This window comes from Faecalispora sporosphaeroides DSM 1294, assembly GCA_000383295.1.
Classification (GTDB): domain Bacteria; phylum Bacillota; class Clostridia; order Oscillospirales; family Acutalibacteraceae; genus Faecalispora; species Faecalispora sporosphaeroides.
Genome location: KB911068.1, coordinates 287,247 through 344,917, shown reverse-complemented (window position 1 = coordinate 344,917; position 57,671 = coordinate 287,247). Strand labels below are relative to the sequence as shown.

Here is a 57,671-nt window from a genome sequence, read left to right as displayed (position 1 = left end):
TCACCGACTGATGAACGGCGACGCTGTCGGCGGCTTACCCGCGCGCTTTCAAAATGGTTCCGTTTAAAAGCTTGTTGGGTATAAGGCGCACCGGCATAACAACATGAAACGGCGGAGATTTTTTCCCACCGTTTCCCGCCTTCTGCCACAAAAGCAAATGATATGCAAACCGCCCTTCTCACCGGCACATCCATCCCCTGTTCCCCACCGGCCGGGTGGAAACCGACTGCTTACATGCGGAGGCTAAAAATGATACATATTGTCTTTTTTTCGCCCTACCCGGAGCTCAGCAACGTAATTGAACAGGTGTTCCGGGAACGCCCCGACAAAGACGGCCTTACTTATGAGATTATTCTGGACAGCTTTAACAACACTCTCCAGCAGGGCTGCCACGGCGATGTCATTATTTCGAGAGGCTTTACAGCAGGTATGCTCAAAGGCACGTCTCTTCCCAATGCGGAGCTCAAAACATCCGGTTATGATGTGATTGCCGCTGTGGACAGATGCTTAAAGGAGCATCCCGATACGAAAAAAATAGCGGTCGTGGGCGCGTTCAATATGGTCTACGGTTCCGAAAGCGTGAGCCAGGTCTATAAGGACGTGACCATCAAAAGCTATTTTACGGAGAAGGAAATCTATTTAAAGGAAATTGTGAAGCAGGCAATTGAAGACGGCGCACAGATGATTGTGGGCGGATGCTCAACGGTTGCCATCGCGCAGGAGCACAGGATCCCCTGTCAGCTGATTGAATCGGGCAAGGAAGCGATCAACAACGCAATTGACGAAGCGATCCGAACGGTGGTGATTACGAGAAAGGAACGGCAGAAAAGCAACGAGATCGCAAATATTATGAACTATTCCTTTCAGGGGATTATCTCCTCAGACAGCGACGGAATGATCACGCTGGCCAACAATTACTGCCTGGCGCTTCTGGCAAAAAACAAAGCCTCCATTACAGGAGAGCATGTTTCAAATTATTTCCCGTGTATTCCGGTCGATGAAGTGATAAAGGAAGGGAAAAAGATTCTTTCCGAAATCTACCGGTTTCACGAGCTGACGCTCATGGTGAACTGCGTCCCGGTAAGAGGAAAGGGCGGAAACACCGGCTGCGTCATAACCTTTCAGGATATCACCAAGATTCAGGAGGATGAAGGAAAAATCCGCAAGGATCTTTACAAAAAGGGCTTTGTGGCAAAATACACGTTTGAGAGCATCCTGTATCGGGACTGTCTGACGAAGGAGACCATCCGCATTGCCAAAAGATTCAGCGATTCTGATTCCAACCTTCTGATTTACGGCGAGACCGGCACAGGCAAGGAGTTGTTCGCACAGAGCATCCACAACAGAAGCCGCAGAAAAAACGGGGCCTTCGTTGCCATTAATTGCGCGGCACTGCCGGACGAGCTGCTGGAAAGCGAGCTCTTCGGCTATGTGGAAGGCGCTTTTACCGGGGCGGCAAAGGGCGGAAAGATCGGCCTGTTTGAGGTGGCGCACAGGGGAACCATTTTTCTTGACGAAATCGGCGATATTTCTGCCAAATTGCAGGGCAGGCTGCTTCGCGTGCTGCAGGAACGCGAAATCATCCGTTTGGGTCACGACCGGATCATTCCCATCGATGTGCGCGTCATATCCGCTACGAACAAGAACCTTCATGAAGAGGTAAAGAAGGGAAATTTTCGGCAGGACCTGCTCTACCGCCTGGACGTGCTGAAATTGTCGATTCCGCCGCTCAGAAAACGCAAAGAGGATATTATGCACTTGATTCGGTATTACATTGAAGCGCAACGCAAAAAAGGCGGATGCGTTTTAAAAGGTCTGGATGAGGAAGCGCAGGGCTTGGCGGTATCTCACCAATGGTTCGGAAACGTTCGGGAGCTGCGAAATTTCTGCGAAAGAATCTGTGTGCTATGCGAAAAAGAATACGCGGACAAAGCCGATGTGATTGGAGCACTTGGGATACAAAACGCCCCTGTGCCTCAGTCTGTTTTCGGTGAAACGACGGAGCATCCGGCCGAAAGCGACAGGGGTTTGGCCGCATTACAGCAAACGGAAAAAAAGATGATTGTAAGCGCTCTGAAAATGTATCATAACAGCAAAAAACTGACCGCGCAGCATCTGGGAATCGATAAAAGCACTTTGTGGAGGAAAATGAAAAAGTATCACATTGACGGCTGATCGGCAGCCGTCAAATTCTTTCAAACCGGCCACTGTATCAGAAAACAAATGATCTGATACAGTGGCCTTATTGCAATCTTGCAATAAAACAATTGCAACGCCAATGCAATTGTTGCATTCATTTCGTTTTGTATTAAATAATAAAAATAAAAAACTTTTGAAAAATCAATATTTTTAATAATTAATTTACAAATATAGGCTCGTGGAATTATTCATAATTCACCAAAGAAATCAGCATCTGCCATTTGGCATAATAATTGCTTTTTAAGCTAAGCAAGCAAATCCTTTTCGGCGCATCCCTTTCCAAACCACAATGAAAGTAAACAAAAAATGGAGGAGAATTTATGAAAAAGGCGCTTTCATTCCTGCTGGCTTTGGCAATGCTGTTGTCCGTTGCGGGCTGCGGCTCCGGCGGAACGGCACCCACTTCCGGCGGAGCCGGCACAGCACAGCCCAAAAGCGATTATCCGAAAAAAACAATTGAAATGATCGTCCCGTTCGGCGCCGGAGGCGGCGCAGATATTGCGATTCGCCTGATTTCAAAATACGCGGAGAAAGAGCTTGGCCAGAATATCGTAATCAACAATATCACCGGCGGAAGCGGAACCATCGGCCTTACGCAGCTTTCCGGCGCAAAGCCCAACGGCTACACGCTCGGCTACTTTTCATCCACCAACTCCAACGACGATCTGCTGTTCCAGGGCATCAAATACAATGTGGATTCCTTTCAGCCGATCGTTGAAATTTCGGCGGATCCCCATATCATTGTGGCCAGCAAAAAATCCGGCATCAAGAATATGGCGGATTTGATTGCCAAGGCAAAGGAAAAACCGGGCGAGCTGAAATTCGGGGTAGGCGGCGCGTGGACCAGCTGGGATTTCCTGAAAATCAAGCTTGAGAAACAAACCGGTATCAGCATGAAACGAATGGTGTTTCAGGGGGGTGCCGCGGCAATCACCTCCGTGGCGAGCGGAGACTGCGATGTAGCGGTGCCTTTCGTCTCCGAAGCGCTCCCGCAAATTCAGGCGGGGAATGTCGTACCCATAGCGATTACCAGTAAAGACCGGTTTGATCTGGCTCCCGACGTCCCCACGGTAAAAGAAAACGGCATCGATTTTACGCATACCATGTGGAGAGGCATTGTTGCCCCTGCCGGCGTGCCCGACGACGTGGCACAAACTCTCTGCGACGCCTTCAAAAGGGCTTACGACAACCCGGAATACCAGGCAGAGGCCCTAAAGGCGGGAATGTTTTCTGAATTTAAAGCCGGAGCGGATTTCGAGGCGTTTTACAGGGAAAACCATAAAACCTATAAAGAAATGATCGACTCCACCAATCTTGCCCAATAATACGAATCCGCTCTGCGAACGCGTATGTGCGGAAGAGCTCCGCTCATTACGCACAAGGAGGTACATCGATGAAAAATATACATATCAATCTCGCAATCCAAACGGGTGTCTTTCTTCTGCTGGCCGCTTTTTATACCCAGCTGGGCGGCATGCCAGAAGAGGCCAAGGGGTACCCGACTTTCTTGCTCGCCGCCTGTGCGATTGTGAACGCGTCCATCCTGTTTTCAGACCTGCGGAATCTCCGTGACGAGGAAGCGGTTGAAAAGGATCCCGCCGCTCCGGCAATGATCCGGCGCGTCATCCTGTATATTGTTGTGCTGGGGCTTTACATTTTCATGATCGAGAAAATCGGATACGTCCTGTCCACTTTGCTTTTCTGTGTGGCAAGCCTGCAGATCATGCGGGTGAGATCGTGGAAAATGCAGGTTCTTCTGCCATTGTGTCTTACCATCAGCGCATATGTCGTTTTTTCGAGATTCCTGATGATTTCATTACCGGTTGGAACCTGGATCCATTTTGGCTTTTGAAGGGGGGGCTTTTCCATGGTATTTGATATCAACCATATTATCGGCGGTTTTTTTAATGTTCTGCAACCTTATAACATGCTCATCTGCATCGCGGGGCTTTTCATCGGGGTGCTGATCGGTGCCCTGCCGGGGCTGACGGCCACGATGGGCGTTGCGGTATGTGTTCCGTTTTCTTACGTGATGGAGCCCGAGCAGGCGCTGCTGCTTATGAGCGCCGTGTTTTGCGGCGGCGTATACGGCGGACTGATTCCCGCAATTCTGCTGGGAATTCCGGGAACGCCCGCGAGCGCGCCCACCGCGTTTGAAGGAAGGGCGCTCACGCAGGCGGGGGAATCCGGCCGCGCCTTGATGGCGGGAACGGTCGGGGCCACCTTCGGCGGAATCATGACGGCGCTCTCTCTTCTGCTCTTTTCCCCGCCGCTGGCAATGGTCGCAATGAAGGTGGGCCCTCCGGAGCAGATGATGCTGGCCATTTTCGGCCTGAGCGTTGTATGTATGCTTTCTCCCGACAATATCCGCAAAAGTCTGCTGGTCGGGTTTCTGTGTCTGCTGTTTGCCACGGTCGGGCAGGACCCGGTGATGGGATACCCGCGCTTTACCTTCAACATTTATCAGTTGACCGGCGGAATCAGTGTCATTCCGGTGCTGGTCGGCGTATTCTCCATTCCCGAAGTGCTGAAGATGATTGAAAACCCCTCCGGGAAGCTGGTGGAAGCCTCAAAGGTCAGTAAGCTCGCGCTGCACGTAAAGGATATTACCGACAACGCGTTTAATTTGTTCCGTTCCGGACTGATTGGCGTGGCAATCGGGATCATGCCCGCAGCAGGGCCGGATATTGCCGCTTTCCTGTCGTATAACGAGGCAAAAAAGGCGTCCAAAGAGCCCGAGAAATTCGGGAAAGGCTCCTACGAGGGGATCATATCGGCAGAAACCGCGGCAAACGGCTGTACCGGGGGCGATCTGGTTCCGCTGTTAACGCTCGGCATTCCCGGCAGCGCACCCGCCGCTCTCTTCCTCGGCGCGATGATCATTCACGGGCTGCGGCCCGGCCCCATGCTTTTTACAGAAAATGCGAACGTAGTATATACCATGATGGTTGGGTTTGTCATCATCAACATTCTAATGTTTTTTGTCGGCTGGCTTTACTGTCGCTGGTCCTCCAACGTTCTGCGCATCCCAAAAACCATACTGGCCCCCGTCATTGTTGTTCTTGCCGCCGTAGGAACCTTTGCCACCAATCAAAATATGTTCGACGTAGTGACGATGTTTGTCGCGGGTATCATCGGGTACGGTATGGAAAAACACGGATATTCCGTTGCGCCGGTTGCGCTTGCGCTACTTCTCGGGCCCATGCTGGAGGAAGCGCTGACCCTGACGAACACGATGTACGCGGGCCACTACCTGATGATGTTTACCAGACCGATTACCGTTATCCTGTTTGCAATTACGGTGTTCTCCTTTGTTTATCCGCTGTTTAAAATCTTCCGTGAGAAAATGAAAAGCAACAAGGCGGCAAAGGCGCAAAGCTGAATCATTCATCAGGCAGCCAGCGCGGGCATGCTGTCATTCGATTCAAAATCACAGCAGAAGGGCGTACGGCAGGAACAAACACCAATCGATTAAATACGGAATACGAGGTCTGCTTATGGAACACTTAGCATTGACTGCAAAAAACATCCTGAAAGGCTCCGGGCTGGCGCCTTTGGCTGACGGATGCGTTATTGTGTCGGACGGCAAAATTGAAAAAATCACAACAAAGGAAGCCTTTTTCAGGGAAAGCACCGATCACTGCCGCGTAATGGATTTTGGAAACTGCACCCTGATGCCCGGCCTGATTGAGTGCCACAATCACGTGGGGATGGACGCAAGACTGCCGCAGCATTTGGAAAGCATGGAGGGGCCGGAGGCGATGCTGGCCCTGACCGCGGTGAAAACGCTGCACGACGATCTGATGTCCGGAGTTACTACCGCGCGCTGTATGGGCGACCGCTTCTACCTGGATGTAACGTGCAGAAATGAAATTAAAAAAGGAACCCTCACGGGCCCCGAGCTGCTGGTAGCCGGTATTGGAATGCGCGGAATCCACGGGCACGGTTACGTTGGGCTGGGGCACTCGGGCACGGAAGAATTCCGAAAAAGGTCACGGGAAAACCTCTCAAAAAATGTCGATTTTCTCAAAGTCTTTCTCACTGCCGGATCGCCTCCCCTTGCACCCGGCTGGATTCCCTATTATATGACGCTTGAGGAAATCCGGACGGTTGTGGAAGAGGGAAAACAGCTGAACAAAATGACCTGTGCGCACTGCATCGGCGGGAAGGGCCTGCAGCTGGGCGTTGAAGCCGGCGTCGATGTGTTCGACCATATTTACTGCATCAATGAGGAGCAAATTGAACTGCTGAAGAAACACAACAAATGGGTTGTGCTAACTTCCGGCATATTTCTGGATCCGGAAAGAGAACCCTTTTGTCCGCCGGCCTTTGTCGAAAACGTACATAAAAACCGCGAGCTGGTATTTCGCTGTGTGTCAAAGGCGGTAACCAGCGGCCTGCGTTTTACAATAGGCACCGACGCATACCACACCTTTTTGTATAAAGAAGTCGCCTATGCCTGCGATATGGGGGCCGCGGCGGTTGACGCGGTAAAGGGCGTTACCGTGAACGCGGCGAGGATGTGCCGCATTGACGATAAGACCGGCACGCTTACCGAGGGATTACGAGCGGATATCATTGCTGTGAGGGGGAATCCTTTGGAGAATGTCTCCTGCCTTGCGGCGATTCCTTTCGTCATGAAAGGCGGAAGGATTGTAAAAGATGAAACGGCCGCCGGCAATCGCGAAGCAGCTATATTTTAGCGTAATATCAAATTGCTTTTGCCAACATCTTCATACAAATCAAAAAACGGAGAGAGCGCCGTCACAGGCGCTCTCTCCGTTTTTGATTTGGGGGCTTCCCCCGCCGAAACCTTTCAAAGCAGGCGGAAAAGAGACGCCCGCTCACTTTTTTCGTCTATTCCAAATTGCTGCTCCGCCGAACCACAGCTCCGTTTTGCCCTCACCGTACCGGGCCGCGTGGAGAATCGAACGGCCCGGCGCGGCAGTGAGAGGGTAAAAGGAGAAAATCCGGGGGAATTCAGCTTTTCTGACGTGAGCTGTTTTAAAGTTCAATCAGGTCGTGAGTAAAACGAACCATATTTTCGTAACCGTCTTCCGTAACCAGAATCTGGTCCTCAATGCGGACGCCGCCCCAGCCGGGGATATAAATGCCGGGCTCGATGGTTCTTACGTTGCCCGCCTGAAGAATATCCGTGCTGGTTTCCGTGTACATGGGCATTTCATGCACAAACAGGCCAATCCCGTGACCGATATTGGTGTAGTGGTACCCAAAGTATTCCGTATTTTGAATCGCCTTGAGGGACGCCAGATAGATCTCCCTGCAGGGAGTGCCCGCTTTGGTAACGGCCAGGCTTTCCTCCACCATCCGTTTTTCCAGTTCATACACTTCCCGCTGCTTCTCCGTGGCCTTTCCCACCACCACGGTGCGGGTCATGTCGGACATATAGCCGTTCACCTGGCAGCCGAAATCCATGAGCACGAAATCGCCGTATTCGATGGACTTGGCCGAGGGGATGCCGTGCAGCAGTGAGGTACGCGCGCCGGAGATCAGGATATTGCCGTAGGGCATGGTGTCCGCGCCTTCCTCCACCATATAAAGGGAAAGCTTTGCGGCCAGAGTTTTCTCCGTTACGCCAACGCGGATTTCCGGCAGGAGGCGATCGAGCGCCCGGCAGGAAATTTCGCAGGCGGCACGCTGCCAGGCAATCTCCTGCGGCGTTTTGATGATCCGCAGCTGATCCAGCGCGCCGGATACCGGAACGAGCTCTGCTTTGGAGCGCTCCTGCAGGCTCAGATAGGTTTCGTAAGAAACCGACTCCGACTCAAAGGCCACTTTCTGTAAGCCCTCCCGCTTTGCCAGCTCCCCAATGGCGTCGCCCACCGTCAGGCCGGCAATCCCAGGCTTGCGCCAGACGAATATTTCATACTCCGGGCATTCGATGGACGCCTGCTCTGTAAAACGCGGATCCGTTATGAAAAACTTTTTTCCGCTTCTGGTCATCAGCAAAAAACTGCAGTCCCCAGTGAATTCACTGATAAACCGTACGTTCACTTCTTTGGACACAAAAAACGCATCCAGCTTTTCCTCCTCCAAATAGCTGAAAAGCTTTTCTTCACTCAGCTTGCTCATTAACAATTACGCTTCCTTTCTTCCACGGCATTCTCCAGCTTCAACTTTCTCTGACGCGGCGGCCGCCCAGATAAACGCCCAGCACCTGATCCAGAGCGTGGATATCTTCGGCGGCATTACCCTGTACAACCAGCAAATCCGCCTGCAGCCCGGGGTGCAGGAATCCGGTGACCTTCTCCAGACCCATCACGCGGGAGGGGTTCCCGGTGGCTGTGGCAACGGCCTGTACCGGCGTGATCCCATACTCCACCATATAGGCGAGCTCCTGATGAATCGGAAGTGGCGGCGCGCCGTAAAGCACCATGTCGGAGCCGGCCAAAACCGTAACACCCGTATCGTAAAACGATTTGAAATGATCCCTGTATGCGTTTGCGGCCGGCTCGAAGAAGGCCTGATCCTTGACCGCGCGGGCGGAAATGGGATTCGACAAATCCCCGCCTTCCTCAATAAGGCGCTTGGTGTACTCATAAAGGTAGGTATACGCCGTTATGGTGGGAACCCACGCCTGATTATTCTCAGCCATCTGCTCCGCCTGGGCCAGAGTCATGAAGGTGCCGTGCTCTATGGTGTCAAACCCGGCGTCAATGCACATTTGAATGGCGGGCTGCGTACCGGCGTGAACCGCCGTTTTCACACCCCTGCGGTGGCATTCGTCCACCGCGGCGTTCAGCTCTTCCTGCGTAAATTCCGGGAAATCCTCCCGGTTACTCGTCAAAATCTTAATCCAGTCCGCCCCGTCGCGGAGCTGGCGGCGAATTTCTTTGCGCAGCGGCCAGACGCCGTCCACCTCCGTAATGCCGTCCTCATGCCCATGGCCGCCCGTCATGCAGATTCCCGTATGCGTGTGGAAAATCCGCGGAACCTCTATAAAGCCAGCTTCCCCGGCCATACGCATTTTTTTGCACAGGTTATACGGAGAGGCAAGGTCTCTCACCGTGGTGATGCCCAGATCCAGGGCATAGGCCGCCTGCTTCAGCGCGTAGTAGGCGACCATATAGCCGTCGTACTCCGACAGGCCGGGCTGGCTGTAATAGTAGCCGAAATGGACATGCATATCAAACAGCCCGGGCAAAATTGTCGCCTCGCCATAATCCCGAACTTCCTCCCCGGGGTTTTGCCGCTCGATCTGATCCGAAGGGCCGACGCTTTTAATTTTCCCCTCGGAATCCACACAGACAGCGCCTTGCTCCAGAACGGTCTTTCCGTCCCCCAAAATGAGATGTTCTGCCTTTAAGATCACAACAACCGCTTCCTTTCTTGAAACAGCATCCTGTGGATTATGCGTTAACCTCCGGCGCTCCCGACTGATACGGCTCACCGGAAAAGAACCCTTCGGAAATTTTCACTCCATCATCCTGCCGAGCTTTTTATTGCCGACCCAAAGAACCAGACCGACCAAAAGCGTGATGCCGCCGATGAACAGGAAATACCCGGTTTCGGAGCCCTCCACATAAAAGTTTGCAGCCAGCGCGCTGAGCCCTGAGCCGGTTGACTGGCTGAGCTGCCAGACCGTTACCATCTGTGCGGTAAAGGCCGTGGGCGCCACCTTGGTGGCCGCAGACATGCCGACAGGAGAGGTCATTGCTTCGCCCCAAATGATCAAAGCATAGAAGATCATCAGCCACATGGGGCTGACCCGGACATTGGAGGGGTACAGCAGGAACGGAATCACCATGAACAGGGGACCAAAGGCCCAGAACGCGGTGCCGATGCCGAACTTCAGCGGCGTGGAGGGCTGGTGGCTCCCCATTTTGTTCCAGAGGGCGCTGCACAGCAGGCCGAACAGCACCGCATATATGGCGGGAACCGTCTGGAATGCGGCAGGGGTCATCTCATAGCCGAAGAAATTCATGTTGACGCGTTCCGCCGCGTAAATGGCCAAAATGGTTGTAGACTGGTTCCAGATCATCATCGCAAAGCAGTTTGCCACAAAAATAAACACAAAGGGGATGATGCGCCTTGCCTCTTCACGGCTGGTCTTCTTGCTGGTATAAATGTAAACGAGGTAAGCCACAGGCACAAAGATGCTGATGGTGCTGATACCGTTGCAGAACATGGTGGGGGTAATGGTGCCCGACAGGAGCAGCCCTGCAATAGAGCCCACTAAAACCACCAGAATGCCGACCACCTTTGTAATGGTCGCCCTCCGATGCGCGGGGTCCGCCGGGTCATCCGGCTGTACTCCGGCATCTCCGAACACCTTGTTCGCCGTTAATATGTAAAGCAGCCATCCCAAACCCTGAACGACGCCGGCCACCAGAAAGCCCGCATTGTAATTCAGCGCCAGCGCCACCGTGCCGGTAACAATAGGTGCTATGGCACCCACATTGTTCATCACGTACATCAGGCTGAAGCCGGAATCACGGCGCTCGTCCGTCTTGCTGTACATTTTGCCCGCCAGCGCGTACAGGCTGTTGCCCATGCACATGCCGGAAACCAGAAGCAGAAACTGGCTGGCCAGATACAGAGCCGTGCCGCCGCCCGGGATTGCGAGCAGCAAATACCCTACGGTCTTAACCAAATAGCCAATGCCCAGCGCTTTTCGGACTCCCAGAAAGCGGTCTGCCAAATACCCGCCCAAAATACCTGCCATAAACGAAAGCGAACTGTAAACATTTACGAACTGCGCCGCGTTGGTCTGGCTGAAGCCAAGCCCGCCCTCCCCCGTTGCGGCATAGAGATAATAGATTAAAATCGCCGACATACCGTAGTTGCCAAAGGCCTGTGACAAAATAACCGTTGAGGTAACGCCCAGCCCTTTGGGGTGACCAAAAAACCGCTTATCCTGAGTAAAATCAAATGCCTCGGAAGTAGCTTCCCTTTCTTTTGTAACCACAACTATCACTCCTCGTCCTGTTTCTGTTTTGCCCTGACACCCGTGGGCAAAGATATAGAAAAGCCGCTGGAAAGTATGTCAATTCAGTCCGGTATAATCCCCCTTTCACTCTGCGGGAATCGGAAAACTCCCTTTTTTGCACTGCCGCGCGCTTTCGTTTCATTTCATCAGCAAAGATACATCCGTTCTTATATTTCATTTATATGAATTCTGTATTTAAATTATATCATTTGTATGAAATACTGTCAATGAAAATTAAAATTTTAGATATCATTACCGTACAAAAATCACGATTGCTTTTTAGGCATATTGGGTTTTTACTTACCAAAAAAATCATTTTCGTTTGAAATATATCCGATTTTCAGATATAAAACCGGCCGGAACGGAGTCCCGTTTCTTCATTGACTTGATTTCACTGTTTTCACCGGCTCTTTCCATGGTTTTTTGCAGCAGTGCCTGTTTGGAATGCGAAAACAGAAAGGGGAATATCGCCCGCCGCCAAAACGGCGGCAGGCAATACTCCCCTCTTTGAAAGCATTTTCGTCTGTCTATTGTATTTAACTGCTTCCGATCGGCATTACAGGTAAGAGCAGCAATAATCCAGGCAGGTGACTGCGCGAATCATATAGCTGGACTTCCCCGGTACGGGAAAGGAATCCCCCTCGCGGTATGTTTTGGGCGGGTCTTCTTCCTTCAAGCGCACTTCCGCCTGACCAGCCAGCAGCTCCATCAGCTCCGGCGCGTCGGTTCTGAAAACATACTCACCCGGCAGCATAAATCCCAGCGTTTTCCGCTCGCCGGACGGCAGCACAACCGTGCGGCTGCTGACCTTTCCGTCAAAATACACATTTGCTTTTTTGATGATGGTCGCATTGGTAAAATCCATCTTATTCATCTCCTTTACGGAATCGAATCAGGCTTCCTCCATAAAAGGATAAGACACTGTTTCTGCGGGGACAAAGCTCTCCTTTAAAGTGCGCGGGCTGATCCAGCGATACATATTCAAAAGGCTGCCCGCCTTGTCGTTGGTACCGGAGGCTCTGGCGCCGCCGAAGGGCTGCTGGCCAATAACCGCGCCGGTGGGCTTGTCGTTGATATAGAAGTTGCCCGCGGCGTTACTCAGTCTGCGCTCCATCTCTACAATCGCCTGGCGGTCCTGCGCGAAGATTGCGCCGGTGAGAGCGTAAGGAGTGGCCGTGTCGCACAGCTCCAGGGTCTTTTCCAATTCTTCATCCGGGTAGACATAAACGGTAAGAACCGGCCCAAAGATCTCTTTCACCATGGATTCATAATCCGCCTTCTGCGCCTGAATCACGGTGGGAGAAATGAACCAGCCTTTTGAATCGTCGTACCCGCCGCACAGAACTTCCGCCTCCGGGGACTGGTTCGCTCTGTCGATAAAACCCTTGATGGTTTCAAAGGAGTTCGCGTCGATGACGGCGCCCATAAAGTTGCTGAAATCCTGAATATCGCCCACCTTGAGTTTGGAGATTTCCCCGAGCATCCGCTCTTTCACCTGCGGCCACAGGCTGGCGGGGATAAACGCGCGCGAAGCCGCGGAGCATTTCTGGCCCTGATATTCAAAGGCGCCCCGCACCAAAGCGGTTACCAGAGGAGCGACCTGCGCGAACTTGTGCGCAAACACAAAATCCTTGCCGCCGGTTTCGCCCACCAGCCTGGGGTAGTTGATATAGGAGCCGATGTGCTCCCCCACCAGCGACCACACACTGCGGAACACCTCTGTGGAGCCGGTGAAATGGAAGCCGGCCAGTCTGGGGTCTGTGAGGATATACTTGCTTACATCCGTGCCGCGGCAGGGAACAAAGTTGATGACGCCGGCGGGCAGACCGGCCTCCTCCAGCACCTTGAAGAAATAGTAGTTGGATAAAACGGCGGTGGAGGCGGGCTTCCACACCACTGTATTGCCGGCAATGGCGGGAGCGGTGCACAGGTTGCCGCCGATGGAGGTGAAATTGAAAGGAGAGATGGCGGCAACGAAACCGTCCAGCGGGCGGTATTCGGTACGGTTCCACACGCCCGGCGTATTGTTCGGCTGCTCTGCGTAAATCTGCTGGGTAAAATACACATTGAAGCGCAGGAAATCGGCCAATTCACAGGCAGAATCAATCTCCGCTTGGAACGCGGTCTTGCTCTGCCCCAGCATGGTGGCGGCGTTGACGCGGTCTCGCCACGGCCCGGCCAGCAGGTCTGCCGCCTTTAAAAAGACAGCGGCGCGGTGCTCCCAGGGCATTGCCTCCCATTCGGCCTTGGCCCGCATGGACGCCTCCACCGCTTCTTTCAGCTCTTTTTCCCCCGCCATGTGGAAAGTTGCCAGAACATGCTGGTGGTCGTGGGGCATAACGCTTTTGCCTGTTGTTCCGGTAAAGATTTCCTTCCCGCCGATCACCAGCGGAATTTCCACCTGAGTGCTGGCCTGGCGCGCCAATTCCGCCTTCAGGGCGGCGCGGGCGGGGGTGCCGGGCAGATAGGAATTCACCGGCTCGTTGTCGGGCATTTGCAGCTTAAAATACGCATTGCTCATCGTTGTGTCATCCTTTCAAAATCGATTTCTTGGCCTAAACAGGGTGATTTGTCTTTTTGTATGGAGGATAGACCACGGATAAAGCGGAGGGAGCCCGGAACTGCCGGGGATCAGACCGCACCCGAAGCCGTCAGCGGTGAAAATATCCGGTTCGGGAGCGATCCCCGTTGTTCCAAACGGACGGGGAGCTTTTCCACCCGAACACGCGGGCGGGAATGGAATAGCAGACACCGATTCCCAGCGTGATGGCGACCGCCAGCTGCAGCGCCTCCGCTCCTTTCAGCAGAGAAGCCGGCTCGTCGCCGATAAAGAAATAGTAAGCCGTATAGTAAATACTGGCGCCGGGCACCAGAGTGAAAATGCCGCAAAGCAGAAAGAGTGTGGCCGGCGTGCGAAAACGGGCCGCGATAACCCGGGAGAGCGTGGCCAGAACCAGCGTGGCAAGAAAGGTCGCCACCGCGTTGGACCAACCGATTTTCAGCACCAGCAGATAAACCAGCCAGCCGACGCCCCCGGTGAAGCCGCAGGCCAGATAGTGGCGGCGGGAGACCCCGAACAGAACGGAAAAGGAAGCCGTTCCCAGAAAAGCCATCCATACTTGAAGCAACAGTTCCGTTCCCGTCATATGCTCCCCCCAAAAAGCAGGTGGCCCAAAGACAGCGCAATCCCCACGCCGATGGCAATACAGCCCGCAGTGAGCAGTGCGTCCGCCATCCGAACCAGCCCGGACAAATAATCGTTTTCCAGCAGGTTGCGCACCGCGTTCGTGAGCGGAACCCCCGGAACCAGCGGAAAAATGGCGCCGATAATGATGTGATCCAGGCTGTCGCCAAAGCCCAGAGAATAGGACACAAAACAGAACAGGGCAACCTCCGCGCTGCTGAGGATGGTTCTCATAATTTTCGGCAGGCCGATTCGGTCGAGCACCTGCAGAATAAACCAGTACAGCGTAATCCCGGCCCCGAAGGCTACCGCAGCATCGGCCCATGTGCCTTGAAACAGGTAACAGAAGCAGGCGCTGCCGCAGCCGGAAGCCAAAATCTGCAGCTTTGTTCCGGACGCCTTCATGACTTTGATGTGATCCAGCCGTTCCCGAAGCTGCGCGGGAGTGCAATGGCCCTGAGCCACGTCTCTGGACAGCTCGTTGAGCGCCTCGACCCTGCACAGCTCAATGGGCGCCAGGGGAACACTGCGCACCTGGCAGGAATACATACATTGGTTCACAACCGCAGAAGCGAAAATGCCGTTCGCGATGATAAACGCCTGAAACCCGTTCAGTTTGAACTGGCTGGCAGCATACAGCATGGTTTCATGGGCACGGTAGATTTCCCCGCCGTTGAGCAGAATCAGCTCCCCCATCTCCACAACCAGATCAAAGCGTTCTTTTTCCGACTGCTGTTGATCAAAATTTGACTCATCCATTCTTGTTTGTTCCAGACGGAACCCTCCGCTAGAGCTGCCTCGCCTTTTGGATGCAGGCCTCTGCCGCGCTGATCAGGCCGCTGCGGAATCCGCTTTCCTTCAAAACATGAACCGCCTCAATCGTGGTGCCGGACGGCGAGCACACCGTATCCTTCAGCTGCGCGGGGTGAAGCCTTGTGTCCAGCAGCATTTTGGCCGTGCCGTACACCGCCTGTTCCACAAATGCGTAAGCCAGCGGATAGGGCATCCCCTCCTTCACGGCGGCGTCTGCCAGCGCCTCAATGAACAGGCAGACATACGCCGGCGCGCTGCCGCTCACTCCTACCACCGCGTCCATCATATATTCCGGAACAATCTCCGCGCGGCCAAAGCCTTCCATCAAGCACCGGATACGCTGCAGCTCTTCCTGAGTGACAAGGCTGTTTCCGCAGAGGGCGGTCATGCCCGCCCCCACCATGGCCGGAGCGTTCGGCATGGTGCGTACGATCTTCAGCGGGCGCTGGAAGCTGCGCTCCAACTCCTCAATGGTCTTTCCCGGCGCGATGGAGACCACAATGGTTTCGGAACCGATCTCCCCGGCGACCTCTTTGATCACCTGATTGTAGAACTGCGGCTTGATCGCCAGCACCAGCACCCGGCTGTTTGCCGCCACCGACTTGTTGTCGGCGGCGTGAAAGCCCAGCTCCTTCTCCCCCGATTCCACACACGCGCGGTTGACATCAGAAACCTGAATCTGATCGGGTTTGATCAGGCCGGTTCCGATGATCCCCTTGACCATCGCCCCGCCCATATTGCCGTAACCGATAACTCCTAATTCCAGCATATCCGTGTCCTTTCTCCTGTTTTCAGGAATGGGTCGTTTACAATTCCCCCAAAAAGATTTTGCTCCAAATTAAATGGCCTGCTCGGTTCGATCGATGATTTCGTCCTGAAGCGCGCGGCTGAGGTTCCGGAAGTGGTCGCTGTACCCTGCCACACGCACGATCAGGTCTTTGTATTCTTCCGGATGCTTTTGCGCCTCCAGCAAAACTTTTCGGTCGACAACGTTGAACTGAATGTGGTGACCGTCCAGATTGAAATAGGCCCGAATCAGATCCGCCATGTGGTTCAGCCCTTTTTCGCCCGCCACACTGGAGGGCGTCAATTTTTGGTTCAGCAGGGTTCCCCCCGTGCTGATATGATCCATTTTCGCGGCGGAGCGGATGACGGCGGTGGGGCCGTTGGTATCGCTGCCCTGCACTGGAGAAATGCCCTCGGAAACCGGCTTATGGGCCAGGCGTCCGTCCGGGCTGGCCTCCATGACCTCGCCGAAATACACATGGCAGGTGGTTGGCAGCATATTGACCCGATACTGGCCCCCGCGCATATTCGGGCGGCCGGTGACGCAGTCGCGGTAATACTGAAAGACCTCCCGCATAATCTCGTCGGCATAATCGTCGTCATTGCCGTATTTCGGGCTTTCATTCAGCAGAAGGTGGCGGACCTCCTCATATCCTTCAAAATTCGCGTGCAGCGCTTTCATCAGGCGCGGCATGTCAAGATCCTGTTTCTCAAAGACATGGCATTTGATGGCGGAAAGGGAATCTGTAATCGTACCGATCCCCACGCCCTGCAGGTAGCTGGTGTTGTAACGGGCACCGCCCGCATTGTAGTCCTTGCCCTTTTTGATGCAGTCGTTGGTGATGATGGATAAAAACGGCGCCGGCATGTATTTGGCATAGATGGATTCAATGAGATTGGAGCCCTCCACCTTGATCTCCACAAAATAACGAATTTGCTTTTTATATGCTTCCAGCAGTTCTTCAAAGGAATGGAAGTCCTCCGCGTACCCAAGCTGTAACCCCAGCTGTTTCTTTGCCACGGGATCGTACCCGTTGTTCAAAGTCAGCTCAAGGATTTTGGGAAGATTGAAATACCCGGTCAGAATATACGCCTCGTTGCCAAACGCGCCGGTCTCCACACAGCCGCTGGTTCCGCCCTTGCGGGCGTCCTCAATGGTTTTGCCGGCGTTGAGCAGCTCCTGAATGATCTCTTCGGTATTGTAAAAGGCGGGCTGGCCCCATCCCTGCCGGGAAATTTCGCAGGCTCTTTTCAGGAATTTCTGAGGTGTTTTCCGGCTGATCTGCACGTTGGAGCTGGGCTGGAGCAGCCGCATCTCGTCCATGCAGTCCAGAATCAGGTAGCTGACCGGGTTTACGCCGTCCTCGCCGTTCGGCGTGATTCCCCCGGTATTGATGTTGGCAAAGTCGGTATAGGTGCCGCTCTCTTTCAGGGTAATCCCCACTTTTGGGGGAGCCGGCTGATTGTTGAATTTGATCCACAGGCACTCCAACAGCTCCTTGGCCTTCTCGTCATCCAGAATGCCCTCGGCGGTGTCCTTCTGATAAAAGGGATTCAGGTGCTGATCGAGGCGGCCCGGGCTGTAAGAATCCCACGGATTCAGCTCGGTGGTCACACACAGGTGCACAAACCAGTACATTTGAATCGCCTGCCAGTAGGTCTGCGGACGATGGGCGGGAACCACGTCGCAGTTGGCGGCAATCTGGAGCAGCTCCGCCCTGCGCGTCTCATCCGGTTCCTTCGCCGCCAGCTCCCGTGCATAATCCGCATACCGACGGCCAAGAATCATAATTGCGTCGCAGCAGATGGACATGGCGCTGAGCTGTTCCTTTTTCGCAAGAGCCTCTTTATCCTGAATAAAGTCAAGGGCCTCCATCGCCTGCCGGATCTCCTCCTTCCGCTCCAAAAAGCCTTTGAGGAAAATATTCTCGGAGCCAACGGTGTGCCCTGGGCCTCGCTGCTCCATAAACTCTGTAAAAATGCCGCTTTCGTAGCACTCCTTCCACTTTGGAGTGACGGCTTCCAGAATCTTGTGGCGGATGGAACGGTTCTGCCAATACGGAATGATCTTTTCCTTTTGCAGCTTCAGATCGGACTCCGATACCTTGAAGGAGATCAGCTCCCGGTCGTTCATGACGTGCATATCCTCCAGCGTGTGGCAGCACAGCTCGGGGAACGTGGGGGCGGACTGGGGGCCGTCGCCTTTTTCGCCGACAATCAATTCTCCGTCGTTGATGCAGAGCGCTTTGTTCTCCATTACGTGCTTCAGGGTCAGTGCGCGCAGCTCCGGTACGGAAACCGTTCCTTCATATTTTATATAGACGTCCGTTTCTAAATCGGCCCGCTCCAGAGAAAGCCGGGGCGGAGTGTTCTCGCTCTGTTCACGCAGCCTGCGAATACGCTCGTTCATGCCTCTTTGCATCATAATAAAGTCCTCCTCTATCTAAAATTTTATGTTTGCCGTTCCCTTATCCGCCGATAAAAACAGGAGAAATCCCGGCGCCCTGCCACCTGTTTTTGAGCTGTTCCATCTTCTCGGCAGCCGGGGGCTCGAATTCCCGGCAGTCTGCCCGGCCCAGCCGGATATTTTTATCCGCCCCCACCCTATGGTAAGGGAGGAGATTCACCTGCGTCAGACGGACGCCGCTGTCCCGGATCAGCGCGATCATCCCCTGCGTTTCCTCCTCGCCGTCGTTCACGCCGGGAATCACCGGAACCCGAAGGTTGATTTTTGCGCCGTCGCGGCTCAGGCGCTGCAGATTTTCTATGATCCTTTTATTGTCCCTGCCGGTGTATTCCAGATGAATCTGCGGAGTGACGGCTTTCAGATCATAAAGGAAGGTATCCGCATAGGGAAGAACCCTTTGAAAATTCTCATAAGGCGCGTCGCCGCAAGTGTCGATATCGACGCTGATATCCTCCTCGTGCAGCGCCTTGACCAGCTGCTGAATGTAATTCATGTCCTGCGCCATGACCTCCCCGCCGGAAAGCGTCACTCCCCCGCCGGAAACCTCATAAAACATGCGGTCGCGCACCAATTGACGCACCAGCTCGGGAACGGGAATCTCTGTGCCGACGACACTCCTCGCATGGTAAAAACACCGGCTCACGCAAAGCCCACAGGCGGTGCATTTTGTTCGGTCGGTCGCCGCCTTGCCGGATTCCGCCCGAAAAACTGCCTGCTGCGGGCAAGCCGCAATGCAGCTGCCGCAGCCGGTGCACCGTTCCTCGTCGAACATCAGCTCCCGGTGAAACCGCTGGCTTTCCGGATTGTGACACCAGGCGCAGGATAACGGACACCCTTTGAAAAACACGGTAGTTCGGATGCCGTTGCCATCATGTATTGAAAATTTTTGAATATTAATATGATATGTATGATTCATTTTGCCTCCATATTTTCATATTAATGAAAATATTTGCTACAAATTTCACTGTCATTATATTATTCCGCGATATAAAAGTCAATAGCTCTTAAAAATTTCACATATAAGAAAACGCAAATATTTTTCGCCATTTTGTAAGCGATTCCTGTTTAATTTTCAAATCCACGGGAAAGAATGTTCCCCTCTGTTGACTTTTTCGGACAAGACAGATATCATATTTTTATATCTATTCGGAATGGAACGGGATACAGAGCGCTTCTTTATAACTTCCCCGGCCCGCGGAATCACGTCAAAATTTCAATCCTGAAAGGGAGGTTTCTTGTGGACCACAACATCACCATAGGATCTAAAATAAAAGCCCTGCGCAAGGAAAAGGAAATGACTCTAAAGCAATTAAGTGATCAATCCGGGCTCTCCGTCGGCTTTCTTTCGCAGCTCGAGCGCGGCATTTCTTCCATCGCCATAGACTCTCTCGCAAAAATCGCTGAAATTTTGGGAGTAACGCTCTCCGTTTTCTTCGACGAAATCGATGTGAAAGACACCGACCCGGTCGTGCACAGCTTCGACATGACGTGCACCCAGGTAAGCCCGCAGATTATTCAATTTATTCTGAGCAACGAAGTGACCGACTTTGAGGCGCTCCCAAGAATTTTTCAGCTGATGCCGCTGGCAAACGCAGACCTGAAAAAGCTGGAGATGTACTGCCACCACGGGGAAGAATTCATCTATGTGCTGGAAGGGGTCGTAACTGTTTTTATCGGCGACAACAAATACTGCCTGTATCCGGGGGACAGCATTCAGATTCACTCCAACCGCCCCCATAACTGGATTAACTTTACCAATAAGATCGCCAAGATATTGACGCTCAATTATCCGAATCCTTTTAAGAGCAGCAGCCCGGATTATTTGAATCTTTGAGCTGAAAAACGCCCCAAAGCCTTGCCGGCAGCTATCTTTTCCAAAGAGCGGCGGTATTCTTCCCAGCGGGAGAATACCGCCGCCTTCATATTTTTCTGATGAAGCTTCGCCGCAGGACTCAAGCGGAACGCGATTTCCGCTTACCTTCGCTGCGCCGGAGAGGCTGCTGCACAAGCTGCCAAACAAGGTCTGTTGAGAGAGCGCCGGTTCCCTGTTCTCATCGACGCTTCCTCCCTTTCCAATCCACGGCAAGTATGGTACAATGAAGCAAAAGAAACCGCGCTCCCAAAGGGCACAGCTTGCGCCATTCCTGCGCACGCTTTGATTCTCTCTTACGGCAAGAGAAAGGTGGGTCACCCCATGTATGATAAACCGATTCGTCAGGTAAACCAGGAGATAATCGAGGCTCTTGCCTCTCTTCGGCTTACCGCTCTTCCGAACCGAAAAACCACTCTGGATCGCTTCAAAAATCCTGCGTGGATCGAAGGGCTGGCCGCCCTGTTCCCCATCCGGAAACGGCTGCGCTGCGCCCAGGTGCTGGATTTATGCGCCCCGGTGCTCCGCCAGCTGTGCCCCGACGCGCCGGAGGAGGGCTGGCTGCGCTTTTCCTACCAATATGTGTGCAGCCTGATGTTCCCGGAAAACGGGTTTGCGCCGCAGGCCGGCCGGTATGCCCAGGGGGCCCGCATCTACCTGACCGTTCTGCAGATTCTTCTGGATTACGAGCGCGACGCCCTCCCCTTTGACCCCATGCTGGATTTTCAGTTCCTTTCGGAGGAAGAATACAGCCACTGCAACAGTGCCAAGGAATACCGCCGTCTGCTGGGCGCCTGGCGGGAGGAATTTCTTTACGAGATGATGCGCCTTGGGGCGGAGGTTACTCCCTACCAAACCCTAAGCCATATCGCCGGCGTCCACTACATTGCCATGGCCGCCGCCCGCGGGCTGAAGGAGGCGGGGGTGGAGGTGGACCTGGCCCTGATTTCCGGAGCCGCCGCAACCCACGATTTTGGAAAATTCGGCTGCCGCCCCGGCGAGCGGGTTCCCCACCTGCACTACTATTACACCGACCAGTGGCTCCTTGCCCGTAAGATGGACGGGATCAGCCACATTGCCTCCAACCACTCCACCTGGGATCTGGAGCTGGAATCCCTGTCGGCGGAATCCCTGCTTTTGATCTACGCGGATTTTCGTTCCAAGCAAATCCGCGACGCAGACGGCAACGAGGTCATTGTTCTTTACCCTCTGGACGAATCCTATCAGGTAATATTGTCCAAACTGGAAAATGTGGATCAAAAAAAGCGCAGGCGGTATGAATTCGTCTACGGCAAGCTGCACGACTTTGAGGACTACATGCGCAGCCTTGGGGTGGATGTGGAGCTGACAGGGCATCCGCAGCCCCCCGCCCCCCACAAGGACCCCGCCCTGATGAGCCCGGAGGAAACGCTGAACAGCCTGATCCTTTTGTCGGTGGATCACAACCTGCAATTGATGCACATGCTCTCAAACGAGCAAAAGTTCGGCAATATCATCGAGGAGGCCCGCTCCGCCAAAAGCTGGCAGCAGCTGCGGGCGTACCTCAACGTTTTTGAGGAATACTTCACTTATCTGTCTGTGCGGCAGAAGACGCAGGCGCTGTCTTTTCTGTACGAACTGTTGATTCACCGCGAGGGCGATATCCGGCGCCAGGCCGGTAGCCTGATCGGCCAGCTGATCGCCCGCTTTCATCTGGTTTACCGCAAGGAAATTCCCGCCGACGCCCAAAACGACCCGGCGGAAGAGGTTCCCTTCACCCTGTGGGCGCAGTACCTGGACAAGATCATTTTTCCGGATCATAAGACCACCCCTCAGGAGCGTTCCCACATCAGCTACGCCCTGAAGCTGACGGTCGGCGCCATGCTGGACTTCGCCCGGCCGGGAGATGTGCCCCGCTTTTTGGGTGCCCTGCTGAACTACTATGACAAGCCGGAGAAAATCTCCCCCGATACCGCCTTCACCCTGCTGGACGCCATCCGCTCTTTGCCCTCCCAATATTACGGGGAGGAAACCCGAGGCAGACTGATCGACTTTGCGGCCCATTTCGCCGCTTCCGACGAATTGCGGCTGGTCATCGCTGCCCTGGAATTTCTGCGGGAAGTCGAACGTTCCCTTCCCCGCAGCCATCCGCAGATGGCCCGCATCGCTCAGGTTGCCCGGAATCTGGAGTCAAATCAACTGACCACCGTCTTTCTGCAATGCAGGATTCTGCGCCGGGCCGGGGAGGACGTCACCGCACTTGAGCGCACCCTGTACCACACGGACATCACCAGTGAGGTTTTTCTGGACAACCTGAAAATCGCCACTCCCTGGGTTGTCAAGGTGGCCGGTGTGGAGCTTTTGCGGGATCAGGTGGAGCACGGCCTGAAAATGCACACGCTTCATATCGCCACCCACTTCTCCAATCTGATCAAGGTATCGGAACGGGTGGTGGTTCGGCACACCGCCGGCTCCGCGCTGGTGCGCACCCTGCCGATGCTGCGCCGGGATCAGCGCAACGAGGTGGTTGTGGAGCTGGGCAAGGGCCTGGAAATGGGCCAGTACGAAATCTCCAAATATATTCCCGAATACTTGGGCAAGGCCGCCCTATACCTGCACCCCGATGAGCTCGACGAGCAGGTGCTGTGGCTCAAGGGGCTGCTCGGCTCCCCCAGCGACTCCGCCGTTTCCGGCGCGCTGAACACCATTGGAGTGCTCCTTCAGCACTACCCCGCCTACCGGGAACGCTTCTCCGAATCGGAGTCTGTCTACGAGGCCCGCCGGCAGGAGCTGCTCGGCCTGCTGCTTCAGGGACTGGCCCATTACCGGGAGGAGGTGCATCAGGAGGCCCTGCTGGTCATCGGCAAGCTGCTGTTTGAATCCCCCGTGCTGGAGATGGACGAAAAGGGGCGGCTGTTCTCCCTGTGCTTCCGCAAGCTGCTTTTTCTCATGCAGGAGGCGCCGGGCCACAACGACCTGACCTTCTTCTACCGGGCCGCCGCCCTCGCCCATATCAACCGCTTTATCGCCGTGCGGCGGCTGGATCACGGCCCCTTCTCCTTTGACAGGCCCCGGAACATCGCCTTTTTCCCCGGCACCTTCGACCCATTTACCCTGTCTCACAAGGGCATTGTTCACGCCATTCGGGATATGGGGTTTGAAGTCTATCTGGCGGTGGACGAGTTCTCCTGGTCCAAAAAGGCCCAGCCCCATCTGATCCGCCGGCAGATCGTCAATTTATCCGTGGCCGGGGATTTTCATGTTCACCTGTTCCCGGACGACATTCCGGTCAACATCGCCAACCCCGCCGACCTGCGGCGGCTGACGGAGCTGTTCCCAACGCAGCAGGTTTACGTGGTGGTGGGGAGCGACGTGGTGCTTAACGCCTCCTCCTATCGGGCTCAGCCGGCCCCGTATTCCATCCACCAAATGAACCATATCATCTTCCGCCGGGCGGGGGAAGCCGAGCTGCCCCGCAGCCTGCCCATCACCGGCAAGGTGATTCAGCTTCAGCTGCCCCCTCATCTGGAGGACATCAGCTCAACCCGCATCCGGGAAAATGTGGATCTCAACCGGGATATCTCCTCCTTTACCGACCCGGTCATTCAGGACTTTATCTATCAAAACGGTCTCTACCTTCGGGACACTCCGGACAAGCCCCTCCTTTACGCCGGGGATCTGGAATTTCAGTGGATCGACACTCCCTCCCCGGCCCTTTTGTGCCGCCTGACCGCCAGCTACCCGAACGGAGAAGAGGTCTGCGCCGCCATCGCCCGCCGGCAGGACCGCATCCTGCTGCTGCGCCGCACCGGGCAAGAGCGGCATCTGGGCTTTATCAGTTACCGCCTGCTGACCACCTCCCAGCTGTTCACCGCGCTGGAGGATCACGAGCTGGCCAACCGCATTCGCCTGCGCTCCGCCGGCAACGTGCTTCTCCTCACTACCCTGAGCGCAGACACCTCCGAGCGGCACAAGGATTACGGCCAGCTTCTTCTCAGCGAGCTGCTTGCCCGGGCGCTGGAGGAGGAATATGTCTACGCTGTTTTTCGCCCGCACGACGGCCGCATCCCTCTGCCCCTGGAGGACACGCTGTCCCGGCAGGGCTTTGTCCCCCGGGAGGGGGATGCGCCGATCCGCGAGGTGGACATGCACGCCCCCACGGTACTCATTCAAAATCTGGAAACCGCGATTCAGGAGCCGCTGTGCCGAAATTCCCGCGTGCTGTCTGCCATTCGCCGCGGCCACGAGCAGCTTCAGCACGCGCTGACCGGGCTGTACCCAGGTTCTCTGGTTCTGACGCTGTCCGCCGATATCATTCATCACCGGCTGCTGGAGAAGATCACCGCCTACAACAATGTTTCCTCCACGCCCACCAATCCGCGGGTACTCGGCGAAAATATGTGCGTTCCCTTCGGCAAGCTGCTCCGAGGCAAAATTGTTCCAAACACGGTGACTAAAACCGTTCACACCGACCGGGTGTTTTCCCCGGATCTGTCTGGGAGCACCATCGAGGCGTTCCCTTATTACGCCTCCATCCCCTGCCAGATCCGCACCATCAAATCCTTTGACCGGCCGGTGATTTTGGTGGACGACCTGATGCACCCCGGCTTTCGCATGTGGGCGCTGGATCCCATTCTGCGCGAGGAGGGAGTTCCCATCCGCATGGTGCTGGTGGGCGTGCTGTCGGGCTATGGCAAGGATTTGATGCATTCCTGGGATCGCCCGATCGACAGCGTCTATTTTCTGCCCCGGCTGCGGCAGTGGTTCGTGGAATCCACCCTATACCCCTTCATCGGCGGCAACACCGTGCGCAGGCCCGGCTTCCCCGTTCCCGGCCTGCTGCCCGGGATCAACCACATTCTGCCCTACGCCGCCCCCTCCAACCTGGCCGAGTGCGGTCGGGACGCGGTGTTTCATCTCTCCCGCACCTGTCTGGAGTCCGCCCACGATGTCATCTCCACTCTGGAACAGGAATACCGGATTCTCTATGGGCGGAATTTGACCCTGTCCCGACTGCCCGAGGCAGTGATTCTGCCCCTGTGCCCCGACAAGGGCACATGCCTGAGCTACGACCCCAATCTGTCCGCTTCCGTCTATCTGGAAAACGATCTGGAGCAGCTGCTGCGGCAATACCAGTAAGTTTCGCTGCACGCAGGGAACTGCTCTGCGTTTTTCTTCTCCGCTTGTCCAAAAATTTCATTTCTGGAAGGTGATGCTATGTATTATTATCGCTACAAAGGCGCTAACCTGGTGTCTCTCACCCCTCTGGACGGCTTCGGCCCACCCATTGCTCCGGTAACGGCGGGAAGGCTCTATGCTCCGGTTCCCGGGGACGCGGTCCTGGGCCGCGGCTCTTTTCGCGTCGGCCACCCGGGGCAGCTGCTGGCCCCCCACGGGCTGGAGGTGCTGGACGCCTCCCGCCTGACCGAAACGGAAGCGGACGGCCCCACCCGGGCCGCCATCGCCGAGGGCCGGCTCACCGCCGTCAACACGGGCCGCCCCGGGTGGGAAGAATTGCTCGCCGCAGCCCCGACCCCCGGCAAACGTCGGGTCAATCTGCTGGCCATCGGGGATGTGGGCTCCACTTTGCTCACCGGACTGAAGCTGCTCGGCGGGGATGTCATCTCCTCCATCGGCATCTGCGACCTGTCGGATCAGATCACCGCCCGCTGGGAATTTGAGATGGGCCAGGTCGCCCTGCCCTGGGATTACGACGCCCTGCCCGAGGTGAAGATTGTTTCCCCCGAGCACATCTTCGACTGCGACGTGTTTGTCTTTGTGGCTTCCAAAGGAATTCCGCCGGTGGGGTCTCAGGTGAAGGACGTGCGCATGGCCCAGTTTGAGGCGAACGCCTCCATCGTGAAGCACTACGCCAAAATGGCCCGCGAGGCCCGGTTCCGGGGCCTGTGGTGCGCCGTCTCCGACCCGGTGGATCCCCTGGCCAAAACCGCCTATCTGGAGAGCAACCGCGATGAATCCGGCACGTGGGACAGCAAGGGCCTGCGCCCCGAGCAGATTCAGGGCTTTGGCCTTGGCGTGATGAACGCCCGGGCCGCCTACTATGCCAAGCGGGACGAACGGTTCTCCTCCTTTTTGTCGGAGGGGCGCTCGTTCGGCCCCCACGGCACCGGCCTTTTTATCGCCAATTCCGTCGAGCACTATGACGAGGCGCTGTCTCAGGAGCTGACCCACCTCACCGTGACGGCCAATTTAAAAATGCGTGAGCTGGGCTTTAAGCCCTACGTAGCCCCCGCCCTGTCCTCCGGCGCTCTTTCTCTGCTTCTTACCCTGCGGGGCGAGTGGCACTGCGGCTCTGTTTTTCTGGACGGCATTTACATGGGCGTGAAAAACCGTTTCACCCCCGCCGGCATCGAAACCGAATTGCTGCCCCATATTCCGGACGCTCTGTTCGGCCATATCCGCGACGCGGCACAGCACCTGAAAGAGATTTTATAATTGTTTGAGAAGAAGGTAACTGAAGTGTCCCTGATCGTAATCGAGCCCTATCCGGACGTTCCGGGAGAAGACGCCCGTCTGGATGAAATTTTGCATCACGCTCTTGAGGGGCGGCAGGCCCGCACGCTGCGCCGGGCGGAGGATCTTGACGGCCTTTCCGGCCAGCGCCTCCTCTTTGCCCTTCCCCTTGGCGATACCGGCACGAACACAGAGTCCGTTCGGCTGCTGGCCCGCCTGCGCCGGGAGCCCTGGCTGCTGGAGGGCTGCACGGCCGGACTGATCGTAGACGGAACCACCCCTTTGTACACCAAGTCGGCGGCGGCGGAGCTGACTCTGGCGGCCAATCTGGCCGGCTGCGCGTTTTTGGGCCGCCCGCTGGTAGAGGGAACCGGTTCACTCACCAACTTTAAGGTTCAGGCAAGGCAGCTGAACACCGATTTTCCGGGGGCCTACCGCGCCGCTGCCCGGGAGCTGGCCGACCGCTTGGAGGAGGAAGCCTTCCCCAAGCCGGAAAAACCGGAGCTTCTGGTGCTCCACGCCTCCAGCCACCACACCTCCAACACTCTGGCGCTGTGGGAGGAGGTCAACTCCCGCCTTGGCGGCGCGTTCACCGTAACCGAAATCGGGCTGCGCAACGGCACCCTGTTCGACTGCTCAGGCTGCCCCTACACCATGTGCCTCCACTTTGGCGAGCGGGGGGGCTGCTTCTACGGCGGCGTGATGCAGGACGAGGTTTACCCTGCTGTTCGCCGGTGCGCCGGGGTGGTGATGCTGTGTCCCAATTACAACGACGCGCTGTCCGCCAACCTGACCGCCTTCATCAACCGCCTTACCGCCCTGTTTCGGCAGACACGCTTTTACGACAAGGCGCTGTTCTCCATTGTAGTGTCCGGTTACTCCGGGGGCGATATCGTGGCCCGGCAGCTGATCGCCGGGCTGAACATGAACAAGTCGTTCTTTCTGCCCGGCCGGTTTTCCATGCTGGAAACAGCCAACGACCCCGGCGAGGCCTTGGCTCTGCCGGGAATTGCGGACCGGCTGGACGAATTCGCGGCCCGCATCCGTGCCACTCTGCTGAATTAGCCCGCGAGGGGCTGTTACAAATTAGCCTTATCCAAAAGATATACACAAAAATGCGTCTTGGCTTGACCTGTAAAAAGTCGTTCCAAGGCGCATTTGCTTATTTTTGAGTCCATTTCTTAGTTCCATTTGCTATCTCAAATTCATTTTGCAACATCCCCACGGTTCGGGCAGTTCCGCAGAGCATGCGCTCACCTTAATTCTAAAGAAAAAAGCCGGAGCAGCCAACCCTTTTCGGGTGGCTTGCTCCGGCTTTTTTGGGGCGGTTTGCAACAGCCCTTCTTTCTATAGACAGGCATTCCAAATACATAAACGGAGCGCAGGAGGATCGAGGCCACCGTTCTGCTCCAACAGAAAACGCATTTTATTTCGCCGATTTCAATCCAGTTCTTCCCCGCCCCCCGGGCTTACTATATCCAGCAAAAAACCAGGAGCCATGCCTTCTGGTGCATGGCATCCGCAATAATCAATCGCACGAAGAAAGCACACTGGTTCAATCGAGAAGCAACTCGTTTTTCTTAATCTGCAACGCAACTACCGAATAAAGTAAAAAAAAAAACAGAAGCGTTCCTCTTTCGACCAAACCATTCAAATTCCAATGTGACCCAATGATTTGCCTTTTACCAATCGTTGATTACCGGGATTTTGATCGATCTTCAAGCTTTCCTGATTCTCAACCTTTATTTTCACACGGCGACCCACCCGCTGTGAAGCAGAAGCCTGTATTGCAGAGTTATGTTCTTCATATTATAAAGTTCAATTCTGGATGAAACAGGTTCTAAATAAAATTTTAAGGACAAAAGCTTTCGCTCTTGTCCTTGTTTGGTGCGAGGGAGGAGACTTGAACTCCTATGAGCTTGCGCTCACTAGAACCTGAATCTAGCGCGTCTGCCAATTCCGCCACTCTCGCGTTTTTTTGCAATCGCTTGACTGCTTGAGTATTATAGCATGGCCGTTTTTATTTGTCAACCATGTTTTTTAAAAAAGTTCGACAAATTATTTTTTGCCTTTCTTAATTCGACAGTTGTGCAAAAGAATCCGCGAACGAATGCAGCCTGAGGGGGCCTCAGAAAAGGCAGATTAAGATCAGAATCTTGGATTTGAGGAGAATTTCCGCTATCGATTCATGGCGCAATTTGACAATTTCGGCATTCTCACCGAAAGCGTTACAAATAAGCGCCGAATTATTCATAAAACCTCCATTTTTAATCAATTCAGGAAATAAACGTATATTTTGACAAGATTCACCATATGCATGCGCTATAATAAAAAACAGAAAATGAGTGATAAATAGAAAGGATGTATAACACTGATGAGAATACTGCTAACAAAAGAAGAGCTGGAACGCAAACTGACTCAAGTCAGTCATAATGATTTAATTGAGTTATGCATTGTGCCGGCGCAAAAAGATGGAGCGGAATATCATCCTGCATTTTTGCATCTCGGTTTCATACATAATGGACAATATTATGATTTGGAATCGATCGATGCATACTTCAATCAGGAGGGAATCAAAACCGCCTGATTTGAGGTCTCCAGCTCATACTGCCATGTAATAGGATGGAACCATTCCCAAACTGTAACTTAAAAGCTGAATAGCTCAATCACCCGAAAGGGCCCGTCTGAATTAAGACGGGCCCTTTCGGGGGTTCATTACATAGTAATATGGGAAAAGTGTGGCGTAAGCATCGGTAAGGCTGTTCTGCTGCCGGTGAATATTTCGCCGGCGCTTTCAGCCGCAAAGAGGGTGATGGTTCCGAAGTGCTGCCAAACCCTAAAAATCCGTTTCAGAATCCGTCAAAGCAGCTAGCGTTCCGGAATCTATGTGAATCACGTTCTATCTAATTTTCAGCCATTCAAATCAACTTATCTGCATTCTATCACGTTGTTATTTTTTAGTCAATCTAATTTTAGAAATAAATTGATTTTTTTTGAATTATTTTAACTTCCGTCGTACAAAGCAAGTCGTTTCAACCGCTTTCGTCACAAAATCAGAGAAGGAAATCCACACGAAAAATTCCCCTTCCTTCTTCGGTGATCCGCAAAAAGCACAGCGAAAAAAGCGTCATTTTGTGTTTTATAAAGTGTGATAGAACAAAACGATATCCTGGTAAGTACCGTCTTTCATCAAAAAGCCGCGCGGAATGGTTCCGATTTCGACAAAACCCAGTCTTTGGTATAAATGAATCGCATGTACATTGCTTGTTACCACGGCATTGAACTGTAAAAGCTGAAAACCGAGGGCCTTGCTCTTTTCCAGCGAGTGCTTTACAAGAAGCTCCCCGATGTGTTTCCCTCTGGCGGAGGGCCGGATCATGTAGCCGGCGTTGGCTATATGCCCGCACCGTCCTACATTATTGGGGTGAAGAATATATAAGCCCACCGCTTCACCGTCTTCTTCTGCAACCGCGGTAAAGCTCTGCTGCGCAAAAAACTCTTCCGCCTGCTCCGGCGTCAGAAGATCGGTCTGCGGAAATGTATTTCCTTCTTCAATAATCGTGTTCCAAATCTCCGTCAACGCTGGAACGTCCTTTTTTTGATATTCTCTGATAATCGTCATTGTGTCCTCCTGTCTGTGGTTTCGCGCTGTGTTGTATTGAAAAAAGTATAGCACAAAGCGATTTTTCTGACAAGAAAACAGCCTGCCCTTCACAATTTAAAATAAAATATAAAAATGTATTGACTTTTTTAAATGACGGTGTTATTATAGTTAAGCGCTCTTGAAGAGGCAACAAAATATCGCGGAGTGGAGCAGTCCGGTAGCTCGTCGGGCTCATAACCCGAAGGTCGTAGGTTCAAATCCTGCCTCCGCAACCAAATGAAAGTCATGTATGAGGAGTTGAACTCATACATGACTTTTTGTTTTATCTATGCTAAAATCAGGACATAAGCACATTATTTATATTTGACGGTGGAGGAACATTAGATGAAAGTATTGCTACTTTTAGCAAAAGGATTTGAAACAATGGAGTTTAGTGTATTTGTGGATGTGATCGGATGGGCAAGAAATGACTATCATTGAGATATTGATGTAATAACTTGCAGCTTTTCAAGAACAGTTGTAAGTACATTCGGTATTTCTGTGATCGTTGATCGATTGATCGATGAAATCAATGTCGATGAATACGATGCATTGGCTATTCCTGGCGGGTTTGAAGAGTTCGGTTTCTATGAAGAAGCTTATCATGAAAAGTTTCTGAATCTAATAAGAAAGTTTAACGAACAGCAAAAACCGATTGCATCGATTTTCGTTGCAGCATTAGCACTTGGAAAAAGTGGTATTTTACGAGACAGAAATGCTACAACCTATCACTTGCGGGATGGATATCGCCAAAGCCAGTTAGCTGAATTTGGTGCAAATATTGTTGGCTTACCTATCGTAGTTGATGATAACGTTATCACTTCATATTGTCCTGAAACCGCCGCCGGCGTTGCGTTTAAGTTGTTGGAAACGCTTACCTCCACCGAGCAGATGCAGGTTGTAAAGGAAGCGATGGGTTTTTGCTAATATCAGTTTGCAGTCAATCCAATTCCAAGTATTGAGCAAAACCGGAAGTACCGTAATATTTGAATTTTTGACCATATTGTTTGATGAAGTGATAGTTCAAATCCATATATAAAAATAGAATGATATCCAGTATTGACGTGGCTCGCAAACTTATAATACTGCAACAAGCCCATATTGCTATGGGCTTGTTGCAGTATTAAGACAAAATTATATAATGGGCAAAGACAACTGGGATTGAGATCACCCTGATATACAAAGAAGAGTGTCATTACCAATCGGGTCTGGTCTGTCCTATACCCGGCTATTCTCACCAGATGCGTATTGCTCTTTCCTGCTCTGCAGGTCAGGCGAACTCGCTTAACAGGCTCCAACTGTTAAGGTCGCGGCTGCACGGTCTATCATAAGAGTATCATTACACCCTTAACCAACAGAAAAATAATTTTACAACTCGGACAAAATGTCCGAGTTGTTCTTTTTTACTGGACTATCAATGTTTCGTGCTTGCTTTGCAGCATATAACGCATTCCAGCCACGCATCCGCTGTCAAGCCTCTTTTGGATCCCGCCCATTTAAAGCCCCATCAGTTCAAATCTTAACGAATTTAAATGAGGACTTAGAAGTTTTTACCTCTAATTATTTTAAAATTCTCCCTCGATACTCCTTGCGTTACACGGCCCTTATACACAATTAAAGAATCTGAATTCTGCCGAAGGCTCGGACTAACTCCATTATTCTCTTTTTCAATGTCCAAGTACGGCAGACATCGCTCCCCGTCGAGTTTCAGCTGTTTTTTGTTGGCGAGCGGTACGTGTTTTATTTTGAACCCTGCGGCTGTATTGGAATTTTTATAATCACCATTCCTCCGCCTGTGGAAGATTTATTTTCAAGGGTAAGCGTGCCTCCGTGCTGCCTCACAATGGAGTCTGCGATAAACAAACCCATTCCATAATGAAATTTCGAGCTTCTGCTGGAATCTCCCTGGTAAAACTGATTGGTCGCATTTTTCAAATCTGTCAGGGAGAACCCTTTGCCGGCATCGACAATTTGAAAGCAGATCATCTGCCCGTCATTGAATGTGGAAAATGTGATTGTGCCGCGTTCCGGGGAGTAATCGACCGCATTGGAAGCGACATTGATAATCGCTCTGGATATTTGGGAAGCATCTAAGCAAAGGGTGTCCGGCAGATCCGTTTCATCTGTTTCCATACGAATTTGTTTCATGGAAGCCAGCGCATTGATCTGCATATACAAATTGTCCAGAAAAGCTCTCGTTATGGTAGATTCCAATTTTAACGGATATTCGTTTTCTACTTTGGACAGGTCGATCAGCATCTGAATATACTGTTCCATCTGCTCCGCGTTCTTCTGGATGTAGAGGGTACATTCTTTTTGTTCTGCTGTTTGTCCCGTATCGTCCAGTATTTCCGCGTTGCCGCGGATTACGGTAAGAGGCGTCTTTAAATCATGAGCCAGAGCAGAAATCTGTGTTTTTCGCGTCTGCTCCATTTTCCACTGAGCTTCCAGAGAACGCTTTAACTCTGCTTTCATACTGTCGAGTGATTGCAGCGCAGAATCGATTTCTTCGATTCCGCTGTATTGAATATCAAACGCGAGGTCTTTCCCACGTATTTTTTCCGTAGCGTTTTCAAGCGGAATCAGTTTACGGCTGATTTTCTTTCCATAAATTTTAGAAAGCAAAAAAATCTCGACCAAAAATGCAACGATGATGACCCATACCAACACAATTTCTGGGGCGGGCAGGTGTTCCCGCAGTATTACCGGTGAAAATTGAGATAGAGATGAATATTCTACAATGCAGAATTCATTCTTCCGTTCAATCGGAAAGTAACAATCAGCAATAAAACCTGTTCCAAGAAATCCCCATGAGCTTCTCCGTCCTTTTTGGATGGAGTCCCATGCGGTCGAAGTCTCCGCCTCGGTCATGTTTCCTGACAAGAATTTACCTTCCGCGCTTACAGTGGCATATTTGCAGGTGTTCGGGATCAGGTCAGCACTGACGGTTTCAGCGGACGCAATCGCGTTCTTCTGGCTTTCAATGGATGCTTCCACATCACCTACGGAAATAATGAATCCCGACTGCAGCGATACTAAAAACAATCCGGTCACAATTAGGATTATCATCAAAAAACCGATAAATAGGGCAAGCAAATATTGGACAAAGAAGGTTCGGAGCTTCATACTTCTTTTCAGTCCCATTTGTATCCTATCCCCCAAGCCGTCGAAATCGGCGCCATTTTATAAACTGCAAATTTGGCCCGAATGTTCTTAATATGCACAGCCACGGTAAAGCTGTCACCCTCCGCGTTATATCCGCAGACAGCATCGTAAATTTGTTCCTTGGTAAAAACCTGTCCATGATTTTGGGCGAGGTATTCGCAAATTCCGTACTCAATTTTCGTCAGCGGAATCTTTTGCCCGTCCACAGTTACTTCCTTGGCCGCAAGATTAAATTCCAGGCCGGATACGTGCAGTACATGCCGCTTTTCACGGCTTTCCCTGCGCAGATGTGCATTCACCCTCGCCCGGAGCTCACCGGTGCTGAATGGCTTCTTGATATAATCATCCGCACCCAGGCCAAATCCAACCGTCACGTCGGATTCCATCGTCTTTGCGGTCAGGAACAGAATGGGACAATCCACCGAATCCCTAACTTTCTGGCAAAACGCAAATCCGTCCGTTCCCGGCATCATGACGTCCAGAAGAATCAAATCATAGTGATTCAAAGTTTTCGGTTCAATGTTGTCCGGCGACAAGGCTGTTGTCACAAGATGGCTATCCTTTTGGAGTGTTCTCTCAATCAAGGACAAAATATCCGGTTCATCGTCAATCGCAAGTATTTTTGCCAGAAACATCCCCTCCTTCTTCGCATCATCATAACACATTTCAAAGATTACAGGCAAACTGCAATCCGGTACTCTGAATTGATTACAACCGCAACCGATTTTGCTGTGTTTGTGTTTTGGATGGCGTAAACTTCGCCGTAGCTCCAGCTTTCACGTTTCTGTTTTTCGGAATCCTTTCCGTCCCAGTCAATCTTTGACAGGTCTTCTGCCGGAATTTTCAGTTTCGTTTTCTTGTCAAACACAAAGGATTGCGCAATAATATCAAGATATTCACCAATCTGATCCTCAGAAACCGTTTGATCTGTAATCTGGTATACGTTATTTGCCCGGAGCAGTTGGGTGCAGTCTCTGGGATTCACTGTAAAGCTTCCGCTGAAAGGATCAGATTGTTTCTGATCAAAGTGAAAAATCTGATCGGAAGTCTTCACGGTTTCCGTACAAATTGCCTGATGAAATTCACCATTTGCGTCAACGATCACTCCCTTTTCCATACTGCTTTTGGGTACGTAAACATTCAAAAACGGAATCACGGCGGTAGCATTCGGTTCTGTATCCGCAATATCAGCCAATGTCATGAAGGATGCGGTGTCTGTGTCTTGTTGGAGTAAAATTCTTCCCTTTGCGTCAACCACGGCAAATTTCTTGATGGAACCCACCCAACTGCCGAGTTCCCTTTCTGCTACGGTATTATTTAAAATAGTGTAGCTTTTATCTTGATAAGTGAACTGTGTGACGTTATCGGAATGAAGAGTACATTTCTCTTTATCATTCGGGTATAACTCTGTTTTTTGATTCAGAGAGGAGCATCCGCACAGCAGCCCGAAAATAACTGTGGCGGATAAGATCAACGTAAAAGCTCTATTTTTCATCGTTTGTTCCTTTTCATAAATGAGACTGCTATTCATTAGACTTTGAACCGTTCCAGCGCCAAAACCACAGAAGACTTGCCGCGATAGCTAATACGGTTGCCACAGCACACACAGAAACGCCATATTGAATATCTGCGGCGGCAAGTGATGCTGCTGACGGAGTCTGGAGGGAAAATATCATGTTGTTACAAATACGTACACTCCATGCCCACGGCATCCAGTGCCAGATTTGATCCCCCAATCCGGTTAGCGTCAGGGCGGTAATCAGCGCACCGAATATGCCCAGTCCGATGGAAGCGCCACGGCCAAACCGGAAGCTAACGAACAGGTGCAGAACGTATAAAAACACATATCCACCCCAAACGGCAAAAGCGGCACGAAGATAGAATTGTGCGGATGCTGCATGATACCCTGCCGCAAAAACGCCTATGGCAATGACCACGGAAAAGGCAGAAAGAATCAGCAATAAAAGCAGCTTACTCAAATATGCGGTGGCTCTGGATTTGGTTCCGGCCAGCATAACCTGATAGCTGCCAGCCTGTTCTTCCTGTGCGGCCGTCATGCCGCACAACAGACCAATCAATATGGGAAAAACAATGCACAGTGCCTCCAGAAAAGCATTGATTCGGCCCAAAGGTTGGCTGTTGACTGTGATGGAGTAATACCCTAAAAACGCGAAAGCTCCGATCAAGGGTGCGGCAACATGAAGCCATAGGATAGGAGTACGCTTGATCTTATAGAAATCTGAACAAATACAGCGGATCAGCACTTACCTCGCCTCCTGTCTCGAAAACCATACAGTCGTGGCAAGCAGCAGCAGCGCAAACAACACCAGAGATAGTGCAATTCCTATGGGAACAACAGACGGATTCAACAGCGGGTCGCCGCTCGGTGCGAGGGTTCCGTTCGGAAGAATTCCGAGTACCGGCGTTATCATTCGTGCTGTCCAGCTGTAAGGGCAGAGCCACCAATTTGACTTTGTTGCAAATAGTATGCCGAGCACGTCACCAATGCCAACCTGAAGGATAACCGTTCCAACCATGCCGACTTTTCTGGATAAAAACAGGCAAAGCGGAATTTGCCATAAAGAGCTTATGAAAATGAGAAACATCCCAAGACAAGAGGCTCCGAACGGTAATGGGTTCGGAACAAAGGAACCGCCAAGCAAAATTCCAATCAATAAAACAAGATTTGATAGCGCTGCGTAAAAGACCAGCGTCAAGTTTTTCGCTATCCAGACCTTTTTCAGTGAAACCGGCAGCGAAAGAACGCCGCGATATTCCAGCTTCTTCGTTTCTTTCTGGTCGGAAAGAGTGCAAATCAGAGCAATCAATCCGGGCATCAAAAGGATGTACCACCAGTTAAAAGCGTTCACTTGAAACCAGATAGCCGCTAAAGACCATGTCAGGAGCAGTGTGGCGAGCGGAGCAAACAGGATGAGTTTCCGCGCAAAGGTACGCTTCAACTTCAGGTTTTCCGCCTGAAAATACCGGCCCATGTCACGCACCCACCTTTTTGCTGTTCCTTACGACTTCCATAAACAGCGATTCCAGATTTTCACCGGGGCTGATCTTGCCTTCATACCCCAGCACCCCGCCCGCGATGATACCGATATGATCTGCGATCAGCTCCACTTCAGACAGGATATGGCTCGACAGGATAACTGTAATGCCCTGCTCGGGAAAAGACCGAATCAGCTCACGCAGATCCTGAATGCCGATTGGATCGAGCCCGTTGGTGGGTTCGTCCAGAATCAGCAGTTTCGGATGATTCAACAAGGCGATTGCAATGCCAAGACGCTGTTTCATCCCCATCGAAAACTGTCCGGCACGCTTGTTTCCGGTGTCGGTCAGGCTGACGGTTTCCAATACCTCTCGAATACGGGAATCCGGTAAACCCAGCAGCAGAGTACGCACCTTCAGATTCTCTTTGGCGGTGAGGTTTTCATAAAGCGGCGGCGATTCGATCAGCGCGCCGATATTTGTTAAATCTTTGCGACTCCACGGATGGCCTTCAAAAATGATCTCACCGGAGGTCGGGCGCAGCATACCGGTGATCATTTTCAGGGTAGTCGATTTTCCCGCTCCGTTGGGTCCGAGCAAGCCGTAGACAGAATTTTTTGTGATGGAAAGTGAGATATTACTGACCGCATGTTGCCGCTTGAAATCCCGACACAGGTCTTTGGTTTGTAAAATATAGGAATCCATAAGTACCTTCCTTTCATTCATCTGATTCTCACTATAAAAAGAAATTTTAAAGATTTCATAAAGAATGAATCCTTGAAATAGAACTATTTTTTATCTCGTAGTGGATGTCCCTGTTTTCAGTTAGGTTCCCATAAAATTATGAAGCTAAACATAACTCATAGATTGCGGGAACGCTTTACCAGACCCATTGCCGCATCCTTTGTCATAACGTGCTTTCCGTCGGTCTGCTCACCGGCGCGGTCAGACAAACCACAAATCTTTAGATTGTTTGAGATTATCAAAACTGAATAAGCAGAACATAAGAAATCAGCAGTAGTACGGACATTTAAAAAATCATCCGTACTACTGCTTTGCTTTTTTATACTATTAAGAAGAATGAAAACCAAAAAAACTCATGGGGATTTTTACGCAATTGTAGCAGCCTTGTTTGGCAAAATAATCTTTTCTGCACCGGATGCAGCCGTCAGTCTCATGGAAGAATGACCCATCACATTGCCGTATGCGTCCAGAATCTCCACCAGTATGTAGAGATTCTCCACCTGCCTCAGTGCGGTGATGGTATACGTACCGTCCACGCCCGGCGTGATGCTTACAAAGCCCTCGCGTGATGCCCGCACACGCAACTTCTGACTTCCGTCTCCGACAAATGTGCTGATCTTAAGTTGATGAGAATTGCCGGGCTGCAGCTGCGCCGTACTGGTATCAATAACCAGCGCAACATTATTTTTGCCCGTTGTCCTGCCGTTCCATTCACCGCCCGGATTCACCGTCTGATTCAGCACGCCGGCCGACGCTAAGGCGTCCGCCTGCTCCGCGGTCAGCGGCGAGATACCGGACTTGGGGGTCGAGATCACCACCGGCCTGCCGTCCTCCATTTTGACAGAAACAGGAGCCTTAGGTGTGGAAGTTATCGTGGTGGTCCTTCTACTGGAAGAATTCCCCGACGAACTCGAACTGCCGCCGCCGGAAGATCTTGTGGTCACGGTTATGCTGCAGGCTAGCGTTACACCGTCTATCTCCGCTATTATCGTTGTTTTTCCAACTCCGACGGCCCTGACAAGTCCGTTATCGCTAACCGTGGCGACCTTCTCGTTTTCAGATATCCAGACAATATCCTTCTCCTCCACACCATCGGGCAGATTCTGAACTTTTAGTTTCTCAGACGTTCCGCTCTTCAGGGAAAGTGAGGTTTTATTGAGAGAGGGTTTCTTTTCTTCGCCCGCTTCCTCGACCGTCACATCGCAGTCCAGCTCCGTACCGTCTACATTCGCAGTAACAGCAGCACTTCCAGCCGCCAAAGCAGTGACCTTACCGTCGTCGTCAACAGCAGCTACGCTTTCATCGCTGCTGCTCCAGGAGATTATTGCTCCCGGAGTCGTGTTCTGCACTCTGATTGTCGCGGTGTCACCAATTTCCAGCGTCAGACTGGTTTTATCAAGTCTCGGCGCTCCGGGGTCTGAAATCGACTCAAACTCCGCCGTCAAAGAAACATCATTCTTTGGCATGTTGAACACTGCGGGATTTTTCGTTGTACTGTTTAATGTCGTACCGTCTACAGTCCAGCCTGCAAACCGATACTCACTGTCGGGTGTCGCAGTAACGCTGATTTTGGTTCCCGGTGCATAGTTTCCGCTGATGGTGCCGGAAACGCTGCCGCCAGTTGTTGTATTTACACTCAAGAAAGGTAAAGACGCGTCGCCCTTATAGGTCACATCAATCACGATGTCTTGCTGAACATTACTGATCGTAAACTTGTCCCCGGAAAGTTCTATTGCCTCCCCGTTCACCGTTACCTGATCCAAGGTCTGACCTTCCGGAACACGTACTGTATACTCAGCGCTGTCTCCATCTTCAATAAAACCAGGCCCGCTGATTTCAGACGAATCAAAGCTAACCTTTCTTCTGTTCATTTCAAAAGAGTCGATTAACTTGGGTGATCCACCTTCTACTGCATAGGTTTCAAATTTCAGTATGCCGTTTTCAAGTTTAAGAACAGAGAAAACGGGATTCTGCTTCGGATAATAATAGTTCAGCCACGATCTGCTGGTATCCGGAGTATAATACTTTGAGCCCGTTGAGGTTCCGCCAATTACATATTGTGTTCCAAGCGGATAGGAAACCTTATCCCCGCCCTGCATGACTGTGCGGCTGGGAATATGATCATGGCCCGAAAGCACCAAATCAACTTTTAATTCATCAAATACAGTATGAAGTTCTCTCACGTCCGCCTCATTGTAGTTGAGAGGGTACGCGGAACGGTGCATCAAAACAATTTTATATTTCTTTTTGCTGTTGCCGAATACTTCTCTCATTTTGGAAATCTGCTCTGTGAAATCGGGATCATAATCGAATGATTCCGTATCAAAATTGAATACGGCGATATCCCCTATTTCAAAAAAGTAGTTTCTTGCCGTTTCATATGTTCCATTATCCGGTCCATAGAAATAAGAAGTAAAGGTTTGGGCATCGAAATACGAATCATGGTTGCCGATTGTTGCCGCCCAGATGCCTGAGGAGAGCAGGCCGCCCATGTTGGCATCTATAGCCTGCCAGTCACTGTAAATATGCCCATTGTCGGCAACATCTCCCGCAAGAAGGCTTAAATCCACATTCGGATAGAGTGATTTTAAGGCATTGGCTGTATCAGGAAATTTGTTGAAGGAACCCTGCACATCCCCGTAAAAAGCAATGGTCAGATCCCCTGAAAGCGGAGCGGTTTTAAAGGATTTTATCTCACTGTACGAGCTGCCCTGACCGACCTTATAGTAATAAGTGGTGTCAGGCTCCAAATCCGTTATATGGGCCCCCCAAGCCTTATATAATCTCTCATAGGTATTGAGCGTCGTAACGATTTCTTTCTCAGATGCTTCAAAACGCGTTCCGTCGGAAAGGTCATCTTTCTTGCCGATGATAACCTCGCCGCTGTTGACTGCCAGACTCGTCTGCCAGCTGATTCCTACCTCATGGGCCGGGTTCTCCCCCGTCGTAACGCTGAGCATGGCGGGCTGTTCAGCGCCCAAACTCTCGAACACCGTGATGGTTGCAATATTGCTCAGAGCGTTCGAGTCGTCCTTTGCCCAAACTTTGAAGCGTGTATCCGGAGGATACGCTCCGAAAATACCTGTTGTCACCTTTCCATCCGCTCCGGTTTTTTCAGTAAATTCCACCGGCTGATTGTCGCTATCGGTCACGATTAACGCAACATTTTCAGCCGGGTTTCCGTCGCTGTCAGTTAAAGTAAAAACAGTGTTCTTGCCTACAGTTGAACCCATCCAGGACAGCGTATATTTAAACCTGATTTCCTGATCATATCCTTCCAGGAAAATGTCGGTTCCGGTAATTTCGCCGACCTCTTTAACGATCGCCTTGTTAACCTTAATACCTGTTTGCCCACCGGATTCCTGGGATACCTTAAAGGTAAGCTTGACTAAGGGCTTCGAGTCGTCCTTTTTCAGCTTGTCCATTCCTTTCAGCGTATACCGAACCGTGCCTGCTTCTTTGTCGATTTCTTGTTGAACAATCGTCAAACGGTCATCGGTAGAGGAAGCCTCTAGGGATACAAAGCGAGGGTTATAGTTTAAATCAAACTTAAACTCCTGAAACTTATCGTAGTCTATGGCATTGACAATATAGTCAAACGTGCTGCCTGCCGCAGCCTTTTCCTCCAAAGGCTTGGTTTCAACGAGATTAACATTATACCCTTCAACAATAAAGGACCATTCCTTGAAGAATTTGTTTCCCGCATTGTCTTCAACACGATATTTGATGCGGTTGACACCCGAACGCAGCCTCGTAAGCGCAGAAGGCACATAGCTTATCCGCACGGAACCGTCTTGCATGAATTCATGCTGTACATTGTCCATTACTCTGCCGTTTATCCACAGCTTAGTTCTCTCGGAATTAATGCCGGTATAAGCCTCTCCTCCACGGACAGGGTCCTGTACAGTGATGCTTATTTCGGGCTGATGGCCGACATCTATCGCGTCCTGTTCAGGCAGCACATCAGTGCCCTCCACCAGCTCAGGCGCTACCGTGTCGTCGTTTTTGAAGTCATAGACCGCCCGAAGTCCGTCGACATAGATGGTTCCTTTTTTATAATTGTTCGGTGTGTTTTTGGTGCAAAGTAAACGCACTCCCCATTTCAGCACATAAGGGAATTGTGCAGCTGAGGGAATATCCGTCTCAATGTATTTCCAGCCTACCCAGTCGACATATGTGTCCCCTACATAACTTGAGGGGGCAAGCTGAATGCGAAACCACGATCCGTTGCCATCCCCGTACACCCAGCAGCCGATTGCCTTGGGCTGACCCTCAAGCTGCAGTTTTCCTGATGGGCCAACTTCAATTGCGACTGTTCCGGTAGCGGGCTTCGTTGCAAAATCGTAGTCAATACGAAGGGAACCGTCTCCCGTTTTCACAAAACGCTCATCATAGTTGACGGATACGTTGCCACTACCACCGTTTCCCGGGTTTGTATATTGCCATTTCCAGCCCGCATCCTCCAGGGGAACCTCAAAGTCATTAAGCGGTACCGGCAGCTTCCCAATTTCCACAGGCAAGGCAACCTCATAATCCTTATAGGATATTTTCAGAGAGCCCGTCCCCTGTGCCTGCGCGGCGGTAAAGGTTCCATCTTTAGAAATAGAACCAAGAGCGTCATCAGACAGCTGAAATGTTAACGCCTCGCTCGTTAAGACAACCGGAATTCCATTGTATTCCGCAGAAAATGACATCTGCGTCGTCGCACCCGGCGCAACAGACAAGATCGAGCGATCCGTATTCAGTTTTGTTATTTGATCCACTGTATCCACAGTGATTTCACCGGAGGATCCGTTTGGGCCTTGCACAATCACCTTGCCGCTGTGTGCTCCCTCAGCGGCCGAAAGAACGCCATCCTCGCTAATCTCACCGATGCCTCCCTGAGTGCTGTAGACCGGCTTTGAGCCGGATAAATCAGAGTAGTGATAATTATTATCTGTAGCACCGATGGTGAATTTCATCTTTCCGTTTTCAAGGAGCAAGACCTTATTGCTGTAGCCCTCCGCAATATCCGGATACACGTGCAGCTTTTGTACCGGATTTCCCTCTACGGGGGAGTTGTCCGCAACAAAAAGCAATGCGTTGCTGTTTGCTCTTTCGTGGCCGTCGGACGGGCGGTTGAGAATTTGGGAATTTTTCTTGCCCGGCAGGGTTGCGGTTATTGTTGAACTTCCACCGCCATCAAAGTTAAACACATTAACACAGCCAAGGCCTGTCATATAATCGACGATTTCCCTAAAAGTCAGACCAGCGGCAAAACCTGCCTGCCGGCCGTCACATTGAAACAAAACCACCGTGCCGTCCGCCTTGGTTCCGAAAACTGTACGAGGGTGTATGGCGGGATCGCCCATTAGGCCTTCGTTTATCGTTCCGTTTTTGACAAGAACGTGGAAGATGCCGAGCGCCTGCACCGCCTTACTCCAGTCAACGTCATCGTTGGCGTTCTGGGTGTTAATCGTGATTTGCTCGTCTTTTTGAAGCGCGCTGAGAGCGGCATATTGGCTGCTCTCCGAATGGCTGGACAATACGATTTGCCCGGGAAGAATACTGGTGGAATTTTCGTTTGGATTTTCATCCACCTGATTCACGCTAACCACGGTTGCAGTAATTTCCTGACCAATTCTAATTCCGCTGTAACCGGGAGTTGTCACTTTCAATACAACTTCCACACCCGGCTGCGTTGAGCGCGTTGTTTTATCAAATTGCTCGGTCAACAAATAGACGTTTTGAGTATTCAGCTTGCGCTCTTTGTTTACATGATCAATCTTGATGGATGCAGACGGACTGTTGGCAATGATATTGAAATCTGTTTTGCCGAAAAGAACGGTTCCGTCTGATTTAAATCCTACGCCTTCACTTCCGTTGGACGTGGAAATCAGAATGCCATCTTTTATCATCAGGCCGTTGGAAACACCGTTAGAAGTGTCGTAGGCGTCTCCGTTGATAGCAAAGATAACTTTTTTCCCCTCTTGCTCTGTCTGAGACACCATCTCAGACATGATATCGCCGCCCATTACATAGTCGCCATAGTTTAAAATCGGCTTCACCGGGCTGGTTTGGGGATTGAACTCAGTTGTATAGATTTTTTGTCTGCCAGTGGCATTATCGCTTAAAATGTGGTTCAGTGTTACACCTTCAAATATATCCCGGCTCCACTTGAACTTTACATCTCCAACACCGGGATTAACAGCGGCACTTACAGGACTGGCAGTAATAACAGATGATGTCGTTATTGCTAATACTAATAAAAAGGCAAGAAAATTCCGCAGGTGCTTTTTTATCATTTTTTACCTCCAGTTTCTTTAAAGATGAAAATACCATGGTAACTTTTGCTTGGCTCGGCGGCAAATCCGCCAGAAATAAGAATGATCGCATTGCTGTCGCTTATTTCATCACACCGTTTCTCCCTGACATGGCTCGCCAATGTGGCAGTGACGATGATTTTTCTTGTCTGAATATGTTTATCTGATAGGCCTTAACACTCCTGTACAAGTGAGCATAGGTGATCGATCTCTGTACACTCCGCCTCATATTTTGGGGGTAAGCCCACTGACGATTCGTTCTTTTGCATTTTCTACTCCTTCCTCCATATAGTAATGAAATAGTATTGCGATAGAAGCCAAACATTACCAAATATAACGCATCAGAGTTAATTGGTGATTTGGTTATAATTATTTATTGATAAAATTTAAGTTAAAAATGCATTTTCAACCGTCTTGCAGCCTAATTTTCTATGGATGTATAATGATAACCTCACGCCGCAAGCCAAGGCAGAGCTTTGGGCGGCTGAGAGAACATTGAAACAGGATCATATGACTGAGGAAACGATTTTTTCCGGCTGCGTGTGCTTTGTACTTGCTATCATGTTATAATAAGCTCATAAAGCCGCTGTTCAGAACAAAATGCGGTTTTGTGGTTGCCGCCATCAGCATCCATTGATTTTCAGGAAAGTTCTATTCTCAATAAAAATCAGAACGGAGGCAGCGATATGTCAGAAATCTATTTAGCGGGCGGTTGTTTTTGGGGCACGGAAAAGTACCTCTCGTCTATTCCCGGAGTCTTATCCACACAGGCCGGTTATGCAAACGGAACAACGGACAGCCCAACCTATGAAGAGGTTTGCAGTCAAAGCACCGGGCACGCCGAAACGGTGCGCGTTGTTTATGACCCGCAAAAGCTGTCTCTGGAATTTTTGCTGGAGCTGTACTACGGCTCGATCAATCCGCTGTCGCTCAACCGGCAGGGCGGCGACGTCGGCCGTCAGTACCGCACGGGAATCTATTACACCGACGCGAACGATCTGCCGGTGATCGAACAGTCTTTGGCCCGCCTGCAGATGCGATACGACCGCCGCATCGCGATTGAGGTAAAGCCGCTTTCCAATTACTTCCCCGCGGAGGAATACCACCAGAAATATTTAGACAAGAACCCAGGCGGCTATTGTCACATTGCTCCGGCACAGTTTGAAAAGGTTAAACAGGCGGTCGTGAACCCCGCGGACTATTCCTTGCCCGACGACGAAGCCCTGCGCGGCCGCTTAACACCGCTGCAATACCAGGTGACGCAGCAGCAGACGACGGAGCCGCCGTTCCAGAATGAATTCGACCACCAATTCCGCCCCGGCATCTATGTGGATATCACGACCGGTGAGCCGCTTTTTTCTTCCAGCGATAAATTTGATTCCGGCTGCGGGTGGCCCAGTTTTGCAAAGCCGATCGACCCCAATGTGGTGCGGGAACAAACCGATTCCTCTCATGGGATGCTGCGCACAGAGGTCAAAAGCCGCGTGGGTGACGCCCATCTGGGTCACGTATTCCCGGATGGCCCGAAAGAACTGGGCGGCCAGCGGTACTGCATCAACAGCGCCGCACTAAGGTTTATCCCGAAAGAAGAAATGGAGCGCGAGGGTTATGGGTATCTTCTGCCGCTCGTCCGATAAAATGGTGTTTCCTTCCTATGTGTCCGCTTCACTGCGCACGAAAAAGCGCCTTCGATTTTTACCAATCGAAGGCGCTTTTTCGTGAAGGCGGCTCATCCCCCGATCCATTCCCCGCCGTTGACGTGCAGCGTCTGGCCGGTCATATAGCGGGAGTCATCGCAGGCGAGATAAACATAGGCAGGGGCGATTTCAAAGGGCTGCCCGGCCCGTTTCATGGGGGTGTTGACCCCGAAGGACTGGATTGCTTCCGGCGGCTGAGAACCGGCGGCCGGCTGAAGCGGAGTCCAGAAGGGGCCGGGAGCGACCGCGTTGACCCGAATGCCTTTTGGCGCCAGGTTGAGCGCCAGAGAACGGGAAAAGGATACGATCGCCCCCTTGGTGGCGGAATAATCGATCATATTTTCCGCACCGCGGTAAGCGACAACGGACGCGGTATTGATGATGCTGTCCCCCTCGTGCAAATGCGGGAGGGCAAATTTTGTGAGATAAAAGAAGGAAAAGATATTTGTGGAAAAAGTGTCGTGCAGCTGCTCGGCGGTAATGTCTTCAAGGCTTTGCTGAACATACTGAACACCACAGTTATTGACCACTACCTGCAGGCTGCCGAATTGCCGTATCGTATATTCCACCACCTGGCGGCAGGCCTCTTCACTGCGAAGATCCGCCTCCAACAGCAGGCAATGGCCCCCATACTGCTGTTCGATCACCTGTTTTGTCTCCTGGGCATCCCTTCGCTCGTTCAGATAGGCAATGACCGTATTGGCCCCTTCTTTGGCAAAAGCCACCGCCACCGCCCGGCCGATTCCGCTGTCTCCTCCGGTGATGAGCGCGGTCTTTCCCTGGAGCTTTCCCGCGGCCTTGTAACCGGGATTGTCAAAGATCGGCGGCGGCTTCATCAAATATTCCATACCGGGCTGCACATTCTGCTGCTGTGACGGAAACGCGATCGGCTCTTCTCTGCATACCTCTTTGCTTCCATAGTATGGATAGATTGGATACATAACGCAATCACTCCCCTTCCCCATTGATCTGTCATCTGTTCAAATATATTCCCGAAAAGAGAAAAAAGTGATTCTGCCCTAAAAAATTTTGAAGGGAAAGATCGGCGGCAGAAGAAACGGCGCCCCCGCAAAAGCAGGGACGCCGCATAAAAGGGAATCGATATAAGCAATTTAAAGCGTTACGCCGTCTTTAAAGATCGGCAGGTCGCGCTTGTCCAGGCTTTCGGATTTTGCGCGCTTGCTGCCGGAAGCAACCTCCACGACAAAATTGAAAAATTCCTCGGCGACATCACGCATGGAACGCCCCTCCAGCAGCTGACCGGCGTTAAAGTCGATCCACCCGGATTTTTTCTGGCTGAGCGCCGTGTTGCTGGAAATCTTGACGGTAGGAACCGGGCAGGCAAACGGGGTGCCGCGGCCCGTGGTAAACAGGACGATATGCGCCCCGGAGATCGCCAGCGCCGTGGAAGCCACCAGATCGTTGCCCGGCGCCTGCAGAAGGTTGAGTCCCTTCTGGCTCACCGGCTGCCCATAGCTCAGAACATCCACCACCTTGGCGGTGCCGCCCTTCTGGATGCACCCGAGGGATTTATCCTCCAGTGTGGTGATTCCGCCGGCCTTGTTGCCGGGGGACGGGTTGGAGTCGATCTCCTCCCCATAGCGCATAAAGTATTTTTTAAAGTTGTTGATCAGGTCGACCGTCTTTTCAAAGGTCTGGCGGTCTTTCCCGCGGTTCATCAGGATAGTTTCGGCGCCGAACATCTCCGGCACCTCGGTTAAAATGCTCGTGCCGCCCTGCGCGACCAGCAGATCGGAAAACGCGCCGACCAGCGGGTTCGCGGTGATGCCGGAGAAGCCGTCGGAGCCGCCGCATTTCAGGCCGATCACGAGATTGGAAACGCTGCACTCCTCCCGACGGAACTGCGACGCGTACCGGCACAGCTCTTCCATCAGGCGGACGCCCTCCTCCACCTCGTCTTCCGATTCCTGACAGATCATGAATTTGATGCGCTCGGGGTCATACTCCCCCAGCACCTTCTTCATCTGCTCCATCGTGTTGTTTTCACAGCCGAGGCCAACAATCAAAACCGCTCCGGCGTTCGGGTGATGCGCCATCCCCGCCAGGGCCAGCTGGGTATTCACATGGTCGCCGGAAAGCTGTGAGCAGCCGTAGGGATGGGTATAGCAGAAGATGCCGTCCAGCTCGGGGGTCAAAAACTGCTGGGACTGCAGCTCGATCTGCTTGACGATGGAGTTGACGCACCCCACTGTCGGGATGATCCAGACCTCGTTGCGCACGCCCACCTTACCGTCTTTTCTGCGGTAGCCCTGAAAGCTTCTGGGCGCGATGGCCTCGAGCTCGTGAAAATCGGGCGTGTAGGTGTAATCCAGCAGCTCGCCGAGCGTCGTTTTGACATTGTGGGTATGCACCCATTCCCCGCGCTGAATCGGGCGTGCCGCGGTGCCGATGGGGAAGCCGTATTTGATGATCGGCTCCCCCTGCTTCATCTCTTTCAGCGCAATCTTATGGCCCGGCGGCACATCGTTTACCGCCGTCAGCTCTTTTCCGTCCACGTCGAGCACCGTTCCCGCGGGAATCGGCTGCAGCGCGACGACGACCGTATCTTTCGGGTGAATCTGATAAAACTGCTTCATAGAAGCCCTCCGTTTATTTTCCCAGCAGCTTCTTTACTGCGGCTGTCATTCCGTTTGCACGGATGTCCTCAAGATTGGCGGTTACCACTTCCGCAAAATCGCCGTACTTTGTCAGGTCCTCGCCCCAGAATTCCTCATGCGACGCGGCCGCGCGCACATATTCCGCCACGGGCAGCCCGCAGTGCTTGAGGAAGAATTCCATCACCGGCTCATCATCCTTAAAGCGATACGGCTCGCCGCCGCGCAGGCAGACCATCACGCCGTCCTCCAGCTTTTCAATGGTATAGAACGCGAGCAGAGCCGCGAAGGAAAAGGTTAGGAATTTGGGCGCTTTGCCGCTGGCCGCATACTGATCCCTGAAGGTGGGCAGAATGCGGGATTTCCATTTGGAAACCGAGTTCAGCGCGATGGAGAGAATCTCGTGGTCGACAAACGGATTGTCGAAGCGCTCCAGCACCGAGTTGGCGAAGGCCTCCGCCTGCTCGCGGGGCAGCTTGACGGTGGGGACGATCTCGTCGAACACGGTGCGCTCCATCAGCTCGCGGCACAGGGGATCCTGCATGGCGTCGCGCACAATGTTTTTGCCGGTCAGGTACGCCGCCAGAACGCAGGAGGTATGCGCGCCATTGAGGATACGCACCTTTCTCTCGCGGTACGGCTTCTGGTTATCGGTAAAAATCACATCCATTCCGGCTTTGCCGAGATGATCGATCGGCAGCTCGCCGGAAATATCTCTGTCGCTTTCAATCACCCACAGCGCGAAGGGCTCGCCGGCATCCAGCAGCTCATCCTGATAGCCGAGCTCTTTTTCGCAGATCGCCTCGGCTTCCCCTCTGGGGTAACCGCTGACGATGCGGTCTACCAGCGTACTGCAGAACACGCAGCTTTCGGCCACCCAGCTTTTGAATGCGTCGCCGAGCTTCCACAGCTCGATCAGGCGGTTCACGCAGTCGCGCAGCTTGCCGCCGTTGTTTTCGATCAGCTCCACCGGCAGGATGATCAGTCCCTTATCCTTTGCGCCGGCAAACGCCTCATAGCGCTCATATAGGAACTTTGTCAGCTTGCCGGGGTAGGTATTGGGGGGAGTCAGCTCAAAGCGGTCGGTTTCATCATATACAATGCCCGCTTCCGTCGTGTTTGATACCACAAAGCGCAGGCTCGGGAGCTTGGCCAGAGCGGCGTATTCCCCGTACTCGCCGTAGGCGTCCACCACCCGGTTGATGCAGGTGATCACGCGGTTTTCCACATAGGGCTCACCGTTCCTGCGGCCGCGCAGAGAAACCGTATACAGATTGTTCTGCTTGTGGAACCGCTCCAGCGTTCCGAACGAGATCGGCTTTACCACGGCCACGTCGCCGTTGAACGCGCCCTTCTCGTTGGCAACGTCAATAAAATAGTCCACAAAGGCTCTCAAAAAATTCCCTTCGCCGAATTGTACGACCTTTATCTCGCGGGGGGTGCGCGAATGAAGCTCCTGAATCTGTTTCATAACAACGATAACTCCTTTTCATACTGTCCTTCCAAGAAAGCGCCAAACGGCCCTTTCTTGTCGGCTTTTCTATTGAAGATTTCGGTTCCTGCTAATGTAAGTGCTTACATTTTTCATTTTAGCATTTCAGGAACAAATGTCAATAGATTTTTCAAAAGCTTTTATATTATTCTTCTCGCATTCATAAAAACTAAATTTTCCGGAAAATATCCTTGATTTTTTAGATAGAAAAGGATATACTCAGTTGTAAGCTCTTACAAAAGAGGTGGTGCTTCGTTTTATGAACATCTATGATATAGCGCAGCGCAGCGGCGTTTCGATTGCGACAGTTTCGCGCGTGATGAACGGCAGCCCCAACGTGAGTGCCGCCACGCGGGAAAAGGTGATGGCCGTGATCGAAGCGGAGGATTATATTCCGAACGCGTTCGCGCGGGGCCTGAACCTGAACTCCATGAAAATCATCGGAATTTTGTGCACCGATATTGCCGATACCTTTTACGCGAAGGCGGTTTCTCTGGTGGAGGGGCTGCTGCGCCGGTACGGATTTGACGCGCTTTTGTGCTGCACCGGGAACGACCTGGAGGACAAGAAAAAATACCTGGAGCTGCTTTTGGCCAAACGGGTGGACGCGGTGATTCTGATCGGCTCCGCCTTTAAGGAGGATGTGGACAACAGCCACATTGAAAGCGCGGCAAAGCAGGTTCCCGTCATCATCATCAACGGGCTGGTAGAGCTGCCCGGCACCTACTGCGTCACCTGCGACGAGCAGTCTGCCGTGGCGCAGAACGTGGCTCTGCTGAGCCGCCAGAAGCACCGCGAGATTCTCTACCTTTACGATATTCTGACCTACAGCGGCAGCTCCAAGCTCAGCGGCTACCGCGCCGGAATGAAGCAGTGCGGACTGCCGGTCGACGAAAGCCTGATCGTGCAGGTGCCCAAATCGGTGGACGAAGTCAAACGCCGCGTGATTTCGCTTCTGGAATCCGGCGTGTCCTTCAGCGCCGTGATGGCGTCGGAAGACCTGCTGGCGATCGGAGCGATGAAGGCGCTGCAGGAATGCGGCCTCAGCATGCCGGTGATCGGTTTCAACAATTCGATTTTATCCGAGTGCTGCTCCCCCTCCCTCACGAGCGTAGACAATATGCTCGACACGCTCTGCCCCGCGGCGATCTCGATGCTGACGGGGATTCTGGAGGGAAAAAGCGTACCGCAGAAAATGGTGATCTCCGCCACGCTGGTGCAGCGGGACACCTTTCGCGCCGACCGGCAGTAAACCAGCGCAAAGCGGATTCTTTTCCTCCCGCTTTTCGCAGAGAAAAACGGCGGCTGCAATCCGCATTTTACAAAAGATCGGGCTTTGCCCGCCAATAAAGAGCGACGGATGTTCGGGAGAAATTGCCGCCCGGCGGGGAAAAATACAGGAACGCCCGCCGTATGCCGGGCAGTTTGAACGCGAACGGACGGGGCTTTTGACGCTGCGGGCAAGGCTTAGTATTCCATGTAATGAAACAAAAAATTGGAGGATCAAAGCATGAAAAAGTTTTTGGACGACGATTTCCTGTTGACCAACGAAACGGCGAGAACGCTGTTTCATGACTACGCGAGCAAAATGCCGATCATCGACTATCACTGCCACATTATCCCGCAGGAGATTGCCGAGGACCGCAAGTTCGACAACATCACACAGGTATGGCTGGGCGGCGACCACTACAAATGGCGTCTTATCCGCTCCTGCGGCGTGGACGAGGATTTGATTACCGGCAACAAGAGCAGCGACCGCGAAAAATTCCAGAAATTTGCCGAGTGCCTGCCGAAAGCAATTGGCAACCCGCTCTACCACTGGACGCACCTGGAGCTGCGCCGCTACTTTGGCTACGACGGCGTTCTCAACGCGGACACCGCCGAGGAAGTGTGGAACCTGTGCAACAAAAAGCTGCAGGAAGACAGCATGAGCGTTCGCGGGCTGATCAAGCAGTCCAACGTGAGGGCAATCGCCACCACCGACGACCCGATCGATTCTTTGGAATGGCACCGGAAGCTGAAAGATGACCCCACCTTCGACGTAAAGGTGGTACCGGCCTGGCGCCCGGACAAGGCGATGAATATCAATAAGCCCGACTTTGCGGAGTACACGCAGAAGCTCGCAAAGGTCAGCGGGGTTTCCATTGAGACCATCGACGACGTGCGCGCCGCGCTGGCCAAACGGATGGAATTCTTCGACAGCATGGGCTGCCGCGCCTCCGACCACGGCGTGGACTATTTAATGTACAACCCCGCTACGGAGGAGGAGCTCAACGCCATCCTGAAAAAGGGCCTGAACGGTCAGGCTCTGACGCAGGACGAGGTCGAAAAATACAAATATGCCATTCTTCTGTTCATCGGCCGCAAATACGCAAAGCTCGGCTGGGTGATGGAGCTGCACTACGGTGCGCTGCGCAGCGTGAACGACCGCATGTTTGAGCGCATTGGCCCCGACAGCGGCTTTGACTGCATCGCCACCTACTGCTGCGCGGACGGCGCGGCGAAATTCCTGAACGAGCTGAACAACACCGGCGAACTGCCCAAAACCATCATCTACCCCCTGAACCCCACAGACAATGCGGTGGTCGGCGCCCTGATCGGGTGCTTTCAGGGAACCGAAGCCGAGGGCAAGCTGCAGCAGGGCTCCGCTTGGTGGTTCAACGACACCAAAACGGGCATGATTGAGCAGATGACAAGCCTTGCGAACCTTGGGGTGCTCGGCACCTTTGCCGGCATGCTGACCGACTCCAGAAGCTTTTTGTCCTACACCCGCCATGAGTATTTCCGCCGCATCCTGTGCAACCTGATCGGCACATGGGTAGAGAACGGCGAATACCCGGACGATATCGAATACCTCGGCAAAATGGTGCAGGATATTTCTTTCAACAATACCAACCGTTATTTCGGGTTTAATGTATAATCCTTTTTCATCTTCCCCCTATTTTTAGAAAGGGCCGCCACAGTTCACAGACTGCGGCGGCCTTTCCATAAGTTTCGCTTTTCGAGAGAGGAAACCATACTACGCCCTGAAAATCCGGATGGAAATTCCGACGTTTAACATCTGAAGCGCAAATTCACTTGTTCCCGAAAGGATTTCGGGAACAGACCACGGTAATCCCAGGCAAGTACCTGTCCTTACCGAAAAAGGCCCATGGATCGTGGAACACACAATCCATGGGCCTTTCAACCTGTTTCAGCAGGCACTTAAATGTTGGTAATACTTCTTACTGAATAATTTATTCAAAAAACGAACCTTTACCGTTAGTTTGAAACTCTATATATACAGTCTGAGGATAGTATGCAAATGTTTCAGCGTAAGTTTTAACGCCGACTAAAAAAGTAGCGCTTACAGCCAGTGTTCTGCCTGTATCAATTTTTCTATAATCATAATCCAAATCATCTACTGTAGTCCCGTCATCTGTTCCTTAAACATTAATTGAATATATTTCACCAAACGTATTATAACCTAACGGGGAAGTTTGCTTACGATAAGAAACATATGCACCTAAATTAGCTCTAACGCCATTTGGCTGACGTATACTTGTACTTGCTTCACTGAAATCAGGAGCAGCATCCGATAAAATAATTGATGTATTGTCATAATTAGATTCGATTTTTTCTAAAGCCCATTTTTCCGATTCTGCTTGTTTAACAGCCTTTTCCCAAAGTTCTTTGCTCCTCTTATTGCTAGCTTCAAGTTGTTCTAAAAATTCTTTTAACTCTTTTTCTGATTTTGGTTCAAAAGTGTAGAGAACATTTTTAGAGGGTGACTCAGTAAAAACATCAGCATAAGCAGGTACTGAGAAACCCAAACACATGATACTAGCTAACAGGACAGTAAACCCTCTGAATACTTTCTTTTCATACTTTTTACCTCCAAAATTATTTTTTCATAATCATTGTATTAATTACAATAATTAATGAAATCGTATTTAAAGAGATCACGCATGACAAAATGACTAAACTACCTTCAATAGGAATATTCAAAATATAAATCACATAATTGACAAAAACAGCTATAGGGAGAGAAAAAATACTCAGCAATATGCTAGGCCATACTTTCTTCATAATCACCACCTCTATTGCGTTATTTTTCCACCATTGGTATTTTTTACATTTTAAAATAACATATTTTACATAATAAGTCAACAGAATATTTTCATTTCTCTAAAAGTAAAAGATTGTAAAAATAATTTTAAATGATGATTTACAAAAGTAAAGTCGGACAAAATGTCCGACTTTACTTTTCGACGATATCGCCTCAGATGATTCACCGAAAAAAAATTCCTTTCACGTCCTGATTCAGCTCCGAAGAGGTCAGGCAGAGAAACAATTCCTCTAAGGCGGCAAGAGTGGCAAACAGGCAAAGCACTGAAGCCGCCGGAATTCGCCAAACAGGAAATCCGTAGGGCAGGCAGAACAGCAGCAGCCCCGCCGCCTTATTGGCATAGGTGTGCAGAAAAGCGGCCTGCTTGCGTCGGATATACCCGGCCGCGAGGGAAGATAACTTGATGAGCGCAATGCCGGCAATCCACCAAAAGAGCCAGGCCGGCAGGTTCATGGCAGGGAGCAGCCGGAACAGCAGCACCACGGCAAAAATAAAATCCGCCGCACTGTCGAGCCGGGCACCCGCCGGGCCGGCACAGCCAAGCCTTCTGGCAAGGTACCCGTCGAGCATATCGCTGACTCCGCAAATGGTGTACAGCACAAAGAACCATACGGAAAAGGGCCGCAGAAACAGCATCGGCACACACAATACAATCCGCAGCAGAGTCAGCTCATTCGGCAGATACTTCATATGGAATTACCCCTCGGCAGTCTGTTCCCTCCAGCCCTTGCAGACATCGACCCAGCCCTGAGCGCGGGAGCACTCCAGCAGCTCGTCGCACGTGAGCTCAATGGCGGAATTCGAGGTTCCGCAGGCCGGGAACACCGTTTGAAAGCGGCGCAGGGATTCATCCAGATACACCTTCGCCCCGTCGGGATTGTCAAACGGGCAAATGCCCCCTACACGGTAGCCGGTCAGTTCTTCCGTCTCCTCCGGAACAAGCATTCTGGCTTTCATGCCAAAGTGACGCTTGAATGCGGAATTGTCGATCTTCCCGTCGCCCGCGGCAACAATTAAAATGCAGCCGCTTTCATCCTTTAAAGAGATTGTCTTGGCGATTCTGGCGGGCTCCACTCCCAGCGCCTCGGCGGCAAGCTCCACCGTCGCGCTGGATACCTCGAACTCCTGTACCCGGCCATCTTTACCGAACTGCTTTAAATATTCCCGAACCCTTGCCGTACTCATGTTGGTAACACCTCCGTTTCAGCGCTGCTTTATGCGCGCTGTGCTTTCATTTCCAGATAGTCCTCATACGTCGTCATGCGGTCAAGAACACCGCCCTCGGGCAGAATCTCGATGATGCGGTTCGCGACCGTCTGCACGAACTGGTGGTCGTGAGAAGCAAACAGGATCACGCCCTTGAACTCGATCATGCCGTTATTCACCGCCGTGATGGACTCCAGGTCAAGGTGGTTGGTGGGCTGGTCGAGCAGGAGGACGTTCGAGCCGAACATCATCATGCGCGAAAGCATACAGCGCACCTTCTCGCCGCCGGAGAGCACGTTGACCGGCTTTAGCACATCCTCGCCGGAGAAGAGCATCTTGCCCAAGAAGCCGCGCAGGTAAGTTTCGGTGGTATCCTTGGAATACTGCTCGAGCCATTTGAGTATGCTCAAATCGCAGTCATTGAAATATTCCGAGTTGTCCTGAGGGAAATACGACTGTGTGGTGCTCACGCCCCATTTGAACGTTCCCTCGTCCGGCGTAAGCTCTTCCGTCAGGATTTTGAACAGAGTGGTGACAGCCAGCTGATTTTCCGCAAGGAACGCGATCTTGTCGCCCTTGTTCACGCGGAACGAAACATTGTCGAGCACCTTGACGCCGTCCACCGTTTTGCTCAGGTTCTCCACCGTCAGGATTTCCTTGCCGGGCTCGCGGTCCATCGTAAAGCCCACATAGGGGTACCGGCGGGACGAAGCGGGCATTTCCTCCACGGTGATTTTATCCAGCAGCTTCTTGCGCGAGGTAGCCTGCTTGGATTTCGATTTATTCGCGGAAAAGCGCTGAATAAACGCCTGCAGCTCTTTGATCTTGTCCTCGTTCTTGCGGTTCTGGTCGCGCATCATGCGCTGAATCAGCTGGCTCGATTCATACCAGAAATCGTAGTTGCCCACATACATGCGGATTTTGGTGTAGTCGATGTCTACGATATGGGTGCAGATATCGTTCAGAAAGTGGCGGTCATGCGACACCACGATCACGGTGCCGATGTAGTCCATCAAAAAATCCTCGAGCCAGTGGATGGAGTCAACGTCCAAGCCGTTGGTCGGCTCGTCCAGCAGAATAATGTCGGGCTGGCCGAACAGCGCCTGCGCCAGCAGAATCTTCACCTTTTCCGTTTCGGAAAGCGCACCCATCTGCGAATACAGCAGGTCGACCGAAAGGCCAAGGCCCTGCAGAAGCTTGCCCGCCTCGGTTTCAGCGTCCCATCCGTTCATTTCGGCAAACTCGGCTTCCAGCTCCGCCGCCAGATTGCCGTCCTCCTCCGAAAAATCCTCTTTTGCGTACAGGGCGTCCTTCTGCTTGGAAACCTCGTACAGGCGCGGATTGCCCTGTAAAATCGTATCAAACACCGTAAAGGCGTCAAAGGCGTAGTGATCCTGCTTGAGCACCGACATGCGCAGCTTCTTGTCTATAACGACCTCGCCCTTGGTCGGTTCCAGCTCGCCGGACAGGATTTTCAAAAAGGTCGATTTTCCCGCGCCGTTCGCGCCGATCACGCCGTAGCAGTTGCCCGGGGTGAAGAGCAGGTTAACGCCTGAAAATAAATTCTGCCCGTTAAAGCCCAATCCCAATTCGGATACTGTTATCATGTGCTGTTTCCTCCGTTACTTCCAAAGGGGCGGAATCCCCCGCCCGTTCTATACAAATACCGTTTTATTCTACCACAAACGGACATAAATTCAAAATTATATTTCGATCTTCGTTACAGCCGCCGAAGCGGTATCGTTTTTCCGCTTCGGGCTTGTGCAAAACGGCGGACTTTTGCATTGCTTTGTCAAGGACAGACAGCACTACTTTATTGATTCATGAATCAGTTTTTACTGAAAACGCCTGTACTTTGTTCCGTACCAACCCCGGGCAATTTGAAACAAAAGATCATTTTTTCAATTCTTGATTGTGCAAGGAGGATATCTCACGCCTGTTTAACATATTCTTTAAAGCAAAAGCGGTTTCATCACTGATGAGATGCTCCATTTTACACGCATCTTCACTTGCTGTTTGCTCATTCACATCACAAAATTGAATCAACAGCTGTTTGATCAGCTGAAACTTTGCCGTAATGAATTGTCCTTGCTTTTGCCCTTTCTCCGTGAGGCAGATTTCACCGCGCAAGGGCTTTACAACGAATCCCTCTTCCTGTAATACCGTCACAGCACTATTTACGCTGGGCTTTGAAACGCCCAGAGAAACAGCAAGATCTATGGAACGGACCAACCGCGTCTTTTCCGACAATTGATAGATCGCTTTTAAATATTCCTCCTTGGAAGGGCTTATTTTTTTTCCCATCACGGATCCTCCTTGTGTGAATCGAAGCTAAAATGCGTATAGGTGCTATACGCCAGAATCGAGTCATTCGTTTTTCTTTTGAGAGAGTTTGTCAGCTTCCTCCTTTTTCTGTTTGTGATCAAAAGAACAAGCCTGCGGAAGCATTGGGCAGCCATACAAATAAAGTGGAAAAGAAATGCAGGAAAGAAAAGAATTGTAAATGGCGCAAAAATTCTTCTCCTCCGCTTCAATCCCTTTCTCCCTGTGCTCCTGCTCACTCATTTTACCAGAACCAAAAGTCTGCAATGACTTTGATGATTTTTGCTTTTTCATGTTAGTTCTCCCTAACATAATGAGAATAAAAAATGTGTATAGCAGCTATACACTTTCGCAAATTTTTTATTCCTCAAAATTCTCATTAAAAAATTTCACCCTGTTTATCAGGGACGATAAAAAGTTTAGTAAAAATGCCAATTCATCTTCGGAAGCATTTTTCAGCTCGTCTTCTACCATACTATTTAAAACAGCATGGTAATGCATATGGTTGTTATTCGCCTTTTTCCCTTTTTCGGTCAGGTTCAATGAATACCTGGATAAATTAAGATCATCAATTTCTTTGATTACCAGAGCCTTTCTCTCCAGTTTTTTAAGGATTTCAGAAACAGCGCCTTTTGTTACTCCCAGTAGGTCGGCCAAC

Annotated in this window: 42 protein-coding genes, 2 tRNA genes and 1 pseudogene (1 of these 45 only partly in view); 16 read left to right on the top strand and 29 right to left on the bottom strand. The window is 51.8% G+C overall.

Features of this window, described 5'->3' with window-relative positions; genetic code table 11:
• Positions 1-249: 249 nt before the first annotated feature.
• From G340_RS0107885 to G340_RS16600, 5 genes are all read left to right on the top strand, one after another.
• Positions 250-2,175, top strand: a complete 1,926-nt coding sequence (locus G340_RS0107885) for a sigma 54-interacting transcriptional regulator (RefSeq protein ID WP_020073107.1) — start codon at positions 250-252, stop codon at positions 2,173-2,175.
• A gap of 344 nt (positions 2,176-2,519) precedes the next feature.
• Positions 2,520-3,524, top strand: coding sequence for a Bug family tripartite tricarboxylate transporter substrate binding protein (locus tag G340_RS0107880; protein ID WP_020073106.1), 1,005 nt, complete (start codon positions 2,520-2,522; stop codon positions 3,522-3,524).
• Positions 3,525-3,592: 68 nt separating this feature from the next.
• Positions 3,593-4,051, top strand: a complete 459-nt coding sequence (locus G340_RS0107875; protein ID WP_020073105.1) for a tripartite tricarboxylate transporter TctB family protein — start codon at positions 3,593-3,595, stop codon at positions 4,049-4,051.
• Between the two features lie 15 nt (positions 4,052-4,066).
• Complete coding sequence (locus G340_RS0107870) at positions 4,067-5,581, top strand: tripartite tricarboxylate transporter permease (RefSeq protein ID WP_020073104.1); 1,515 nt, start codon at positions 4,067-4,069, stop codon at positions 5,579-5,581.
• Between the two features lie 115 nt (positions 5,582-5,696).
• Complete coding sequence (locus G340_RS16600) at positions 5,697-6,902, top strand: amidohydrolase family protein (RefSeq protein WP_081626940.1); 1,206 nt, start codon at positions 5,697-5,699, stop codon at positions 6,900-6,902.
• Positions 6,903-7,203: 301 nt separating this feature from the next.
• Here G340_RS16600 and G340_RS0107860 read toward each other — a convergent pair whose 3' ends face one another.
• The 10 genes from G340_RS0107860 to G340_RS0107815 all read right to left on the bottom strand — a co-directional run bounded on the left by G340_RS0107860 (position 7,204) and on the right by G340_RS0107815 (position 19,315).
• Positions 7,204-8,292 (bottom strand): M24 family metallopeptidase, encoded by a 1,089-nt coding sequence (locus G340_RS0107860; RefSeq protein WP_020073102.1) that lies wholly within the window; start codon positions 8,290-8,292, stop codon positions 7,204-7,206.
• 40 nt (positions 8,293-8,332) lie between these two features.
• Entirely contained in the window at positions 8,333-9,532 is a 1,200-nt protein-coding gene (locus G340_RS0107855; protein ID WP_020073101.1) for an amidohydrolase family protein, read from the bottom strand.
• Between the two features lie 102 nt (positions 9,533-9,634).
• On the bottom strand, positions 9,635-11,128 hold the full coding sequence (locus tag G340_RS0107850; RefSeq protein WP_020073100.1) for a peptide MFS transporter: 1,494 nt from the start codon (positions 11,126-11,128) through the stop codon (positions 9,635-9,637).
• A 577-nt stretch (positions 11,129-11,705) separates the two neighbouring features.
• The gene (ppnP, locus tag G340_RS0107845) at positions 11,706-12,014 is read right to left on the bottom strand and encodes a pyrimidine/purine nucleoside phosphorylase (protein WP_020073099.1); all 309 of its coding nucleotides are present in this window, start codon (positions 12,012-12,014) and stop codon (positions 11,706-11,708) included.
• 27 nt (positions 12,015-12,041) lie between these two features.
• Positions 12,042-13,670, bottom strand: a complete 1,629-nt coding sequence (gene pruA, locus G340_RS0107840; protein WP_020073098.1) for an L-glutamate gamma-semialdehyde dehydrogenase — start codon at positions 13,668-13,670, stop codon at positions 12,042-12,044.
• Positions 13,671-13,800: 130 nt separating this feature from the next.
• Positions 13,801-14,295 (bottom strand): threonine/serine exporter family protein, encoded by a 495-nt coding sequence (locus G340_RS0107835; protein WP_020073097.1) that lies wholly within the window; start codon positions 14,293-14,295, stop codon positions 13,801-13,803.
• A complete protein-coding gene (locus tag G340_RS0107830; RefSeq protein ID WP_020073096.1) occupies positions 14,292-15,092 on the bottom strand; it encodes a threonine/serine exporter family protein in 801 nt (266 codons plus the stop codon). The genes G340_RS0107835 and G340_RS0107830 overlap by 4 nt, the downstream gene beginning before the upstream one ends.
• 28 nt (positions 15,093-15,120) lie before the next feature.
• Entirely contained in the window at positions 15,121-15,915 is a 795-nt protein-coding gene (proC, locus tag G340_RS0107825; RefSeq protein ID WP_020073095.1) for a pyrroline-5-carboxylate reductase, read from the bottom strand.
• 69 nt (positions 15,916-15,984) lie between these two features.
• Positions 15,985-18,357 (bottom strand): trans-4-hydroxy-L-proline dehydratase, encoded by a 2,373-nt coding sequence (hypD, locus tag G340_RS0107820; protein WP_020073094.1) that lies wholly within the window; start codon positions 18,355-18,357, stop codon positions 15,985-15,987.
• A 43-nt stretch (positions 18,358-18,400) separates the two neighbouring features.
• The gene (locus G340_RS0107815; RefSeq protein WP_020073093.1) at positions 18,401-19,315 is read right to left on the bottom strand and encodes a glycyl-radical enzyme activating protein; all 915 of its coding nucleotides are present in this window, start codon (positions 19,313-19,315) and stop codon (positions 18,401-18,403) included.
• A gap of 321 nt (positions 19,316-19,636) precedes the next feature.
• Here G340_RS0107815 and G340_RS0107810 point away from each other — a divergent pair, with 321 nt between their 5' ends.
• The 4 genes from G340_RS0107810 (at position 19,637) to G340_RS0107795 (ending at position 27,787) form a co-directional block, all read left to right on the top strand.
• Positions 19,637-20,233 carry a helix-turn-helix domain-containing protein gene (locus tag G340_RS0107810; RefSeq protein ID WP_020073092.1) on the top strand — a complete coding sequence of 199 codons (597 nt, stop codon included), beginning with the start codon at positions 19,637-19,639 and terminating at the stop codon, positions 20,231-20,233.
• Between the two features lie 360 nt (positions 20,234-20,593).
• A complete protein-coding gene (locus tag G340_RS0107805) occupies positions 20,594-25,387 on the top strand; it encodes a hypothetical protein (protein WP_020073091.1) in 4,794 nt (1,597 codons plus the stop codon).
• Positions 25,388-25,465: 78 nt separating this feature from the next.
• A complete protein-coding gene (locus tag G340_RS0107800; protein WP_020073090.1) occupies positions 25,466-26,704 on the top strand; it encodes a lactate dehydrogenase in 1,239 nt (412 codons plus the stop codon).
• Between the two features lie 24 nt (positions 26,705-26,728).
• A complete protein-coding gene (locus G340_RS0107795; protein WP_033402227.1) occupies positions 26,729-27,787 on the top strand; it encodes a flavodoxin family protein in 1,059 nt (352 codons plus the stop codon).
• Between the two features lie 820 nt (positions 27,788-28,607).
• Here G340_RS0107795 and G340_RS0107790 read toward each other — a convergent pair.
• A tRNA-Leu gene (locus tag G340_RS0107790) sits at positions 28,608-28,694 on the bottom strand.
• 402 nt (positions 28,695-29,096) lie between these two features.
• On the opposite strand from G340_RS0107790, the gene G340_RS0107780 reads away from it, so the two are divergent.
• Positions 29,097-29,309 (top strand): hypothetical protein, encoded by a 213-nt coding sequence (locus tag G340_RS0107780; RefSeq protein ID WP_020073087.1) that lies wholly within the window; start codon positions 29,097-29,099, stop codon positions 29,307-29,309.
• A gap of 552 nt (positions 29,310-29,861) precedes the next feature.
• Here the strand turns inward: G340_RS0107780 and G340_RS0107775 are convergent.
• Entirely contained in the window at positions 29,862-30,344 is a 483-nt protein-coding gene (locus G340_RS0107775) for a GNAT family N-acetyltransferase (protein ID WP_020073086.1), read from the bottom strand.
• A gap of 180 nt (positions 30,345-30,524) precedes the next feature.
• On the opposite strand from G340_RS0107775, the gene G340_RS0107770 reads away from it, so the two are divergent.
• Together G340_RS0107770 and G340_RS17100 are read left to right on the top strand one after the other, a co-directional pair.
• Positions 30,525-30,601: transfer RNA gene (locus tag G340_RS0107770), tRNA-Met, on the top strand.
• A gap of 109 nt (positions 30,602-30,710) precedes the next feature.
• Positions 30,711-31,292 (top strand): annotated as a pseudogene (locus tag G340_RS17100) (DJ-1/PfpI family protein).
• Positions 31,293-32,105: 813 nt separating this feature from the next.
• On the opposite strand, the gene G340_RS0107760 reads toward G340_RS17100, so the two are convergent.
• From G340_RS0107760 to G340_RS0107730, 7 genes are all read right to left on the bottom strand, one after another.
• On the bottom strand, positions 32,106-33,491 hold the full coding sequence (locus G340_RS0107760) for a sensor histidine kinase (RefSeq protein WP_326522350.1): 1,386 nt from the start codon (positions 33,489-33,491) through the stop codon (positions 32,106-32,108).
• 8 nt (positions 33,492-33,499) lie between these two features.
• Positions 33,500-34,159 carry a response regulator transcription factor gene (locus tag G340_RS0107755; RefSeq protein WP_027103912.1) on the bottom strand — a complete coding sequence of 220 codons (660 nt, stop codon included), beginning with the start codon at positions 34,157-34,159 and terminating at the stop codon, positions 33,500-33,502.
• A 44-nt stretch (positions 34,160-34,203) separates the two neighbouring features.
• On the bottom strand, positions 34,204-35,025 hold the full coding sequence (locus G340_RS0107750) for a NisI/SpaI family lantibiotic immunity lipoprotein (RefSeq protein WP_020073082.1): 822 nt from the start codon (positions 35,023-35,025) through the stop codon (positions 34,204-34,206).
• 28 nt (positions 35,026-35,053) lie between these two features.
• Positions 35,054-35,794, bottom strand: a complete 741-nt coding sequence (locus G340_RS0107745) for a lantibiotic immunity ABC transporter MutG family permease subunit (protein WP_020073081.1) — start codon at positions 35,792-35,794, stop codon at positions 35,054-35,056.
• Positions 35,795-36,523 (bottom strand): lantibiotic immunity ABC transporter MutE/EpiE family permease subunit, encoded by a 729-nt coding sequence (locus G340_RS0107740; protein WP_020073080.1) that lies wholly within the window; start codon positions 36,521-36,523, stop codon positions 35,795-35,797. It lies immediately after the preceding gene.
• Between the two features lies 1 nt (position 36,524).
• Positions 36,525-37,232, bottom strand: a complete 708-nt coding sequence (locus G340_RS0107735) for a lantibiotic protection ABC transporter ATP-binding protein (protein WP_020073079.1) — start codon at positions 37,230-37,232, stop codon at positions 36,525-36,527.
• Positions 37,233-37,636: 404 nt separating this feature from the next.
• Positions 37,637-43,555: a phosphodiester glycosidase family protein gene (locus tag G340_RS0107730; RefSeq protein WP_154653136.1), complete on the bottom strand. Its 5,919-nt coding sequence runs from the start codon at positions 43,553-43,555 to the stop codon at positions 37,637-37,639.
• A 35-nt stretch (positions 43,556-43,590) separates the two neighbouring features.
• Between G340_RS0107730 and G340_RS17880 the strand changes: the two genes are divergently transcribed.
• Together G340_RS17880 and msrB are read left to right on the top strand one after the other, a co-directional pair.
• A complete protein-coding gene (locus tag G340_RS17880) occupies positions 43,591-43,740 on the top strand; it encodes a hypothetical protein (RefSeq protein WP_154653135.1) in 150 nt (49 codons plus the stop codon).
• Positions 43,741-44,259: 519 nt separating this feature from the next.
• The gene (gene msrB, locus G340_RS0107725) at positions 44,260-45,210 is read left to right on the top strand and encodes a peptide-methionine (R)-S-oxide reductase MsrB (protein WP_020073077.1); all 951 of its coding nucleotides are present in this window, start codon (positions 44,260-44,262) and stop codon (positions 45,208-45,210) included.
• 92 nt (positions 45,211-45,302) lie between these two features.
• Here msrB and G340_RS0107720 read toward each other — a convergent pair whose 3' ends face one another.
• From G340_RS0107720 to G340_RS0107710, 3 genes are all read right to left on the bottom strand, one after another.
• Complete coding sequence (locus G340_RS0107720; RefSeq protein WP_020073076.1) at positions 45,303-46,211, bottom strand: SDR family oxidoreductase; 909 nt, start codon at positions 46,209-46,211, stop codon at positions 45,303-45,305.
• Positions 46,212-46,382: 171 nt separating this feature from the next.
• Positions 46,383-47,867, bottom strand: coding sequence for a UxaA family hydrolase (locus tag G340_RS0107715; RefSeq protein ID WP_020073075.1), 1,485 nt, complete (start codon positions 47,865-47,867; stop codon positions 46,383-46,385).
• Positions 47,868-47,880: 13 nt separating this feature from the next.
• Entirely contained in the window at positions 47,881-49,356 is a 1,476-nt protein-coding gene (locus G340_RS0107710; RefSeq protein WP_020073074.1) for a tagaturonate reductase, read from the bottom strand.
• Positions 49,357-49,636: 280 nt separating this feature from the next.
• Here G340_RS0107710 and G340_RS0107705 point away from each other — a divergent pair, with 280 nt between their 5' ends.
• Together G340_RS0107705 and uxaC are read left to right on the top strand one after the other, a co-directional pair.
• Entirely contained in the window at positions 49,637-50,629 is a 993-nt protein-coding gene (locus G340_RS0107705) for a LacI family DNA-binding transcriptional regulator (protein WP_020073073.1), read from the top strand.
• 258 nt (positions 50,630-50,887) lie between these two features.
• On the top strand, positions 50,888-52,297 hold the full coding sequence (uxaC, locus tag G340_RS0107700) for a glucuronate isomerase (protein ID WP_020073072.1): 1,410 nt from the start codon (positions 50,888-50,890) through the stop codon (positions 52,295-52,297).
• Between the two features lie 505 nt (positions 52,298-52,802).
• Here uxaC and G340_RS17875 read toward each other — a convergent pair.
• The 7 genes from G340_RS17875 to G340_RS0107670 all read right to left on the bottom strand — a co-directional run.
• Positions 52,803-53,195 carry a hypothetical protein gene (locus tag G340_RS17875; protein ID WP_154653134.1) on the bottom strand — a complete coding sequence of 131 codons (393 nt, stop codon included), beginning with the start codon at positions 53,193-53,195 and terminating at the stop codon, positions 52,803-52,805.
• Positions 53,196-53,647: 452 nt separating this feature from the next.
• Complete coding sequence (locus G340_RS0107695) at positions 53,648-54,175, bottom strand: CDP-alcohol phosphatidyltransferase family protein (RefSeq protein WP_020073071.1); 528 nt, start codon at positions 54,173-54,175, stop codon at positions 53,648-53,650.
• A 6-nt stretch (positions 54,176-54,181) separates the two neighbouring features.
• Positions 54,182-54,670 carry a YbaK/EbsC family protein gene (locus G340_RS0107690; RefSeq protein WP_020073070.1) on the bottom strand — a complete coding sequence of 163 codons (489 nt, stop codon included), beginning with the start codon at positions 54,668-54,670 and terminating at the stop codon, positions 54,182-54,184.
• A gap of 29 nt (positions 54,671-54,699) precedes the next feature.
• A complete protein-coding gene (locus tag G340_RS0107685) occupies positions 54,700-56,298 on the bottom strand; it encodes an ABC-F family ATP-binding cassette domain-containing protein (RefSeq protein WP_020073069.1) in 1,599 nt (532 codons plus the stop codon).
• Positions 56,299-56,584: 286 nt separating this feature from the next.
• The gene (locus tag G340_RS16585) at positions 56,585-56,995 is read right to left on the bottom strand and encodes a metal-dependent transcriptional regulator (RefSeq protein WP_020073068.1); all 411 of its coding nucleotides are present in this window, start codon (positions 56,993-56,995) and stop codon (positions 56,585-56,587) included.
• 63 nt (positions 56,996-57,058) lie between these two features.
• A complete protein-coding gene (locus tag G340_RS0107675; protein ID WP_020073067.1) occupies positions 57,059-57,307 on the bottom strand; it encodes a hypothetical protein in 249 nt (82 codons plus the stop codon).
• Between the two features lie 66 nt (positions 57,308-57,373).
• Positions 57,374-57,671 carry the 3' portion of a MarR family winged helix-turn-helix transcriptional regulator gene (locus G340_RS0107670; RefSeq protein ID WP_027103911.1) on the bottom strand. 176 nt of this gene lie beyond the right edge of the window, so 298 of the gene's 474 nt are visible here — the last part of the coding sequence; its start codon lies beyond the right edge, outside the window; the stop codon is at positions 57,374-57,376.

What these genes read in the sequence shown, in the direction of transcription:
- G340_RS0107885 (WP_020073107.1), top strand. Translation starts at nt 250, where the DNA reads ATGATACATATTGTCTTTTTTTCGCCCTACCCGGAGCTCAGCAACGTA.
- G340_RS0107880 (WP_020073106.1), top strand. Translation starts at nt 2,520, where the DNA reads ATGAAAAAGGCGCTTTCATTCCTGCTGGCTTTGGCAATGCTGTTGTCC.
- G340_RS0107875 (WP_020073105.1), top strand. Translation starts at nt 3,593, where the DNA reads ATGAAAAATATACATATCAATCTCGCAATCCAAACGGGTGTCTTTCTT.
- G340_RS0107870 (WP_020073104.1), top strand. Translation starts at nt 4,067, where the DNA reads ATGGTATTTGATATCAACCATATTATCGGCGGTTTTTTTAATGTTCTG.
- G340_RS16600 (WP_081626940.1), top strand. Translation starts at nt 5,697, where the DNA reads ATGGAACACTTAGCATTGACTGCAAAAAACATCCTGAAAGGCTCCGGG.
- G340_RS0107860 (WP_020073102.1), bottom strand. Translation starts at nt 8,292, where the DNA reads ATGAGCAAGCTGAGTGAAGAAAAGCTTTTCAGCTATTTGGAGGAGGAA.
- ppnP (WP_020073099.1), bottom strand. Translation starts at nt 12,014, where the DNA reads ATGGATTTTACCAATGCGACCATCATCAAAAAAGCAAATGTGTATTTT.
- pruA (WP_020073098.1), bottom strand. Translation starts at nt 13,670, where the DNA reads ATGAGCAATGCGTATTTTAAGCTGCAAATGCCCGACAACGAGCCGGTG.
- G340_RS0107835 (WP_020073097.1), bottom strand. Translation starts at nt 14,295, where the DNA reads ATGACGGGAACGGAACTGTTGCTTCAAGTATGGATGGCTTTTCTGGGA.
- G340_RS0107830 (WP_020073096.1), bottom strand. Translation starts at nt 15,092, where the DNA reads ATGGATGAGTCAAATTTTGATCAACAGCAGTCGGAAAAAGAACGCTTT.
- proC (WP_020073095.1), bottom strand. Translation starts at nt 15,915, where the DNA reads ATGCTGGAATTAGGAGTTATCGGTTACGGCAATATGGGCGGGGCGATG.
- hypD (WP_020073094.1), bottom strand. Translation starts at nt 18,357, where the DNA reads ATGATGCAAAGAGGCATGAACGAGCGTATTCGCAGGCTGCGTGAACAG.
- G340_RS0107815 (WP_020073093.1), bottom strand. Translation starts at nt 19,315, where the DNA reads ATGAATCATACATATCATATTAATATTCAAAAATTTTCAATACATGAT.
- G340_RS0107805 (WP_020073091.1), top strand. Translation starts at nt 20,594, where the DNA reads ATGTATGATAAACCGATTCGTCAGGTAAACCAGGAGATAATCGAGGCT.
- G340_RS0107800 (WP_020073090.1), top strand. Translation starts at nt 25,466, where the DNA reads ATGTATTATTATCGCTACAAAGGCGCTAACCTGGTGTCTCTCACCCCT.
- G340_RS0107780 (WP_020073087.1), top strand. Translation starts at nt 29,097, where the DNA reads ATGAGAATACTGCTAACAAAAGAAGAGCTGGAACGCAAACTGACTCAA.
- G340_RS0107775 (WP_020073086.1), bottom strand. Translation starts at nt 30,344, where the DNA reads ATGACGATTATCAGAGAATATCAAAAAAAGGACGTTCCAGCGTTGACG.
- G340_RS0107760 (WP_326522350.1), bottom strand. Translation starts at nt 33,491, where the DNA reads ATGAAGCTCCGAACCTTCTTTGTCCAATATTTGCTTGCCCTATTTATC.
- G340_RS0107750 (WP_020073082.1), bottom strand. Translation starts at nt 35,025, where the DNA reads ATGAAAAATAGAGCTTTTACGTTGATCTTATCCGCCACAGTTATTTTC.
- G340_RS0107740 (WP_020073080.1), bottom strand. Translation starts at nt 36,523, where the DNA reads ATGGGCCGGTATTTTCAGGCGGAAAACCTGAAGTTGAAGCGTACCTTT.
- G340_RS0107735 (WP_020073079.1), bottom strand. Translation starts at nt 37,232, where the DNA reads ATGGATTCCTATATTTTACAAACCAAAGACCTGTGTCGGGATTTCAAG.
- G340_RS0107730 (WP_154653136.1), bottom strand. Translation starts at nt 43,555, where the DNA reads ATGATAAAAAAGCACCTGCGGAATTTTCTTGCCTTTTTATTAGTATTA.
- G340_RS17880 (WP_154653135.1), top strand. Translation starts at nt 43,591, where the DNA reads ATGGTAACTTTTGCTTGGCTCGGCGGCAAATCCGCCAGAAATAAGAAT.
- msrB (WP_020073077.1), top strand. Translation starts at nt 44,260, where the DNA reads ATGTCAGAAATCTATTTAGCGGGCGGTTGTTTTTGGGGCACGGAAAAG.
- G340_RS0107720 (WP_020073076.1), bottom strand. Translation starts at nt 46,211, where the DNA reads ATGTATCCAATCTATCCATACTATGGAAGCAAAGAGGTATGCAGAGAA.
- G340_RS0107715 (WP_020073075.1), bottom strand. Translation starts at nt 47,867, where the DNA reads ATGAAGCAGTTTTATCAGATTCACCCGAAAGATACGGTCGTCGTCGCG.
- G340_RS0107710 (WP_020073074.1), bottom strand. Translation starts at nt 49,356, where the DNA reads ATGAAACAGATTCAGGAGCTTCATTCGCGCACCCCCCGCGAGATAAAG.
- G340_RS0107705 (WP_020073073.1), top strand. Translation starts at nt 49,637, where the DNA reads ATGAACATCTATGATATAGCGCAGCGCAGCGGCGTTTCGATTGCGACA.
- uxaC (WP_020073072.1), top strand. Translation starts at nt 50,888, where the DNA reads ATGAAAAAGTTTTTGGACGACGATTTCCTGTTGACCAACGAAACGGCG.
- G340_RS17875 (WP_154653134.1), bottom strand. Translation starts at nt 53,195, where the DNA reads ATGTGTTTGGGTTTCTCAGTACCTGCTTATGCTGATGTTTTTACTGAG.
- G340_RS0107695 (WP_020073071.1), bottom strand. Translation starts at nt 54,175, where the DNA reads ATGAAGTATCTGCCGAATGAGCTGACTCTGCTGCGGATTGTATTGTGT.
- G340_RS0107690 (WP_020073070.1), bottom strand. Translation starts at nt 54,670, where the DNA reads ATGAGTACGGCAAGGGTTCGGGAATATTTAAAGCAGTTCGGTAAAGAT.
- G340_RS0107685 (WP_020073069.1), bottom strand. Translation starts at nt 56,298, where the DNA reads ATGATAACAGTATCCGAATTGGGATTGGGCTTTAACGGGCAGAATTTA.
- G340_RS16585 (WP_020073068.1), bottom strand. Translation starts at nt 56,995, where the DNA reads ATGGGAAAAAAAATAAGCCCTTCCAAGGAGGAATATTTAAAAGCGATC.
- G340_RS0107675 (WP_020073067.1), bottom strand. Translation starts at nt 57,307, where the DNA reads ATGAAAAAGCAAAAATCATCAAAGTCATTGCAGACTTTTGGTTCTGGT.